This is a genomic window from Pseudomonas sp. PB101 (assembly GCF_009764265.1).
Classification (GTDB): Bacteria; Pseudomonadota; Gammaproteobacteria; order Pseudomonadales; family Pseudomonadaceae; genus Aquipseudomonas.
In genome coordinates, this window is sequence record NZ_RWIR01000052.1 from 170,054 (window position 1) to 227,724 (window position 57,671).

The window sequence follows — 57,671 nt, forward strand, 5'->3', positions numbered from 1 at the left end:
GAAGTTTTGTTCGTTGAACCAGGCGGGTGCGTTGATCACCGGGCGAGCGGCAACAGGCGCAGCCGAACCACCGAAGATCGAACCGCCGGCAGGCTTTTGTTCGAACGCTTCGCGCTGCATCGGCGCGTGGCCGGCCGGAGCGTACTGCTCCTGCTGCTTGCGACGACGGGCGGCGATAAAGCGGAAGACCAGGAACGCAATGACAGCCATGATCAGGATGTCGAAGATCTGCATGCCCTGGAAGCCGTCACCCATGAACATGGAGGCCAGCAGGCCACCGGCCGCGATACCGGCCAGAGGGCCGAGCCAGCGCGAAGCGCCACCGGCCTTGGCAGCGGCGCCAGCGGCACCGGCAGCACCAGCGGTCGCCGCAGCGCCGCCCATGCCTGGAGAAGAAGGAGCCATCTGGCTGGTCTGGTGCGTCGGCGCAGCGCCTGCGCTTTTGCCACCACCGAAGCGCTTGGCGGCATTGACGTCGAGACTCATCGTCAGGCCGATGCACAACGCCATGGCGATGCTAAGAAAACGTTTCATAAAGGGAATTCCCATTTGTGGAAGGCACGCGCGCCATGTTGCACAGCTGAAGTGTTACTGGCTAGCGGCAGAGTGTTTCGGGCTTTTGCCTGACGGGTTTCATTCAGCTTTCGTCAGCGCAATAGGGCCTTTTGACTTTGATCTGTCAGATGAGTGGATAGGGTTTGTAGGACGGTTGCCTAGCGACGTAATGCCAGCATGACGACTCCGGCCGTGATCAGACCGATTCCGCCCCATTGGCGCAGGTCGAGTTTTTCACCCAGCAGGACAACGCCAAGAACGGCCACCAGCACCACGCTGAGTTTGTCCACCGGGGCAACCAGTGACGCCGGCCCGACCTTGAGTGCGCGGAAATAGCAGATCCACGACGCACCGGTAGCCAGGCCCGACAGCAACAGGAACAGGTAGCTCTTCGCAGAGATCGATCCCAATGACTGATATTGGCCCGTGGCGTACAAAATCAAGGCCAGGCTGACCAGTACCACTATCGTGCGCAGCAGGGTGGCGAAGTCGGAATTGACGTTTTCGATGCCGATTTTCGCGAAAATGGCGGTCATGGCCGCGAACGCCGCCGATAACAGGGCCCAGAATGTCCAGGAGGAAAAAAAGCCTGAGCCCATCTCATTGCACCTTCGGTCAGTTCAACATGTGGGAGCGGGCTTGGTCCGGGCGGCGATCCGACGATGAGCCCGGGAACGCTGCGGGGCGCCAGGCTTCCCGCGTTATCGTTGACGACCATCGCGAGCAGGCTCGCTCCTACAGAAAAGCTAGACTGCTTCCAGCTTCGCATACCCCAGCATCAACCACTTGCTGCCTTCGCTGAAGTTCACCTGCACCCGGGCCTGAGCCCCGGCACCTTCGAAGTTGAGGATCACGCCGTCACCGAAGATCGAGTGGCGCACAGTCTGGCCCAAGCTGAAGCCGGTTTCCGGAATCTCGCTGCCGCTGAACAGGTTGCTGCCGCTCATCGACTGGTTGCCGCCAAACGGACGGCTGACGCTGTTGGACAAGCGCACTTCCTGAATCAGCCCTTTCGGCACTTCGCGTACGAAGCGTGACACCTTGTTGTAGGTCTCGCTGCCATACAGGCGTCGGGTTTCGGCGTAGGTCATCACCAGGTTCTGCATGGCCCGGGTAATGCCGACGTAGGCCAGGCGACGCTCTTCCTCGAGGCGGCCGGGTTCTTCCAGGCTCATCTTGTGCGGGAACAGGCCTTCTTCCATGCCCACCAGGAACACGTAAGGGAATTCCAGGCCCTTGGCGCTGTGCAGGGTCATCAGTTGAATGCTGTCTTCGTGCTCGTCGGCCTGGGTATCGCCCGCCTCCAGCGACGCGTGACCGAGGAACGCTGCCAGTGGCGTCAGGTCTTCGTCTTCTTCGGTGTTTTCGAAGTTGCGCGCGGCGCTCACCAGTTCCTCAAGGTTTTCTACCCGGGCCTGGCCTTTCTCGCCTTTTTCCGCTTCGTGATAGGCAATCAGCCCCGACTGCTCGATGACAGTCTGGGTCATCAGGTGCAGCGGCATGTCCATGCACTTGGCGGCGAGGTTCTCGATCAGCTCGATAAACGCGCCGAGGGCACCGGCCGCACGACCGGTGAGGCCTTTGTTGGCCACCAGCTGGCGCATCGCTTCCCACATCGACACATCGCTGTGGCGTGCATGGTCGCGGATCGCTTCGACGGTTTTCTCGCCAATGCCACGGGCCGGCACGTTGATCACCCGTTCCAGCGCAGCATCGTTGCCCCGACCTTCGAGCAGGCGCAGGTACGCCATGGCGTTCTTGATTTCGGCGCGTTCGAAGAAGCGCTGACCGCCATAGATGCGGTACGGAATGCGCTCGCGCAGCAAGGCTTCTTCGAGAACGCGCGATTGGGCGTTGGAGCGGTACAGAATCGCGATATCGCTGCGAGACAGACCGGTTTTCAGCGCGCTTTCGATGGTTTCGACAACGTAGCGTGCTTCGTCGTGTTCGTTGAAGGCGGCGTACAGGTTGATTGCTTCGCCTTCGCCGCCGTCGGTCCACAGCTCTTTGCCCAGGCGCCCGGTGTTGTTGGCGATCAAGGCGTTGGCAGCCTTCAGGATGCCGGCGGTGGAGCGATAGTTTTGCTCCAGGCGAATGGTTTCGGCGTCCGGGAAGTCTTCGGAATACTGGTAGATGTTCTCGATTTTCGCGCCACGCCAGCCGTAGATCGACTGGTCGTCGTCGCCCACCACCATCAGGCTGTCGCCACCCTTGGCCAGCAGGCGCAACCAGGCGTACTGCACGGCGTTGGTGTCCTGGAACTCGTCCACCAGGATGTGCCGGAAGCGCTTCTGGTAATGCGCCAGCAGACCGGGGTGATCGCGCCAGAGGTCGAGGGCGCGCAGCAGCAGTTCGGAGAAGTCGATGACACCTGCGCGCAGGCACGCGGCCTCGTAGGCTTCATAGATGCCGCGCATGGTCGCCAGGAACAGGTCGCCGCTGGCCTGGATGTGTTGCGGACGCAGGCCTTCGTCTTTCTGGCCGTTGATGAACCATTGGGCCTGACGGGCCGGCCAGCGTTGTTCGTCGAGGCCGAGCTCGCGGATCACCCGCTTGACCAGCCGTTGCTGGTCGTCGCTGTCGAGAATCTGGAAGGTCTGGCTCAAGCCCGCTTCCTGCCAGTGTGCCCGCAACAAGCGGTGCGCCAGGCCGTGGAAGGTACCGACCCACATACCGGCCGGATTGATGCCCATCAGCTGCTCGATGCGCTGGCGCATCTCGGCAGCCGCCTTGTTGGTGAAGGTCACCGACAGGATGGAGTGGGGCGAGGCGTTTTCGACCTGGATCAACCAGGCGATACGGTGCACCAGCACTCGGGTTTTACCGGAGCCAGCACCGGCCAGGACCAACTGACGACCCACGGGGGCTGCTACAGCCTGGCGTTGGGCATCGTTGAGGGAGTTCAGCAGAAGGGAGAGATCATCGCGCATCGGGGCATTCTAGGGGGCTGCGACACACCGGGCAAACTCCGCTTCGCTTTAACCGATGAAAGTTATGTGAGGGACGACCGGTCGGTCATCGGCTGCGGGCGTTGGCAGGGCTTGCCTTTAGCGTTTCCAGGGTCATCGGCGACTGAAAAATTTGGCGATTTATTGATCAGCAGCAGTTTGGTCCGGGCAATTGCTTGTGTATGCTCCGAGCAGTTTCGGGCACATGCTCATCATTATAAGAACAAGAACATCGCCTATGACCCTCAGCTTCGACCTGTCGGGCCCCACTGTGGAGCCCCGGGTGATCCGTAAACAGTACGCCATGGAAATGGCGGTCGAACGCACGCGCCTGTTGTACCAGGGCTCGCTGCTGCCCACGTTGTTCATGCTGATCAATGGCCTGGTCTGTGCCGGTTTGCTCTGGAGCCCGCAGCGCTATTTCCTGGTCAGTGTCTGGCTGGTGTGGTTGTTGTCTTTGGTGGCATTGCGGGTGATTCAGGTCGCAGCCTTCGATTCGGCCATTCCCAATCGTCAGGCCCAGCCCATTTGGCGACGGATGTTCTTGCTGGGCTCCGGCCTCACCGGCCTGACCCTGGCCGGTGCCGGCATCGCCCTGGTGCCCGCCGACAACTTCATTCAGCAAGCCTGGGTCTTCGGCCTCATCGGTGCCGCAGCGCTCTCGGCCAGCGTGGCTTATGCGGTGAGTTTGCCGGCCTTTCTGTCTTTTACCTTGCCTTGCCTGTTGCCGGCCATCGCCTACATGTTTTTGGGGGCTGATGAACAGCAACATGGCTGGGGCTGGTTCGGGCTGATCCTGCTCGGCGCATTGAGCGTGGTTGCGTGGCAGGTCAATCGGTTGATCGATAGGGGCTTGATGCGGCGCTTTCAGAACCAGGCACTGATCGAGCATCTGCAGCAGGCACAAAACTGCAGTGACCAGCTCAATCAGAAACTGGCCAAGGAGATCGAACAGCGCCGCCGCGCCGACAATGAATTGCGAGAGATACAGGTCGACCTGGAAAACCGTGTCGCTCAGCGCAGCCTGGAACTGGACGCCGCCAACCAGGCGCTGAGCAAGAGCGAAGCACGCCTGGCGCTGGCATTGAAGGCCAGCGAGTTGGGGTTGTGGGACTGGAATCTGCAAACCGACGAAGTCCATCACACGCAGATTCAGGAACTGTTCGGCCTGGAGCCGGAACAGGTCACGGCACTACTGCGCCACCTCAAGCCGCGCCTTCATCCCGATGATCTTCCTGCGCTGAAAAGGGCGCTGGTCGAGCATTTGAAGGGCCGCACCGAGGATTATCAGATCGAATACCGCGTGCGGCACGGCGACGGCCACTGGGTATGGATCGAGGACCGTGGGCGGGCGGTCGAGCGTGCCGAAAATGGCCGGGTGATTCGCATGGTTGGCACTCGCCGCGACATCAGCGTCAGCAAGGGCCTGGAAGAGCAGCGGCAACTGGCGGCGACTGTGTTCGAGGCGGCCAGCGAAGGGATCGTGATTTTCGATCCGAACTATGCCCTGATCGCAGTGAATCAAGCCTTCAGCCGGGTGACCGGCTATGACATCGAGGACATGATCGGGCGCAATGTCGTCGAGTTGCCTTGCAGTCGCGATGCGCGTCGGCATTACGCCGCAATACATCAGGCGCTGGAGCAGGAAGGCAGCTGGCAGGGCGAACTGGTGGAAACCCGCAAGAACGGCGAGATGTATCCGCAATGGCTGCAACTGAATGCCGTGCGCGATCCCCGGGGAAATGTCAGTCATATTGTGGGCTTCTTCGCTGATCTCTCGGCCCGTCGGGAATCAGAAGAGCGCATGCGTTATCTGACCCATTACGACGAACTGACCGGGCTGGCCAACCGCGCGATGTTCCGCGAACGACTCAGTGAAGCTCATCAGCGAGTGCGGCAGGGCGGTTATCGCAGCCTGGCCTTGCTGCACATCAATCTCGATCGGTTCAAGCAACTCAACGACAGCCTGGGGCATGAAGTCGCCGACCAGTTGTTGCAGAAAATGGCGCGGCGACTGGTCAATGCATTGCCGGAGGCCGACACCATCGCGCGCCTTTCCGGTGACGAGTTTGCCGTGCTGTTCAACTCTTACGGCAACCTGTCGAGCCTGGCCCGGGTAGCGACTCGCCTGGCGAGCAAGCTGCGCTTGCCGGTGACCATCGATGGGCATGAACTGGTGGTCAGCGCGTCGATGGGCATCAGCTTGTTACCGGACAGCGCCCGGGAAATTTCGGCATTGGTCAACCAGTCGAACATGGCCATGCAGCACGCCAAACACCTGGGGGGTAATAATTTCCAGTTCTACACCGACAGTCTGCAAGCCAGCACGCTGGAGCGGTTGCAGCTGGAAAACCATTTGCGCAAGGCCGTCGAAGAGCAGCAGCTGAAGGTGTTTTACCAGCCCAAGCTGTGCCTTGCCACGGGCAAGCTCAATGCCGCCGAGGCGTTGGTGCGCTGGGATCATCCGACCATGGGGCGCGTGCCGCCGGGGGATTTCATCGGCCTGGCTGAAGAAACCGGATTGATCGGCCCGATCGGTGAGTTCGTGCTGCGCCAGGCCTGCTGGCAAGCCTGTGAGTGGCAGCGGCAGGGGCTCGAAGCGATTCGGGTGTCGGTCAATCTGTCGGTGCATCAATTGCGCCAGGGCAAGCTGGTCAGCCTGGTGCGGCAGGTGCTGGAAGAGACCGGGCTGGCGCCGCAACTGTTGGAGTTGGAGCTCACCGAAAGCCAGTTGCTGGACAGCGTCGAACACATCATCGCGACGTTCCAGCAGTTGCGCGATCTGGGGGTGAAGCTGGCCATTGACGATTTTGGCACCGGTTACTCGTCACTGAGCTACCTCAAGCGTATTCCGGTGGACTACGTGAAAATCGATCAGGCGTTTATCCGCGGATTGGGAGAGGGCACCGAGGATGCGGCGATCACCCGGGCCATCATTGCCATGGCTCACGGCTTGTCGTTGAAGGTCGTGGCGGAGGGGGTGGAGCGGGAAGAACAGCTGGAGTTCCTGAAAGCCGAGCGCTGCGATGAAGTGCAGGGTTATTTGATCAGCCGCCCGGTCGAGGCCGAGACGCTGGCCGGTTTGCTGCACGCGCAAGCTGCAAGCTGACGAGGATACGCAGGGCACTTTTGTCCTTTAAAACGTGCACCCGCTGCATTTGGACAGGCGCCAGAGTGCTACATGAAGCGCGGGCACGTGAAAACGAGGGATTCGGTAACGCATTGAGCAGGCAAAAAGCCAATTCATGTAGTATAACTACAAGCGTGCTACATCCCCGGCACCTGCCAATAACAAAGAGTCCAGCCCCTTGAATCTGCTGCAACACATCGCCCAGTCTCGCCACCTGTTACGCAAGTCGGAGCTCAAGGTCGCCGACCACGTGCTGCTTGATCCTGCGGCCGTGATGCACAGTTCCATGGCCGACCTGGCCCACAGCGTGGGCATCAGTGAACCGACCATCGTGCGTTTTTGCCGTGCCATCGGTTGTTCCGGTTTCCAGGACCTCAAGCTGAAGCTGGCCCAGAGCCTGGCGGCAGGTGCCAGTTTCGGCCAGTTTGCGATCCATGAAGACGATTCGGTCGCCGACTACAGCCTGAAAATCTTCGACACCACCCTGCATACCCTGATGGAGGTTCGCGAGAAGCTCGATCCTCTGGAGCTGCAGCGGGCGGTGACGCTGATGTCCCAGGCCCAGCGCGTCGAGTTCTATGGCTTTGGCGCCTCGGGTGCGGTCGCGGCGGATGCGCAACACAAGTTCTTCCGCTTGCTGCTGACGGCAGCGGCGTATTCCGACCCGCACATGCAGGCGATGTCGGCCGTGACGCTCAAGCCAACCGACGTGGCGATCTGCATTTCTCAGTCCGGGCGCTCCAAGGACCTGCTGATCACCGCCAACCTGGTGCGCGAAAGCGGCGCCTCGCTGATCACCTTGTGCCCGAGCCAGACACCATTGGCTGAGCTGTCTACGGTCAATCTGGCGATCGATGTGCATGAAGACACCGAAATTTATACGCCGCTGACTTCGCGTATCGCCCACCTGGTGGTGATCGATGTGCTGGCGATGGGCGTGGCCATGGCGCGTGGCCCGAGCCTGGTCAACCACCTCAAGAGCGTCAAGCGCAGCCTGCGCAGCTTGCGGTTGTCGCCCAAGTCGGTAAAAGCGCTGGACGATTGAGCCTGGCTTGAAATGGCTGGAAGGTCGTTCCGACCTTATCGCGAGCAAGCTCGCTCCCACAGGTTCTGCGGCGTGCACGATCAAATGTGGGAGCGAGCTTGCTCGCGATGGCGGCCTCGAATACACCGCAATTTTCATCAGTCTGTAACACCCGAGCCGCCAAACCGTCATCCCTCGCGCCTATCTTGAAACTCCCGTACTCGCCTTGGGAGACTCGAAATGGCCATGCCCTACGAAGAACGCAACAGCGCTGTCAAAACCCGTCGTCAGCAAGAAGATCAGCGCCGCATGGAATTCCGTCGCGCCATCGAAGATCGCTGCGAACGCCGTCAGCTCCTGGCTGAAATTGGCGATTTTCCGGAGTTGGAGCTCAACTTCTGGCAGGCATCTGCCTCGACTTCCCGTCGAAACGCTCAACCAGCGCGCTGATCTGAATCCGCTCGCTACGAATAAACGCCAGGAAGGCGTGAGCCACCGGTGACAGGCGTTTCGCCTTGGCCTGTACCAGGCACCAACTGCGAAACAGTGGCAGCTCTTCGATGGGCAGTTCGATCAGCCCACCGGTTGCCAGCTCAAGGTTCAGGGCGTGGCGCGTCAACAGCGCAACGCCCAGACCTGCCAGTACACATTCACGCTGAGCTTCGGCAGACGAGACTTCCTGAGTCTGGTTGAAGTGCACGCGCTTCTCCTTGAAGTACTCTTCGCATGCAAGTCGCGTCCCGGAGCCTGGCTCACGCAGCAGCAGCGTGTAGGGTTCGAGATCCTGCAGGCGCAGCGGCCCCATATGGCACAGCGGGTGATCCGGGGGTGCCACGGCGACAATCGGGTTGTTCAGGAACGGCAGGAATTCCAGGCCCATGTCCTGAGGCACCATGGACATGATCACCAGGTCGTCGCGGTTGTCCGACAGGCGTCGGATTACCTGGCCGCGATTGACCACCGTCAGTTGCAGGTTCACCTCCGGGTGCTGACGCTTGAATGCGGCAAACAGATGCGGCACGAAATATTTCGCGCTGGATTCCACCGCCAGTTTCAGTTGCCCCTGCAACGAGCCCTGCATGTCCGACAGCTGCATGTCGAGGTTTTCCAGGCGGCCGAAAATATCCCGGCTGGCTCGCTGTAACGCTTCAGCGGCTTCGGTCATGTAGAGTTTTTTGCCGACATAATCGAACAAAGGCTGGCCAACCAGCTCCTCAAGTTGACGAATCTGCAGGCTGACGGCAGGTTGTGTGAGCGACATTTCCTCGGCCGCACGGCTGTAGGAGCGCAAATCACAGACCTCGTTGAAGATCTGCAATTGCCGCAAAGTCATACGCATCAATGACTTACGCATTATCTTGTCGCTCTCGTCGCTGGCTGGTGAATCAACTATAAGTCTTTACTTATGCATGACCCAATTTTTATTCATTTTTGTTAATCCCTTGTGGGCGCTAGTGTGGACCTGCGACTAAATTGAAACATTTGGTCACGCGTCGACCTGGTCTAGCAGGTCGTGGGTACCACCGGCTCAAGGGAACCTCCAAGTGATAACAAAGATCCTGATCGCCAACCGTGGTGAGATTGCCGTACGAATCGTACGTGCCTGTGCCGAAATGGGCATTCGCTCGGTCGCGATCTACTCCGATGCCGACCGCCATGCCTTGCATGTGAAGCGTGCGGACGAAGCCCACAGCATCGGTGCCGAGCCGCTGGCCGGTTACCTGAACCCACGCAAGCTGGTGAACCTGGCCGTGGAGACCGGTTGCGATGCGTTGCACCCCGGTTATGGCTTCCTTTCGGAAAACGCCGAACTGGCGGAGATCTGCGCCGAACGCGGGATCAAATTCATTGGCCCATCGGCTGAAGTCATTCGCCGCATGGGCGACAAGACCGAAGCCCGCCGCAGCATGATCAAGGCTGGCGTGCCGGTCACTCCAGGCACCGAAGGCAACGTGTCGGGCATCGAAGAAGCCCTGACCGAAGGCGATCGCATCGGTTACCCGGTGATGCTCAAGGCCACGTCCGGTGGTGGCGGCCGCGGCATTCGTCGCTGCAACAGCCGCGAAGAACTCGAACAGGCTTTCCCGCGTGTCATTTCCGAAGCCACCAAGGCTTTTGGTTCGGCGGAAGTGTTCCTGGAAAAATGCATCGTCAATCCGAAGCACATCGAAGCGCAGATTCTTGGCGACAGCTTCGGCAACGTGGTGCACCTGTTCGAGCGTGATTGCTCGATCCAGCGCCGCAACCAGAAGCTGATCGAAATCGCCCCGAGCCCGCAACTGACCCCGGAACAGCGCGCCTACATCGGCGACCTGTCGGTGCGTGCGGCCAAGGCCGTGGGCTACGAGAACGCCGGCACCGTGGAGTTCCTGCTCGCCGAGGGCGAGGTGTACTTCATGGAGATGAACACCCGGGTGCAGGTGGAACACACCATCACCGAAGAAATCACCGGCATCGACATCGTTCGTGAGCAGATCCGCATTGCCTCCGGCCTGCCGCTTTCGGTGAAACAGGAAGACATCCAGCACCGTGGTTTCGCCCTGCAGTTCCGGATCAACGCCGAAGACCCGAAAAACAACTTCCTGCCGAGCTTCGGCAAGATCACCCGCTACTACGCACCCGGCGGCCCCGGCGTGCGTACCGACACGGCGATCTATACCGGCTACACCATCCCGCCGTACTACGACTCGATGTGCCTGAAACTGGTGGTGTGGGCCCTGACCTGGGAAGAAGCGATGGACCGTGGCTTGCGCGCCCTCGACGACATGCGTCTGCAAGGGGTCAAGACCACCGCCGCGTACTACCAGGAAATCCTGCGTAACCCGGAATTCCGTAGCGGCCAGTTCAACACCAGCTTCGTTGAAAGCCACCCTGAACTGACCAACTACTCGATCAAGCGCAAACCCGAAGAGCTGGCCCTGGCCATCGCCGCCGCCATCGCCGCCCACGCAGGCCTGTGAGGAATATTCCAATGACTAAGAAAATCCACGTTACCGACACAATCCTGCGCGACGCCCACCAATCGCTGCTCGCCACCCGCATGCGCACCGAAGACATGCTGCCGATCTGCGACAAGCTCGACAAAGTCGGCTACTGGTCGCTGGAGTGCTGGGGCGGCGCGACGTTCGACGCCTGCGTACGTTTCCTCAAGGAAGACCCGTGGGAGCGCCTGCGCCAGTTGCGCGCCGCGCTGCCTAACACCCGCCTGCAAATGCTGTTGCGCGGCCAGAACCTGCTGGGCTACCGCCACTACAGCGACGATGTGGTCAAGGCCTTCGTCGCCAAGGCTGCGGTCAACGGCATCGACGTGTTCCGCATCTTCGACGCCATGAACGACGTGCGTAACCTGCGCGTGGCCATTGAAGCCGTGAAAGCTGCCGGCAAACACGCCCAGGGCACCATCGCCTACACCACCAGCCCGGTCCACACCATCGACGCCTTCGTGGCGCAAGCCAAGCAGATGGAAGCGATGGGTTGCGACTCGGTGGCGATCAAGGACATGGCCGGCCTGCTGACCCCGTACGCCACCGGTGAGCTGGTTCGGGCATTGAAAGCCGAACAGTCGCTGCCAGTGTTCATCCACTCGCATGACACCGCCGGCCTGGCGACGATGTGCCAGCTCAAGGCGATCGAGAACGGCGCCGACCACATCGACACCGCGATCTCCAGCTTCGCATCGGGCACCAGCCACCCAGGCACCGAGTCGATGGTTGCTGCGCTCAAGGGCACCGAGTTCGACACCGGTCTGAACCTGGAACTGCTGCAAGAGATCGGCCTGTACTTCTACGCCGTGCGCAAGAAGTACCACCAGTTCGAAAGCGAATTCACCGCCGTCGACACCCGTGTGCAAGTCAACCAGGTGCCGGGCGGGATGATTTCCAACCTCGCCAACCAGCTCAAGGAGCAGGGTGCCCTGAACCGCATGAGCGAAGTGCTGGCCGAAATCCCGCGCGTTCGTGAAGACCTTGGCTTCCCGCCGCTGGTGACCCCGACTTCGCAGATCGTCGGCACCCAGGCGTTCTTCAACGTGTTGGCCGGCGAGCGCTACAAGACCATCACCAACGAAGTGAAGCTGTACCTGCAGGGCGGCTACGGCAAGGCGCCGGGCACCGTGAGCGAACAACTGCGTCGCCAGGCCATCGGCAGCGAAGAAGTGATCGACGTCCGCCCGGCCGATCTGCTCAAGCCGGAAATGGCCAAGCTGCGCGCCGATATCGGTGCTCTGGCCAAGTCTGAAGAAGACGTGCTGACCTTCGCCATGTTCCCGGACATTGGGCGCAAGTTCCTCGAAGAGCGTGCGGCCGGCACCCTGACGCCTGAAGTGCTGTTGCCGATTCCTGAAGCTGGCGGTGTCGCTTCGGCCGGTGGCGAAGGTGTACCGACCGAGTTCGTCATCGACGTCCACGGCGAAACCTACCGCGTCGACATCACCGGTGTCGGCGTCAAGGCCGAAGGCAAGCGTCACTTCTACCTGTCCATCGACGGCATGCCGGAAGAAGTGGTGTTCGAACCGCTCAACGAATTCGTCGGCGGCGGCAGCAGCAAGCGCAAGCAAGCCACTGCACCGGGTCACGTCAGCACCACCATGCCGGGCAACATCGTCGACGTGCTGGTCAAGGAAGGCGACACCGTCAAGGCGGGCCAGGCTGTGTTGATCACCGAAGCGATGAAGATGGAAACCGAAGTCCAGGCCGCCATCGCCGGTAAAGTCACCGCCATTCACGTGGCCAAGGGTGACCGGGTGAATCCGGGCGAGATCCTGATCGAGATCGAAGGCTGAGTTAACGGCCTCGATACAACGCTTTATACCTCGGGGGAGCATGTGCTCCCCTTTTTTTTTGGGGTTTCACGGGGTTGGTGGGCGCGGCTTTTTGTGGGGGCTGCGATGGTCGTTAACGATGACGCGTGTAAACCGGATAAACGCGGCGCACTTGAGTCCATCGCCAGCAAGCCGGCTCCTACAGGTATTGCGTGTTTCGGCCAGGACGCGGTTTTTTGTAGGAGCTGGCTCGCCAGCGATGGTCGTTAACGATGACGCGTGTAAGCAGGATAAACGTGGCGCACTTGAGTCCATCGCCAGCAAGCCGGCTCCTACAGGTTTTCCGGGTTCAGGATTTTTGGGGTCTGCATTCGACCAGGCTTTTTACTTGCCCCGAATCCGTTTGATTCTCATCGCTCAGCCACTGTTCGAACCCGGCGCCAATCGCCGGCCATTCCGAGTCCAGAATCGAATACCACGCGGTGTCCCGATTTTGCCCCTTGACCACCATGTGCTGGCGGAACACGCCCTCAAAACTGAAACCTAATCGTTCGGCCGCGTATTTGGAACGGCCGTTGGCGTTGTTGCATTTCCATTCCAGGCGACGGTAACCCAGGGCAAAGGATTCTTTGGCCAGCAGGTACACCGCTTCAGTGCTTTTCGGCGAGCGCTGCATTGGAGCGCCGAAGGTGACGTGACCGATTTCGATGCGGCCCTGGGCCGGGACGATGGACATCAGGCTGAGAATGCCCTGGACCTCGCCGCTGGCGCGGTCGATCACGCTGAAGAAATACGGGTCGCTGCTGGCCGCATGGTTGTTCAGCCAGTCGTTGAAGACGCTGCGCTCCGGGAAGGGGCCGTAAGGCAGGTAGTCCCATAGTTTCGGGTCGGCGCCGGGACCTTGCAGGGCGTTGAACAGGTCGTCGCCGTGGCGCGCCGGGTCGAGTCTTTCCAGGCGGATATAACGCCCTTCGATCAGTTGAGTGGTGGGAGCCGGGGCGCCTTTCCAGTCGGCGAGTGAAATCGACATGCTGTTCTCCTTGAACCTAGATGGCTTTGCGAAACTGGATGAAACCCGGGCGTTCGGCGATGCGCTCGTAGAGCTGGATCGCGGTGGCGTTGGTTTCGTGGGTCAGCCAGTGGACCTTGTTGCATCCATCGGCCTTGGCCGTGGCGTAGACGAATTCGATCAACTGACGGCCGACGCCGGTGCCACGGGTTTCCGGGACCACCAGCAAGTCCTGCAGGTAGCAGGAGTTTTCGATGGCCCAGTTCGAACGATGGTAGATGAAATGCACCATGCCCACCGCTTTGCCTTCGGCCCAGGCAAGGGCGGCGTGGGTTGGCTCGTTCGGATCGAGCATGCGCTGCCAGGTGCTTTGACTGACGGCATCCACCAGTTCGGTGTTGTAGAAGCGCAGGTAGGCTTGCCACAGCGGCAACCAGGCCGCGTGATCAGCGGCGGTGACCTGGCGAATGTCGATCTGACTCATGTTGATTTCCTTAGCGCATCAATTGGGCGAGGGTTTGGTCGTTGACGTCGGGGCTGGCGGCCAGGCCTTCGCGCACGCCGGCGATGTCGGCGGGGCTGCGGTTCTGGCTGAGCTTGCGCTTGCCTTCCAGACGGTCGATGGGAATGGCGAAGCCGACGATGGCCTTGAGCATGCCGTCGATGTAGTCGGCGGGGGCATCGGCCACTGACCACGGTTGGGCGCGGCCCGCTTCATGACGGTCGGTGAGGGTGCTGACGATGTCGAGCAGCCGCCCGCCATCGCTGAAGGTTTCCGCTCGGCCATAGGCGTGTACGGCGACGTAGTTCCAGGTGGGCACGACTTTGCCGTGCTCGGCCTTGCTCGGGTAGAAGCCTGGGCTGACGTAGGCGTCGGCACCGGCAAAAATCAGCAGGGCTTCGGCACCGTCGCGCAGGTCTTTCCACTGGGGATTGGCTTTGGCCAGATGCCCGTACAACGTGCCGTTGGTGCCTTGCTCGCAATGCAGCAGCACCGGTACATGGCTGGCTTGCAGGCCGCTTTCGCCGTGGGTCACCAATATGGCGAGGCGGGTGGCGAGGATCAGTTCATGCAGTTGGGCCAACTCGTCGATGGCAAAAGCGCGTGGCGTGTACATGGAGATATTTTCCTTGGCGAATGTCTGCATCCTAGGCAGGCTATTGGTCTGTTGTAAGAGCCATTAACGACAAATTTCATAGGTCCATTACCATGACGGATGCGCCGCTTTCCTTGTCGTTCAACCCGGCCGGTATCGAACTCGACCGTCGCCAGGGGCTGAGCCGGCAGCTCTATCAGGCTTTGCGCCTGCGCGTGCTTGATGGACGATTGGCCAGCGGTACGCGCCTGCCGGCCAGTCGTGACCTGGCCGCAGCGCTGGCGATTTCCCGTAACAGCGTGGTGCGCGCCTATGATCAGCTGTACGCCGAGGGCTTCATCGAGGGGCGCGTCGGGGATGGCACGTATGTCGCGCAACTGCCTGAGGCAGCGTTGCCGGCAAAAAAACTATCCACAAAAGTATCCACAGGGTTTTCAACAGGGTTACCCACAGCCTTATCCACAAATTGGCTGGATTTGCCTGTTGATCCATCCAGTAAAGTTATCCACAACGATCCGTTGGCGAGGGTCAAAAACAATCATTTACCCAGCCCGCCAAGCGGTCCGCCCCGGGCATTTCGGGTCGGTGTGCCGGCGTTCGATCTGTTTCCGTTCGAGGTCTGGGCCAAGCTGAATGCGGCTTTCTGGCGTAAACCGGATTTACAGCAGCTGTGTTACGGCGACCCGGCCGGTGATGCGCGCTTGCGCGGGATGGTTGCCGCGTATTTACGCAGTTCGAGGGGCATGCAGTGCTCGGCTGAACAAATAGTGATCACCAGTGGCGCACAGCAGGGAATCAGCCTTTGTGCACAGTTGCTGGTGGAGCCCGGTGACGGGGTGGCGATTGAGAATCCGGGGTATCGGGCGGCCGGTCATGCGTTCGCCGTGGCGGGTGCACGGTTGCATGGGGTCGCGGTGGACAGCGAGGGCATCGATTGCAGTGAGCTGGCGGGGCTCGCTGATTGTCGGCTGACCTACGTGACGCCGTCACACCAGTATCCCACCGGAGTGGTCATGAGTCTGGCGCGACGCCTGGAGCTACTGGCCTGGGCCGAGCGCACTCAGGGCTGGATCGTCGAGGACGATTACGACGGTGAGTACCGTTACAGCGGTGCGCCGCTGGCGCCTTTGGCCGCGCTCGATCGGCAAGGCCGGGTGCTCTACGTCGGCACGTTCGGCAAAGTCGCGTTTCCGGCGTTGCGCCTGGGTTACCTGGTGTTGCCGCCGGGGCTGGTGCAGGCGTTTGCCCAACGTCGCGCGGTGGATGTACGGCACTCCGAGGTCAGCACTCAGGCAGTGATGGCCGAGTTCATGGCAGCGGGGCACTTTCAGCGGCACATTCGTCGCATGCGGCGTGCGGCATTGAGCCGGCGCAATACCCTGCTCAATGGTTGGCCGACGGATATTCCGGGTGTCGGTCCATTACCCACCGTTGCTGCCGGGTTGCACCTGACCGTGCCGGTCGACAGCGTGGCGCGTGAACGCGAGCTGATCGACCTGGCGAGCAGTGTCGACGTCGAGATCAACGGCTTGAGCAGCTATTGGCTGCCCGATTCCACGACGCCGATGGATCAACGATCGGGGTTGGTGCTGGGGTTTGCAGCGGTGCCCGAACAAGCCATCGAGGCAGCGCTGCAACGGTTGCGTGCGGTGTGGCGGGGCCGCTGAAGCGGGCGGGTTGTCAGTCCGCCCGCACAGGTATTAGCGCTTCGGTTCGAGATTCAGAAACAGAGCCGAATCGTTGATGCGCCGCAGCACATAGTCGATCGGCGCCAGGGTAGTCAGTGCCTGGCGACGTTCGGCAGTGAAAGTCTGCAGATGAGAGTCAGCGATTTTCAGGTGCGCAGCGGTGAACCGCTCCGGCGCGGCGTCCAGCGAATCGTAGTGAAAGTGCGCCAGCCACAGCGGCTGATCTTTGTTGCCAATGTCGAGAATCCGGTACTCCTGAAAATAATCCCGGCGCTGTTTGGTCCTGATCCGACCTTGTTCGTTCCTGTCGATCCGGACCTGGCCGTTGTCCAGTAACCATTGCAAATAGGCTTGTCGGGGCTGGCGCTCCTTGAGCAGACTGGCTCTGGTCGTGACACCTTGGGCGCGTAACCGGGTGGCGGCCTCGTTGAGTTCCAAACTCAGGGTAGCCACTGGAAGCCGCGTCCCACTGCGCGCCGTGGCCTGATCGACATTGATCGCTACTTGTTCGAGCCGACGGGCTTGTAGATCGAACAAATCTTGCATGTCAGCAGGGATGCGATTGGGTTTGAAGGCGTCTTTGCGCGTACGCGTAATGAAGCCTTCGACGTCTTCATTCAATGTCAAGGCATTGGCAATCGTGTCGATGTCGTCCAGCGTTTGCACGGGGGCGGTGTGCGGCGCGGCAGGGCGCATTTGGTCGAGAGCCGGCTCCTCGGAGGTCGACGCCTTGGCAGGCACCGGATCTCGAGGGCGACTCTTGGTGACTTTACCTGTTGGGCGTGAAGGGCCGGCAACCGCGGGTTTTGGCGTCTCAGGCAGGGCGATGCTCGCGTTCTCGGGCAACAGCAGACTCAGTTGTTCCTGAGCCAATTGCCGGAACTCACCGATCAAGTTGCGCACCCGCTGGAGTTCTGCTGGCTCTACGTCGCCTGGATATTCGCCGGGAAGATCTTCGAGGCGCTGATCGGTGTCGGCATAGACATCGATCAGCCTGCTCAGGTTTTCGATGCGCAGTGCGACAGCTTCATTGCTGTTCGGGGTTCTGATCATGGCGGCTTGACGTTGGGTGGCGGTCGCAGCCTCGATGATCAACGTACCCACTGTGTCACGCGCGGCATTGGCGCGTGCGGTGTCGGTGCCACGCAGGCACATTTCATGGGACATGCCTATCTCGTTGGATTTCAAGTCCCACTCGGTGAAGGGGGGAAGCTTTTGACGCAGGATTTCTGCGCTGGTCATGCCGGCGCTTCCAAGGGCCTCAAGCCGTTTGAGGGATGTCTGGGACAGTTCCAGGCGAGCGACCATGTCCTGGCTCAACGCCAATACCTCTCTGACACCCTGTATGTGCGTCTGCAGTGCGGCGTTTGATTCAATGACGGTATTACCGCCGAGTTGCCGAGTGAGCTTTGCGTAGGTGTTGCGCTTGACCAAGAACCATAGAACGAGATTTCTCAGCATCTGCGTGGTCATTGCCCGCAGATCATCGAAATAGCCTGCGCTTCCGCCCTTGAGACGCCATTGCTGCAGATTGTTCAACGCCTGGTCGTACTCAGCGATCAGCGTTTCCACCTGGGTGAGGTAACGCTGAGTCGCTTGTTCGATTGCCGGCCCGGTGGCGCCCTTCATGGCTTCATGGGCCTCCTTCAGCTTGGCTGCACCGGCCGCTTCCTGACGTTTGAAGTTTTGAAGAACCGTGGCCAGCTGTTTTTGCTGCTGCTTCTTTTCCTTGCGCTGCGCCTTGAGTTGGCTTTGCAGGCTCTGGCCACCCGCGCCGCCACGCAAGCGCAATCGCGTGTCCACAAACCATTGGCCTTGTTTGTTGTGGACCAGCAGCGGGCCGGTTTTCGCGGGTGTATCCGGGTAAACGATCTGGACCTGTTGATCGTCGTTTTCCAACACCCGGAACCAGCGTTCGCCGACGCGGGCGTAGGTCTTGTCTTCCAGGCGATAAAGAGGCGCGGCATCGCGCAGGAGGGTCTCCAGGGTTGGGGCCTTCAGATCGAGTGCCGGTACTGTCAGGTTCTGCAGATACTCGGCCAGCGCAGTGCCTGATCGATGGGGTACGGAGCCGTTGGCCTCGAGCGAGGAGTAATGACTGGACGGCAATTCGCCGGTCAATGGTGTGGGCAGCAGTGTCACAGTGGGCGTTACCGGTTTGACCGGAGCGCCGCCTGGTAGAGTCGGCACGCTGTCGTTTATTGGTGCAGCCTGACGCCGGCCAGTCTTGCGGCGTACGGCAGCGTGGTGGGCGAGGAGGATGCCCAGGGTCAGCAGCAAATCCCCGACCGCGTTCCACTCAGTGAGCTTGTCGCCGTGCTGGTGGGCATCCACGGCTTGCTCGATTTCATTGATGCTTTGCCAGACCCAGACCGCGGCGCCGGCCGGCCCACTGAGAAAATTCGCGGCGACGTTGAAGAGTGCCCAACCGCTGTCGCGCAGCAATGCCCAGCGTCGTTCTGCATTGGACTGGGATTGGCGATCGGCGAGCTCGGCCATGGTCCTGGCATGGGTCTGGAACAGGGTGGCGAATACATCGCCGGTCAGTTCGGTTGATGACAATTCGACCGGCCCGGCCCAGGCCACGTCTGTCCAGGGTTCGGAGAGTAACTGTGCCCCCAGCCATGGGCTCGGAAGGCCGACGGGGAACGTGTACTGGGCGTATTTGAAGCTGGTATTGGAGTCAGGCAGCCACGCCAGCACCGAGTCCCTCAACTCGCCCGGTTGATGCAGGGCATACAGCAGGTTTTGCGCTGAGGGGATTTGCAGCAACGGCTGTTCGAGCAGCGGACGGTAGAGCAGGCAAGGCCCGGCGTCCGGGTGGCGCGGAGCGATGATGAACATGTTGTCGACGGTGTCGCCGTCAGTGTTGGCGGCGTGGACGAAGCACAAGGGGCGGATGACGATCGGTTGCGGGTGGCCGGGTGTCGGGTTGAGCCATTCGTTTACATAGCGGCAACCCAGCTCATCCACGCCGCCGATGTGGCGGACCTTGGATTCCAGGGCAATCAGCGGCAGCAGCGCGCGCAACTGGCTGATGTAAAAGTGCTCTTGCAGGCTAGCCTGCACCGGATCATCGATCAGCTTGTCCTTGATCAGTCTGGGATACTTCTGGCCAATATCGACCTCGCTCGCGATCTTCGTCAGATACGTCACGTTCAGCCATTCGGGCACAGGTTGCGGCGGATTGAAGCGAATGGTTGCCTGATACGGCGCGGCGTTTTGCAGGGCGTACTCGCCCAGGGTTTCGGTGTGGATGTCGAGGGGGTTGGGCAGCGTCAAGCCACCGGATTCAAAACTGTTGGTGATCGTGATCTCAAGGTTATCGAGGGGCAGCCCGGCGGCAGATGTCTTGTCGGCAAATATCGCTTTGCGCATGCGCTGCTGGGCGAAGGCATCAATCGAAGGGATCTGGAAAAGGTCTTTGTTGGCCTGCTTGTACAGTTTGCCCAATGCGTTGACGGATCGACTGTACTGATCCAGATCAGCGGCCGACGCGTCGAGCAGCCAGTCGGGTATTGAGTTCTCCAGATCATTGCGGGTGTTTTTCTCTTGAACGGTGGTGTGTTCAGGGAGAGCGGACAGCCCGGTACTGTCATCCGCATCAGCAGCGAGGTTTTCGCGGGTGATCGCTGCGATAGCGTCCAGTTGGGTGGTAATCAGGGCCCAGGCCATATGGTCGAAAAAATCACCCTCGGGCTCGAACAACTGCCACTGCAGTTCTCGCCCGGCCAGTTGCTGCTGGATGCGCTCCGGCAACGACTTACCCAATGACTCCATCGAATTGAACGATTCATAGCCACTTTCCACGGTGTACATCATCACCAGATCGCGTTGTTTGTAGCGCCCTGTGAGTACGGCGGCACCACCGAGGACCAGGTGTTGTTTTTTTCCTTTTTCGTCGACGGTGTCGATATCAATCAGGCTGGCCTGGATATCCGCCATCGTCGGTGCATGTTTTTGCCGCTCCGGTTTGTCCGGGTGAAGTGAGACCGCCCGGGCCACATGGCACTGATCGTCATCCCAGCCGTCGACGTGGTGAACATCGAGGGCTTTGCGCAAGGCTTGCGACAGTTCTTGCCAGCGCGGTGCCTGGTGTCCGCTTCCGTTCCAGAAGGCGAGTTGACGTTCCCTGAAGGCAACGAAAAGCAAGGGGGTGTAGTCGTTGAGCAACCTGGCGATGGCCTCGATGTCGAGGTCCAGATGCACAACCGGCGTGGCCTGCGGATTCAACGTCAGGAAGTGTTCACCCTCCAGGTAGTTGGCATTGGCAGCGGTGAAGAACTGACGCACCAGCACCTGGGTCAGCGATTCAAACCGAGTAGGCATTGCCACGAGTGAACCGTCGAGCCATTGCCATCGAGGTGTGGCGAGCATCGTGTGTTCGGGGTCGATATCTCGCTCGGGATACAGCGCCTTGAGGCCCTGGCGCAGCATCTGCGTGGCGACTTCATCGACAGTCGGTCCCTGACTTGTCTGATGGATGACCAGGCTTTTTTTCAGCAGTACCGGTGGCTCGGTAGTCTCGGGGTGTTCAATCATCGTCATTTTCCTTTTTGACGGTTCAGGCTTGAGTGAAGAACAACTCGCGCGCCAGTTGCGGGCTGATTTCGCTGCGATAAATAGCGATCACTTGCGAGTTGGTCGTGGCCGCGCGCGGGTCGAATGCACCTGCCAACAGCCGTTGTTCATGCAGTTTCAAATGGGCGGCGGTGAATGCGTCGGCGGGCGCATCCAGGCTGGTGTAATGGAAGTGGGCGTACCACAGTGTTTTCTGGGTACGGCGCTCGCGAATTTCATACTCTTGCAGGTAGTCCTTGCGCGGGCCCTTCAGGCGCCGTCGCTTGGCATTGTTCACAATGTCGATTTCGTCCTTGCTCAACAGCCATTGGACGCGGGCCGCAGTTGGTGGTTGGGCTTTGGTCATTTCGATGCGTATCCGGTTACCTTCGGCGTACAGTCGCTCGCGTGCCTCGTTCAGTTCCTTGGTCAAGGTTGACGCGGTACCCGACGGGCCGTCGGTTGTGTTCGAGCGCAATACGGCTTGTTCCAGGGAGCGGGCCGCTTGGCTAAGTTGATCGGCTTTGTGCTGGAACAACTCTTCGATTTCCACCGGGATACGGCCTGGCTTTTTCGCGTTTGCTTCGGTTTGCCGGATGAAGTTTTCCAGGTCATCGAGCATCGTCCGGCCGTGGGCGATTTGCTCGGTGAGTGCCGGTGGTGGAGCTTGCGGTCGGCGACGTCTGACCGGTACCCGTTCAAGCCACACGCCGGGTGTTTTTTCGTGAAAGGTGGCGATGACTTTGCCGGTCAGGGGCGCACGCACCTCCAGCAGTACCGGCTCGCCTGGCGCCGAAGGACGAACTTCGCCAACGACCGTGCCGTTGAATCGCGTCTTGACTACCCGTTTGCGCGACGCTGGCGCTGGCCTCGAAGGCCCGGGGCGAGGCTCTTGGGGCAGTTGCTCGCGCAGCAACTGAGCAAGGTAGGCCTCGGTATCTTGCTGGAACTCGCCGACTCGCGAGCGCAGATGCTTGAACGGTTGCTCCAGCACCGCGTCGTTGTGGCTGACCGTGAAGTCTTCGAAGGACTGATCGATCGTGGCAAATTGTTCGAGAATGCCATTGAGCGCCTCGATACGTTCCTTTGCGATCCACGTGCTGCCTTCCAGCATCAGCTCCTGGGAGGTCTGGATTACCAGGTCGGTCGTGTCGAGCAGGCGTGTCAGTTCGTTTCCGGCTTCGGTCAGCGGGACGCTATCACCTTCTTTGAGACATACGTCGCGAGCCAGCATGACCTGCAGTGCTTTGAGGTCGTTAGGGGTAAATGCCGGCAGTTTTGCCTTGTAGGTGCTGGCTATTTCGGCAGCACCTCTACCCAGTCGACTCAGCAACTGGAAACGTGATTGCGCAAATTCGATTTTGCCGATCACACCCTCGGCCAGGTCGACCATTTTTTGATAGGTCGCACGGTCACCGGCTGCACCAGCCGTTTCTTCCGCCTCAAGCAGGGTCAAGGTCTCCTGCATGGTTTGTCTGAAAGCCGGATTTTTTTGATCGAGCCATGTCTGGTTGTAGTACAGCTGGTTGCCCAGCATGTCGGCCATGTCACTGCGGTAACTGGAAACCGTGTCGAGCAGGTTCAACGAGTTCAGTTGCTCGATTGGGGCGGCATAGTCGCTGGTGCGCTGGTCGAGTTTTTCCAGAAACACCTGCTGCAACCCGGGCAACGTTTGGTCGGAGGCAGTTTTCAACTGGTTGTAGGCGTCCTTCAGCTCTTTGCCTGCGCTTTCGCTTTGGTCGTTGAAGTCCTTCAGTTGCTTCTTGAGTTCGGTGATGCGCTGACGGTTTTGCTGCTTCAGCGCTTTGCGCCGGGCCGACAAGCCACCGCCACGCAAGCGCAAGCGGGTGTCGACGAACCATCCACCGCGCTGATTGCGGATCAGTGCAGGGCCATGACCTTTGGACTCGGGTCTTGAATCGATGATCGACACTTCACCGGTTTCTTCGACGGTTACTTCGAACCAGCGCTCGCCGACTGGCGCGTAGTAGCTTTTTTCGTGCCGATAGAGGTGTTGGTGGATGCCGGCTGCGCTATCGGGAGACGTAAGATTTTCGGGTTTGGTGATCGCGAAGCGATCCAGGGTTTTGCTCAGGTTCAGGACGGTATCGGTTGCGACTGAAATGTGGTGTTGTGTGGTCGAGGGCTCGCCGACGATGTCAGGCAGTTGAACCAGGGTCAACGGTGTCGCGACCGGCTTTTTCGCAACCTCTACCGTTGGCGTTGTCGGGCTCTGCTCCCGAATTGCGCGGGACGTTGGACGGCGTGTGCTGGCGCGATGGGCGAGCACCATGGCCAGGGTCAGCAACAGATCGGTCATGGCGGTTTTGCGTTGTTCGGAGTTGCCTTCCTCGCTCGCGTCGAGAGTCTGCTGCAGGTCATCAAGTACCTGCCAGATCCAGGCCGCCGTCCCAACAGTTCGGCCCAGAAAGGGCAATGCCGCACTGAGGATCTTCCAGGCAGCCTGCTTGAAAGTCGCCCAGCGATTTTCCGCGTTGGACACCGATTGCCGTTGCGCCAATTCGACCAGCGCATTGACGTTGGCCTTGAACAGGTTGGCGAGGTAATCCGTAGCGAGGACCCGAGTGCCCAAGGTCAGCGGACCGCTCATTTGCAGGGAGGTCAGTGGGTCGGCCAGCAGTTGCGAAACACTCCAGACCGAAGGCAGGTCCCCGGTGAATACGTAGTTGGCGTAATTGGCGCGAACCCCGTCGGGCAGCCAGGCGAGCACGGATTCGCGCAGCCTTGGAGAATGCCGAATGGCATAGATCAGGTTGGCCGGCGTCGGGTATTGGCTCAAGGGCTGGTCGAGCAGTGGCCGATAGAGCAGGCACGGTCCTTTGTCCATTTGCCGGGGCCCGATCACGAACATGTTGCTCACTTCATCCGTGGAGGCTCCCGTACGCCAGGCGGGAGTGAATGCCAGCGGGCGAATGACGATTTCCTGTCCGTCGACCCAGCGTTTGGCGTCGAGGATCTGCACCACGGCAGCGACATAGCGATAGCCCAATTCGTCAATTGCGCCCTGAGTGCGGATTTTTTGCTGCAAGGCCAGCAGTGGCAGCTCGACGCGTAAGCGGCTGGTGAACAGGTTCTGACGGCGCAGGCTTTCAAGGGGATCGTCCAGCAGTTTGCTTTTGATCAGCTTCGGATAGGTTTGGCCGATATTGACCCTGACGATCAACGCTTCCAGGTAGCTGACCGTCAACCATGCCGGCAGCGCTGTAGCGCTGGTGCTGCGTACGGATTTATTGCCCTGCGGCAGGGCGATCAGGTTTTGCAGCGCCAGATCGACCAGGCTCAAGGTGGTGCGCTCCGACCCCACGGGTGGCGCAAAGCTGCCCCAGACTACGACGCTGTCGATCACGATCTCGATGTCCGCGAACTGTAAATCTTTGGCTTCGGGATGCTCGGAGAGCATGTCCTTGCGCAGTTGCTCCAGAGCGAATTCGCGGATCGGTTTGATACCGTCCTGGAATGACTGCCCGGTGTTTTGGTTCTGTACGCCCGCCAGATCCATCAGATGACGACTGTAGGCGCTGAGATCGCCTGATGAAGCGCTGGCCATCCAGTCTGGCAGTGCCTGCTCGACCAGGTTGAAGCGCGATGGCGCCTGATTGTCCGATGGATCGAGCTCGTTCGTGGTGCGACTGATGTGTGGGGCGAGGTCGGGATTTGTCTCTTCGCGAATGTTTGCCAGCGCGGCAATCGAGTCCGCTTGCAGGGCGATCAGGGTGCACGCCAGATGGTCGAAAAAATTGTCCTCGGGCTCAATCAGGCGCCATTGCAAGGTGTTCCCGGGTATTTGGCCATTGGTATACGCCTGCAAGGATTCGCCCAATTCCTGCAACGACTCGTAGGTCTGGAAGCCATGGGTAATGGTGTGGCTGACGATCAACGTGCGGCTGCCCAGGGTCCCGATCAGGACGGCCATGTCCAGGGTGTTGAGGTGGGCCGAGCCCCCCTCATTCTTGTAGTCCAGGTCGATCAGGCAAGCGCGGGACCGAAAGCGGTCGTGCGTCTTGCGTTTGCTTTTGTCCGGGTAGGTGAACAGGTTGCGGGCCATCTCGCATTGCTCGTTCTCCCAGTTCGGGTTGGTTTCGATGTCCCACAGTTCACGCAGCGAGTGGGACAACGCCTTCCAGCGTGGGGTCGAGGGGGTGGTGAGCCGGTTCCAGTAGTCGACCTGCTGCTCTTGAAATGCATCGAACAACAGCGGCGCCAACTCATTGAGCAAACGCCCGATGGCTTCGATGCTGACGGGCAACTGCGCCGGTGTCGGCTCCAGTGGTTGCAGGGTGAGGTAATGCTCGCCCTCCAGGTAAATCATCGGTGTTTGCGCAATGCCGTGACGTACCAAGGCATCGGTCAGTGATTCAAAGTGTCGTGGTCCGGCGACGACGCGCTGCTCGCGTAGTGTCCAGATCGGTGTGACCACCATCGCCAGGCGGGGGTCGATAGACAGCTGCGGATATAGCGTTTTCAGCGCCGGTTGCAGCGCATGGGTGGCGACCTCCCTGATCGAGGGGCCGGCCACCAATTGGGTAAGCAGGGCGTCTTGATCGGCGGGGAGTTCGGGCAATTCGGGGGGGCTGGATACTTCGGTCATGGTCACGTCCTTTGTGAGGCGGCACCGTTGAAGATTCGGTACGCGATTCGTTGCAAGGTAGTGACGGGCAGGACGACGTTGGCGGTAAATAAATATTGCGGGCAAAAAAAGACCTGCGTAAACGCAGGTCCTGGTGACGGCGGGAACGGGACGGGTGTCAGGTACCGGACTTGATCTTGGTCCAGGCCCGTGTCCGTGCACGTTCGGCATCGCGCGGCAGCGGTTGCAGGGTGTAGAGCGTGCTCATCGCCGTGTCGGTCGGGTACAGGTTCGGGTTGTTGCGGATCGCCGGGTCGACCAGTTCCGTGGCGTCCTTGTTCGGGTTCGGGTAACCGACGAAGTCACTGACCGGTGCAATCACCTGCGGTTGCAGCAGGTAGTTGATGAAGGTGTAGGCGTCTTCGGTGTTTTTCGCCCCCTTCGGAATCGCCAGCATGTCGAACCAGATCGGCGCACCTTCCTTCGGTAAACGCATGTCGACAACCACACCGTTCTTGGCTTCCTTGGCGCGGTTGGCGGCTTGCGAGAAGCTGCCGGAATAACCGACCGCGACGCAGATGTCACCGTTGGCGATGTCGGCCATGTACTTCGAGGAATGGAAATAGGTCACGTACGGGCGGATCTTCATCAACAACGCTTCAGCCTTGTCGTAGTCCGCAGGCTTCTTGCTGTTGGGGTCCAGGCCGAGATGTTGCAAGGCCAGCGGCAGGATTTCCGAGGGCGAGTCGAGCAGGGCGACGCCGCACTGCTTGAGCTTGCTGATGTTCTCTTCCTTGAAGATCAAATCCCAGCTGTCTACCGGCGCATCGGCACCGAGGGCGGCCTTGACCTTGTCCGGGTTGAAGCCGATCAGGATGGTGCCGTACATGTAGGGCACGGCGAATTTGTTGCCCGGGTCGTTGGCCTCGATCAGCTTCATCAGCTTGGGATCGAGGTGGTTCCAGTTCGGCAACTTGCTGCGGTCCAGGGGCTGGAATACGCCAGCTTCGATCTGCTTGGCGAGGAACACGTTGGATGGCACCACGACGTCGTAGCCGGAGTTGCCGGTCAACAACTTGGCCTCCAGCGCTTCGTTGGTGTCGAAGATGTCGTAGACCAGTTTGGTCTGGGTGTTCTGCGCCTTGAAGTCTTCCAGGGCCTTTGGGGTGATGTAGTCGAACCAGTTGTAAACGCGCAACGTTCGTTCTTCGGCGTGGGCGGCAACGCTGAGCACCGAGGCGCACAGCGCAGGCACGATAAAACGCTTAAGACTTTTCATGTGTCTACTTCCTCATCAAGCGCTTTCGAAACCTTCGAGAACGTTCACGGCGTTGATGCCGATTTCTTCGACAGCATAGCCGCCTTCCATGACGAACAGCGTCGGTACGCCGAGACCCGCGATGCGCTTGCCCATGGCCAGGTAATCCGGGCTGTCGAGTTTGAATTGCGAGATCGGATCGTCCTTGAAGGTGTCGACGCCCAGGGACACGACGACGATGTCGGCGCCGTAGCTTTCAATCTCTTTGCAGGCCTGTTCCAGCGCTGCACTCCAAGTCTCCCAGCCAGAACCTGCGGCCAACGGATAGTTGAAGTTGAAGCCTTCACCGGCGCCTTCGCCCAGCTCATCGTCGTAGCCGAGGAAGAACGGGAACTCGGCTTCCGGATGACCGTGGATCGAGGTGAACAGCACGTCGCTGCGCTCGTAGAAAATCGATTGGGTGCCGTTGCCGTGGTGGTAGTCGACGTCGAGGATCGCGACCTTCCTGTGGCCCTGATCGAGGAATGCCTGGGCAGCGATGGCGGCGTTGTTGAGGTAGCAATAACCGCCCATCAAGTCGCCGGCGGCGTGGTGTCCCGGTGGTCGGCACAGGGCGAAGGCACTGCGAGCGCCGCGCTGGATTTCAGCTTGGGCGGTCAACGCAACTTGTGCTGCGCTGTACGCCGCCTGCCAGGTGCCGGCGGTGATCGGCGCGCCGCCGTCGAAACTGTAATAGCCGAGCTGGCCATGCAGGCTGGTGGGTTTGATGCGGCGCAGGGTGCGGGCCGGCCAGGTGTAAGGCAGCAGGTCACCGTCGGTGTTGAACTCGGTCCAGCGGGCCCAGGCGCCTTTGAAGAAGTCGAGATAGTCGCGGCTGTGAATGCGCTCGATCGGCCCGAGACCGAAATCCTTCGGCGCTTCGACGGGGCCCAGGTTCTGTTTTTGCACCCGTGAAAGCACGTGGTCGGCACGCGAAGGCATTTCGAAGCAGGGCTTGAGTTGCCCGTCTATCAATTCGCAACGGCCGTGGTGCAGGTGGTGATCGTCAGAGTAGATCGTCAGCATTTGTTGTTCTCCGCAGGGCTGATTCGGTTGCCTCCAGTGTTGCGGTGCACGGCGAATCGGAGAACGGCAGGAAAGGCCAAAAGGGGATCGATATGGCCAAAACATCTGACCGAAATTCGCCCCTTGTTAACGCTGAACAGCCCTTTGTAGGAGCCGGCTTGCTGGCGAAAGCGGTATTTCGACCGAAACAGGTGCATCGGATGTACCGGCCTCATCGCTGGCAAGCCAGCTCCCACAAGGTTATCCGTGAGGCCGGAATTGGCTGGGCGCCACTCCACTCCAGCGCACAAACGCATGCCGAAAACTTGCTGTTTCACTGAAACCCAACGCCTCGGCAATCTGATAGATCGGCAGTTGATCTTCGCAGAGCATTTGCTTGGCCTGCTCGAAGCGCAGTTCGTCGAGCAGCTCCTGGTAGCTGCAGCCCATGTCCTTGAGATGCCGGCGCAAGGTCCGCGCCGAACAATTCATCTGCTCGGCCAGGCCCTCCAGCCCTGGCGCGGCATTCAATTGCGCGCTGAGCAACTGCCGGATTCGCCCCAGCCAGGCCTGGCGCCCGGTGAACTCAAGGTTCTGCTTGCGGCAACGCTCGGCCATGGCTTGATGGGTAATCGCATCAGCGAGCGGCAACGGTTGATCGAGCCAGCGCCTGTCGAAGGCGAAGGCATTGTTCGGTGCGCCGAAGTGCAGCGGGCAGTCGAAGTGTTGCGCGTAGCTCGCTTCGTAGTCGGGCGCGGCATGCTCGAAGCGTGCGCCGAGCAAGGGCAGGGGATGGCCGAGCAGATCGTCACAGGTGACTTTCAGCGACACCAGGCAGAATTCGGCATTGAACACCGCCATGGACGGGCTCTCGCGGTAATCGGCGGCGGCGAACCAGACCCGCTCGCCATCGTCCTCCAGGCTCAGCTCGAAAAGTGTTCCCAGCAGCGCCGGATAACGCATCGCCAGCCGCAAAGCGTCACCGAAGGTGGCACTGGTGAGCAGGGCGTAACCGAGCATGCCGTAGCAGGAAACGTGCATCCGCCGGCCCAGCTCCAGGCCGATATCGCGCTTGAGCGCGACGGCGTTGGCGCAGACCTGCATCTCTTGATTGGTGGTGATGCGCGTGTCGGCGCGGTTCAGATCCGCCGCACTGATGCCGCTGCCGGCCAGCAGTGCTTCGCTGGACAAGCCGTCGGCCTTGAAGGCGTTGAGCACCAGAGAAACAGCGTTGAGCGTGGTGAGGTGGGAGTGGAGCATGAGGATTTCCAGCCTTGGGATAGCTGGAATGCAGCAAGTTATATGCCGGACGAGGGACCTGTAGGAGCGGGCTTGCCCGCGATAGCGGTGTGTCATTCACATCAATGTCGGATGTGCAGACGTATTCGCGGGCAAGCCCGCTCCTACAGGGGGTGTGTGTTGTCAGCTCAATTCGCCACACAGGTCGAGCTCGATCAGACGTCGAACCTCGGAGGTTTCAAGCCCCGCACCCAGCAACCCATGCAACTTGCCGAACGCCGCCTCGCGGGTCATGCCGCCTCCGGACAACACGCCCACACTGCGCAAGCGACTGCCGGCTTCGTAAACGTCCAGTTCAACCCCGCCTTCATGGCATTGCGTGACTGCCACCACCACCACACCCTTGTCCCGCGCACGGCCAAGGCTGGCGAGAAAATCGGGGTTATCGCTCGGGCCGGTGCCACTGCCATAACACTCCAGCACCAGACCCTGAATGCCGCTGTCGAGCAGGCCATCAACGATTGCGGCACTGATACCTGGAAACAGCGGCAGCACCGCGACATTCGCCAATTGTCTAGGTTGGTTGTAATTCAGTTGCGTTGGCGTCGAAGTCGCCTTCACGCCACCGCCCTGACGCTCCAGGCGCTTGAACGGATGCCGACCGAAGCTGCGCACCTTCGCGCAACGGGTGGGGTCCAGCAGTTCGCCGTGGAAGTACAAATGCACACCCGGTGCCAGTCCTTGGCCCAGGGCAACCAGTGCACCGCCAAGGTTTTCCCAGGCATCGCTGTCGGTCACGCCGGCCGGCAGCATCGAACCGGTAAAACACACGCGGGCATGCAGCCCCAACAGTTGAAAACTCATGGCCGCCGCGCTGTAGGCCAGGGTGTCGGTGCCGTGCAGGATCAGCACGCTGTCGCAGCCCTGAACATCCACCGCGTCGACCACCGCTTCGCGCAGTTGCTGCCAATACGTCGGGGTCATGTTGGCGCTGTCGATCAGCGGCGACATCTCGCGGAAGCGCCACTGCGGCACCACCAGCTCAGGCTGGCTGTTCAGGTATTCGCGCATCCGCGCTTCGAAACCGGATGCCGGGGCCAGGCCATTGGCGCTGGCCTGCATGCCGATGGTGCCGCCGGTGTAGAGCACCATGACGTGCTGGGCGGCAGGGTAGGTCGGGGCATTCATGGGCGGTTCTCCAAAAAACTATGACGGCTTGTGTCCGAGCATGACGCCGGTTGCAAGTTGTGTCACGCCGGGCGCAGGGGATGCGCCCGGTTTTTACCGCTCAGCGTTGCGCTGCGGTCACGCCTGCCGGGGCAGCTTCAGCCTTGGCGGCTGGTGCTGGCGGGTTCGCCGGCCAGGCTTTCAGGTCCAGATCCAGATCCGGGAATTTGCTCGAATCGAATACCGGTGTGGTGATGCCAGCGGCGCGCTGGTCATCGTAGTCACGCAGGATGCGCATGCCGACCTTGAACAGCAGGAACAGCGCGATCAGGTTGACGAACGCAAGCATGGTCATGGTGATGTCGGCAAAGGCGAACACGGTGCCGAGGTTTTCGATGGCGCCCCAGAAAATCAGCACCAGTACCAGGGCGCGATAGCCCATCAACGCCTTGCGGTTTTCACCGATCAAAAAGCGCAGGTTGTTCTCGCCCAGGTAGTAGTTGTAGAGGATCGAGGTGAACACGAACAACGCCAGGGCCACGGAGATGAACATCCGGCCCCAGTCACCGACCACGGCGGCCAGCGAGTTCTGGGTCAGGGCAATGCCGTCGCCTTCGAAGCCCGGGGTGTAGAAGCCGGAGAGCAGGATCAGCAGCGCGGTGCAGGTGCAGATCACGAAGGTGTCGAGGAACACGCTGAACGCCTGCACCACACCTTGTGCCACCGGGTGCTCGACCGACGCTACGGCCGCCACGTTCGGCGCACTGCCCAGGCCGGCTTCGTTGGCGAACACGCCACGCTTCACGCCCATGACGATGGCGCTGCCGATCAGGCCGCCGAAGGCCTGGTCCAGACCGAAGGCGCTCTTGACGATGGTCATCAGCATGCCCGGCACATGGTCGAACTGCAGCACGATCACGTAGAGGGTCACGCCGATGTACACCAGGGTTTTCACCGGTACCAACAGGTCGGCGACCTTGGCGATGCGCTTGATCCCGCCGATGAACACCAGGCCCAGCAACACGGCCAGGCCGATGCCGGTGTAGGTGGTGTCGAGGCCAAACGCGTTGTTCAGCGAGTGCGTCACGGCGTGGGCTTGCAGGCCGTTGAAGGCGAAGCCGAACGTCACCAGCAACAGGAACGCCATCAGCATGCCCAACCAGCGTTTTTGCAGGCCGTGCTGGATGTAATAGGACGGACCGCCACGGAATTGGCCTTCGGAATCGCAGCGCTTGTAGAGCTGGCCGAGGGAGCATTCGAAGAAGCTGCTGGACATGCCGACCAGCGCGGTCACCCACATCCAGAACACAGCCCCGGGCCCGCCGAGGGTCACGGCGATGCCGACCCCGGCAATGTTGCCCGCGCCGACGCGGCCGGCAAGGCTTAGCATCAGGGCCTGGAACGAGCTGAGTTGCCCGGCGCTGCTCTTGAGGCTGTCGCGGAACACCGCGAACATGTGGAAGAAGTGACGCAATTGAACGAAACGCGAGCGGATCGTGAAGTAGCTACCGAGCCCGACAATGAGCACGATCAGTACTTTCCCTGAGAGGAAGTCGTTGATGACTTCGAGCATGGATTATTCCTCGCTGTTTTTTGTGTAGGCAACAATGCTGGCCGGACAGACACATCGAGTTACACCCCTTGGCGCACGGCACAATGGGCGGTTCGAAGTTCGTCCCGGTTTCATATCGCGGGTTTGTTATTAGTTCGGGTTTCGCATGGGTTGTGGCCTCGCTACCGACGACCGCTCATGCGAAGAGGGGCGGCACTATACCCATGACAGTGCCGTCCGTCTGCACACTTGTGGTGCAAGCGCCGATTCTATCGACGCCAGTCTCTTGTAGGAGCCGGCTTGCTGGCGATGCAGGCGCCGCGGTTTCGCAGGAAAACCGAGTTATCGTTTATCGCCAGCAAGCCGGCTCCTACAGATTCTGTGTTGTCGAAAAACAGTTAAAAAAAAGGGCCTGGAGAATGATCTCCAAGCCCTCAAAAGGTGAGAGGTGTCTAGTCCCTCGACCTGGTGAGCGGTGCTACAGGTAACGCGTCGGGTCAGGCCTTCAGAGGCACCAGACGCGGAGCAATCATGTTTTCCGGGCGCAGGATGTCGGCGAGCATGGCTTCGTCGAGCAGACCTTCTTCGCGCACCAGTTCCAGCACGCCGCGGCCACTTTCAAGAGCGAGGCCGGCAATGCGGGTGGCATTTTTGTAGCCGATGTACGGGTTCAGCGCGGTGACCAGGCCGATCGAGTGCTCGACCAGTTCACGGCAGCGTGCTTCGTTGGCGGTAATGCCGACGATGCAGTGCTCGCGCAGCATGTCCATGGCGCGTTGCAGCAGGCGGATCGAGTCGAAGATCTTGAAGGCGATCAGCGGCTCCATCACGTTCAGTTGCAGCTGGCCGCCTTCGGCTGCCATGGTCAGCGCCAGGTCGTTACCGATGACCTGGAAGGCCACCTGGTTAACGGCTTCCGGGATAACCGGGTTGACCTTGCCAGGCATGATCGAGCTGCCAGGCTGACGTGCCGGCAGGTTGATCTCGTTGATGCCGGTGCGTGGACCGCTGGACAGCAGGCGCAGGTCGTTGCAGATCTTCGACAGCTTGACCGCGGTGCGCTTGAGCATGCCGGAGAACAGCACGAAGGCGCCCATGTCGGATGTGGCTTCGATCAGGTCGGCCGCCGGAACCAGCGGTTGACCGCTGATCAGCGCCAGGCGCTGTACAGCCAGGGCCTGATAGCGCGGGTCGGCGTTGATGCCGGTGCCGATCGCGGTGCCGCCCAGGTTCACTTCAGTCAGCAGTTCCGGGGCCAGCGTCTTCAGACGGGCCAGGTCTTCGCCCATGGTGGTGGCGAAAGCGCGGAATTCCTGACCCAGGGTCATCGGCACGGCGTCTTGCAACTGGGTACGACCCATCTTCAGGACGTGGTTGAATTCCTGGCCCTTGGCCGCGAACGCCTGAATCAGGCTGTCGAGGCTGGCGAGCAGGGCGTCGTGACCGAGCAGCAGGCCCAGACGGATCGCCGTCGGGTAGGCGTCGTTGGTCGACTGCGCCATGTTCACGTCGTCGTTCGGGTGCAGGTACTGGTATTCGCCTTTCTGGTGACCCATGGCCTCCAGTGCGATGTTGGCGATGACTTCGTTGGCATTCATGTTGGTCGAAGTGCCAGCGCCGCCTTGAATCATGTCCACCACGAACTCTTCGTGGAAGTCGCCGCGGATCAGACGTGCACAGGCTTCGCTGATGGCAGCGTGCTTGGCTTCGCTCAGGTGACCCAGCTCACGGTTGGCGTCAGCAGCGGCCTGTTTAACCATGGCCAGGCCGACAACCAGTTTCGGGTAGTGCGAAATCGGAACGCCCGAAAGGCGGAAGTTGTTCACCGCTCGCAGGGTCTGGATGCCGTAATACGCTTGAGCCGGTACTTCGAGGGCGCCAAGCAGGTCGTTTTCTGTGCGGAATGATGCAGCGGAGGACATGATGGAAATCATCTCAATATGGACCCGGTCTGTGCCGGAACGCTGTGAATGCTAGGCTTGTGCGAATTTTTGGGCCAATGCTGTTAAACACTAGGCTATGCACATTCGGCATAATGCTCGTGTGACGCCGGCTTGACGGCGAGCGTGTGACCTAAATTGGTGCGTGTCCGGGAGGACGTGATGAATCTGGAAAGCAAATGGCTGGAGGACTTCAGTGCCCTGGCCGCCACCCGCAGTTTCTCCCAGGCGGCCGAACGGCGCTTCGTGACCCAACCGGCGTTCAGTCGACGAATCCGCAGCCTGGAAGCGGCGCTGGGGCTGACGCTGGTCAATCGTTCTCGCACGCCGGTGGAACTGACAGCGGCAGGGCAATTGTTTCTGGTCACCGCCCGTACCGTGGTCGAGCAGCTCGGCGAAGTGTTGCGCCATCTGCATCACCTGGAAGGCGGGCAGGGCGAAGTGATGCAGGTCGCTGCCGCGCATTCCCTGGCGCTGGGCTTCTTTCCACGCTGGATCGCGCAGTTGCGCAACGAAGGCCTGAACATCGCCACGCGGCTGGTGGCGACCAACGTGGGGGACGCCGTGCATGCTTTGCGCGAAGGTGGCTGCGATCTGATGCTCGCTTTCTACGACCCGGACGCGGCGATGCAGATGGACCCGGAAATCTTCCCGTCGCTGCACTTGGGCCACACCGAAATGCTCCCGGTGTGTGCCGCCGACGCCGATGGAAAACCGCTGTTCGATCTGGAAGGCGAAGGCAGCGTGCCGCTACTGGCATACAGTGCCGGGGCCTTTCTCGGCCGTTCGGTGAACTTGCTGTTGCGCCAACGGGCCTTGCGCTTCACCACCATCTACGAAACCGCCATGGCCGACAGCCTGAAAAGCATGGCCCTGGAGGGCTTGGGCATCGCCTGGGTGCCGCAACTGAGTGTGCGCGCCGAATTGGCGCGGGGTGAGCTGGTGGTCTGCGGCGGGCCGCAATGGCATGTGCCGCTGGAGATCCGTTTGTATCGCTGCGCGCTGGTGCGCAAAGCGAATGTGCGGTTGTTGTGGCGCAAACTCGAGGGTGGCGCAGCGGGTACTACTGTTTGAGTACCGAGAACTCATGGCCACTTCTGTGGCCATGAGTTGCAGCAGTCGTTCATTCAGCGTAATGCGATACTGATTTGAACTTACGGAAAAGCACTAAGGTATTTGCGAATATTATCTCGATTTTTGTCGCTGTATCGATAAGCGTTTCCACGGGTGCTGGAGAATTCGTCCGTTAGCATGATCGTGTCGTGCCACCAGCCGTCGTAGACTACTTCGCTGTCTTCATGTGTTGCGCCAAACATGTGGCCTATTTCATGTGCCGGGATTTGGTAGGTAGTAATCGCCGCAATTGCGCAATGACCTTTGATAAGGCCGAATCCACCTATCCCTCCCAGGAGACCTCCTGCCTTTGTGTGAATATTGTCTCGGGTCAACAAGAGGATTTTTGTCAAATTTACTTCATGCTCATCGCTTTTTAATACTCTTTTATACCAGTCGCCAATCAGGGTTACCCAGCCTCGCAGTGCAGCTGAACCATCTTCGTTTTTATAGTTATATCCCGACAAATCCGGAACCTCATGATGATCGTACATAAAAAACCTGACGTCGCGTTCCGAGATGGATTCAAGTTCTGTTTTCAACCAGGAAAAGTAATCGGTGTATAAAACATTTTTTTCATAACCCTGAAGATCCTGGTGGAGGACTATTATTATGGAAATGGGTTTTTTCATTTTTTAACTCCCTGTTCGATTATAGCTTCTTTGCAATTTTATATTTGACTTTGCCTGGTGGAGTTCGCAATTTTTTAAGTTGGTTTAATTGTTTCTGGCGAGAGTTTTTTATGAACTAATTATCACGAGATCCGCCTATTGAATTGCGAGTTGTATTGAGCTGTTAGTTTGAGAAATACACGACATTCAGGCAATCAGTTGGCTGACCTGATAGTCAGGAAATACGTGTTTTTCGAGCGCATGACAGATGGTCGCCACAGGGGCTGTTTATCCGCTTCTTTGAGGTATACTGCGCGGCCTTCGGCCGGTTACGACCGGCCATAATTCGTACAAACAAGCCACGCATCCTGCGTGGCTTGTTGTTTTTTGATGCGCCCGCGGGCGCCCAGAGAGAAGAGGCACGACGATGAGTGCACTGGTTGGCGTGATCATGGGCTCCAAGTCCGATTGGTCCACCCTTAGCCACACCGCCGATATGCTGGAAAAGCTCGGCATCCCCTACGAGGTGAAAGTGGTTTCTGCCCACCGCACCCCGGACCTGCTGTTCCAGTACGCTGAAGAAGCGGAAGGGCGTGGCATCGAGGTGATCATCGCCGGTGCCGGTGGCGCGGCTCACCTGCCAGGCATGTGTGCGGCCAAGACCCACCTGCCGGTGCTGGGCGTGCCCGTGCAGTCGGCAATGCTTTCGGGTGTCGACTCGCTACTCTCTATTGTGCAGATGCCTGCGGGCATTCCGGTCGCCACCCTGGCCATCGGCAAGGCCGGTGCGATCAACGCAGCGTTGCTGTCGGCGAGTATCCTTGGTGCCAAGCATCCGCAGTTCCACGCGGTGTTGAAAACCTTCCGTGCTGAGCAGACAGACAGCGTCCTGGAAAATCCAGACCCACGCATCGCCTGAGGTTGTTGACGATGAAGATCGGTGTAATCGGTGGCGGCCAGTTGGGTCGCATGTTGGCGTTGGCGGGCACTCCGCTGGGCATGAACTTCGCTTTCCTGGACCCGGCGCCTGACGCTTGCGCAGCCGCGTTGGGCGAGCACCTGCGAGCCGATTACGGCGATCAGGATCACCTGCGCCAGCTGGCCGATGAGGTCGACCTGGTGACCTTCGAGTTCGAAAGCGTGCCGGCGGAAACAGTCGCGTTCCTCTCGCAATTCGTCCCGGTCTACCCGAGCGCCGAAGCCCTGCGCATCGCCCGCGATCGCTGGTTCGAGAAGAGCATGTTCAAGGACCTGGGGATTCCTACCCCGGCGTTCGCGGATATCCAGTCCCAGGCCGACCTGGACGCCGCCGTGGCTTCCATCGGTCTGCCGGCCGTGCTGAAGACCCGTACTTTGGGTTACGACGGCAAGGGCCAGAAAGTCCTGCGTACCCCTGAAGATGTGGTCGGCACCTTCGCCGAGCTGGGCAGCGTGGCCTGCCTGCTGGAAGGCTTCGTGCCGTTCACCGGTGAAGTCTCGCTGATCGCCGTGCGTGCGCGCGACGGTGAAACCCGCTTCTACCCGCTGGTGCACAACACCCACGACAGCGGCATCCTCAAGCTGTCCATCGCCAGCACCGATCACCCGCTGCAAGCCCTGGCCGAAGATTACTCCAGCCGTGTGCTCAAGCAGCTGGATTACGTTGGCGTGATGGCGTTCGAGTTCTTCGAAGTCGACGGCGGCCTCAAGGCCAACGAAATTGCGCCGCGCGTGCACAACTCGGGGCACTGGACCACCGAAGGCGCCGAGTGCAGCCAGTTCGAAAACCACTTGCGGGCCGTTGCCGGTCTGCCATTGGGTTCGACGGCCAAGGTTGGTGAAAGCGCGATGCTCAACTTCATCGGCAAAGTGCCAGAGACCGAGAAGGTCCTGAACATCGCCGATTGCCATCTGCATCACTATGGCAAGGCGTTCAAGATCGGCCGCAAGGTGGGTCATGCCAACCTTCGCTGTGCAGACCGCGAGACGCTGGCGGCCCAGATTCTCAAGGTTGAAGCACTGATCGCCGAATAGTTTTTATCTGGCAACGGCGGAACCTTCAGGTTCCTCCGTTCTCTCATGGCAGGTTACGAAAGTCTGACTAGGCTTTCGAATAGCGACTTCATTGAGAGGGGAATGCCATGGGAATTATCGGAACCATCTTTATCGGCCTGATCGTCGGTTTGCTGGCACGGTTCCTGAAACCGGGCGATGACAGCATGGGCTGGATCATGACGATCCTGCTCGGTATCGGCGGTTCGCTGGCGGCCACCTATGGCGGTCAAGCCCTGGGTATCTATCAGGCTGGCCAAGGTGCAGGCTTCATCGGGGCGCTGGTGGGCGCCGTTGTGTTGCTGGTGATCTACGGACTGATCAGGAAGAACTGATCCCGGCGATAAAGCCCTCTCCGCCAAACCGGTCGAGAGGGCTAGAATGCTCGGCGTTTCCTGTTCTTACCTTTACCGAGCACCTTCATGCGCCGTCTTTTGCTGACTCTCGTTTTACTGGGTTCGGGCTTTGCCCATGCCGGCGAACTGCCGGAAACCGACTGGCTCGAATTGATGCCCAAGTCGGACCAGAAGGCCCTCGAGGCCATGCCCGAAATCGACCACGACTCCCCTGAAGCCAATGGCACTTTCACCGACAAGGGTGGAATGAAGCAGGCCAAGGGCTTGCCGGCGGTGATGTACTCGACCAAGACCGTGGCGTCGATGAACGACAAGGACATCCGCATTGGCGGCTACCCGGTGCCGCTGGAGTCCGACGCGAAGGGCCGCAGCACGTTGTTCTTCCTGGTGCCGTACCCGGGCGCCTGCATCCACGTGCCGCCGCCACCGCCCAACCAATTGGTGTTGGTGCGCTATCCACAAGGCCTGAAGCTGAATGATATCTACACGCCGCTGTGGGTCACCGGCACGCTGAAGGTTGAAAAGGTCAGCAATGACCTGGCCGATGCGGCGTATGCGCTGGATGCGCAGAAGGTGCGGGTGGTGAAAGAATCGGATTTGTAACGCGCCGCCAGAAGGCCTGGCACAAAAACCTGTGGGAGCGAGCTTGCTCGCGATGAGGCGATAACATTCAACATTTATGTTGCCTGTTACACCGCCATCGCGAGCAAGCTCGCTCCCACATTGGTTTTGTGGTGTTGCTTAGAGCGGTTTGCTACCGACGCTCACGCCCAGGGTGTGGCTCGCACCTGGTTTCAGGTTCACCACATCGCCCATCACGTTCGCCGTCTCGATGCACAGCATGCGCTGCCAGCCATCGTCCGCCATATCGCTGAACGCGGCGGCGCGGTCGATCCACGGGTTCCAGATCACCGCCGTACGCGAACCACTGCTGGTCAGTACGATGCGCCGTTCCCAGGCCGGATCGACGATGGTCAGCTGCGGCGGGGCATCGAGGTAGATGCGGTCGGTCTCGCCGGTAAAACGCAGGTCACCGGCCTGGGTGACGGTTTTCCAGTTGTCCAGGGTTTCGATGTAGTTGAGACCATCCACGCCTTCGACGTGCACTTCACGCACATCGCTGACGGCAAAATAACTGTGCAGCGCCTGGCTGATGCTGACGGTATCGGCGCCGCGGTTGTGGCTGCTCAGTTGAATGTGCAGTTGGTCGTCGAGGCGAATGCTCAGGGTCAGATCCACCTGGTGCGGCCAGCCGGGGAAGCCGCCTTCGGGGTAGGGCAGGAGGAATTCGACTTTCAGGCTTTCGCCTTCGGCTTCAATTCCCCCCAACTCCCAATCCATTGCCCGCACGAAGCCGTGAGCCGACGGTGCCTCCTTGCCGGCGCGCATCGCCTGAACGCTTTGCGGGTTGCGCTCGAACACGCCGAACCACGGCCAGCACACCGGCACGCCGGCACGGATGCTCTTGCCGGTCTTGAACACGGCCTCATCGTTGAGCCAGATCAGCGGCGGCTGGCCAGCCAATTGATAGCTGAGGATGTGCGCGCCTTGCTGGGCCACCAGTAATTCGGCCTGACCGTGGCGGATACGCCAGCAGTTCAGTTCATCCAGTTTTACGGCTTCAACATTGGGCGTGCTCATGGGACAGCTCTCGATCAGTAACGTGGACAACTATCGACCGCAAAACGGCTACCAGGTTTAAACACTCTTTCAGCGAGCCCGAGGCGGAACCGAACGAGTGCGGCCGCTGCCGTCGATGGCAACGAACACAAACACCGCTTCGGTTACTTTACGCCACTCGCTGGACAGTGGATCGTCGCTCCAGACCTCGACCATCATCTTGATCGAGCTGCGGCCGATTTCCAGGGCCTGGGTATAAAAGGAAAGCTGGGCGCCCACCGCCACCGGAACCAGAAACGCCATGCGGTCGATCGCAACGGTGGCAACGCGCCCGCCGGCGACCTTGCTGGCCATCGCGGTGCCTGCCAAATCCATCTGCGCCACCAGCCAGCCGCCGAAAATATCGCCAAAGCCGTTGGTTTCGCGAGGGAGCGCGGTGATTTGCAGGGCCAGGTCGCCTTGCGGGATCGGATCTTCTTGTTCGAGCTCTATCATGCCGGGGGTGCCTCTGACCCGTGACTCTTCGTTGGTATTGCTGGTGGTAGCCGTCTTCGGGAAAAACGATTCAGCACCGAACATACTACGTTCGTCACGTTTTCCATCAGGCGCCTAAAGGGAAACTCTGCGAAATCGCCTATGAACCTGACAGGCGTTTTCGCACAGCAACCCCTGAAAACCGGAGCAAGACTGCGAGTATATCGGTCGGTAGACTCCGCGACGACCGTCCGGTTCTCATTTTGACCGTCAAAAACGCACCTCTATGTGCTTTTTCGAACAATTTGCTATCGTGCCGGACCTGCCCAAACCTCCGCCAGCGTTGTTGAGGTTGCAGATCCGACTATAAGAGAAGCCCTTGCCATGACCACAGCGCCCTCGAGCATCGCGCAGCCAGACCAACCCGCACGTCCGCTGACCCGCAACGACTACAAGACTCTATCGCTGTCTGCCCTGGGCGGCGCGCTGGAGTTCTACGACTTCATCATCTTCGTGTTCTTCGCCACGGTGGTGGGCAAGCTGTTCTTCCCGGCGGACATGCCCGAGTGGCTGCGCCTGATGCAGACCTTCGGCATCTTCGCCGCCGGCTACCTTGCACGGCCGCTGGGCGGCATCGTGATGGCGCACTTCGGCGACCTGCTGGGACGCAAGAAGATGTTCACCCTGAGCATCTTCATGATGGCGGTGCCGACCCTCATCATGGGCCTGCTGCCGACCTATGCGCAGATCGGCATGTGGGCGCCGATCCTGTTGCTGTTGATGCGGGTGATCCAGGGCGCCGCCATTGGTGGTGAAGTGCCGGGGGCGTGGGTCTTCGTTTCCGAGCACGTGCCGCAGCGCCATGTCGGCTACGCCTGTGGCACACTGACCAGCGGCCTGACGGCGGGCATCCTCCTAGGTTCGCTGGTCGCCACGGCGATCAACAGCGTCTATACCCCGGTGGAAGTGGCGGATTACGCCTGGCGGATCCCGTTCCTGCTCGGTGGCGTGTTCGGTCTGTTCTCGGTGTACCTGCGTCGCTGGCTGCACGAGACCCCGGTGTTCGCCGAGCTGCAACAGCGCAAGGCCCTAGCCGAAGAAGTGCCGCTGCGCGCGGTGCTGCGTGACCATCGTGGTGCCATCGCCATTTCGATGCTGCTGACCTGGCTGCTGTCGGCCGCCATCGTGGTACTGATCCTGATGACCCCGACCGTGTTGCAGACGGTCTATCACTTCTCGCCAACCACGTCCCTGCAGGCGAACAGCCTGGCGATCGTGTTCCTGAGCTTTGGCTGCATCATCGCCGGCGCGCTGGCCGACCGCTTCGGTGCGGGGCGAGTCTTCGTCTTTGGTTGTACTGCGCTGCTGGCCAGCTCCTGGACCTTCTATCACAGCCTGGCCGACCATCCCGACTGGCTGTTTCCGATGTATGCCCTGACCGGTCTGCTGGTCGGCACCATCGGCGCGGTGCCGTATGTGATGGTCAAGGCGTTCCCGCCGGTGGTGCGCTTCAGCGGTTTGTCGTTCTCGTACAACGTCGCCTATGCGATTTTCGGTGGTCTGACGCCGATGATCGTCAGCCTGTTGCTCAAGGAGAGCGCGATGGGGCCGTCTTATTATGTGGCGGTGCTGTGCGGGGTCGGGATTCTGGTAGGTGCATATCTCTGGAAGAAGGGGCGCTAGTTGGGCCTCATCGCCAGCAAGCCGGCTCCTACAGAAGTCCGTAGGAGCCGGCTTGCTGGCGATGAGGGCAGCGCGAATTATCCCGCAACAGCCAAATACTGGCCTTTCATCCAATTGTCATATTTCAGCCATAGAGTGTTCACACGGCCTGCTGATACTTGGCCCCGACTTAACACACCCTATCTGCTAGGAGTAAGGCATGAAACTGAAGCGTTTGATGGCGGCAATGACTTTTGTCGCTGCTGGCGTTGCGACTGCCAACGCGGTTGCCGCTGTTGACCCTGCTATCCCGAGCTACACCAAGACCACTGGTGTGTCGGGCAACCTGTCCAGCGTTGGTTCCGACACCCTGGCCAACCTCATGACCCTCTGGGCCGAGAACTACAAGAAAGAATACCCGAACGTAAACATCCAGATTCAGGCCGCTGGCTCCGCCACCGCGCCACCTGCGCTGACTGAAGGCACCTCCAACCTGGGCCCGATGAGCCGCAAGATGAAGGACACCGAACTGGCTGCCTTCGAGCAGAAGTACGGCTACAAGCCAACCGCCATCCCGGTTGCCGTGGACGCCCTGGCTGTGTTCGTTCACAAGGACAACCCGATCCAGCACCTGACCATGGAACAGGTCGACGCGATCTTCTCGTCCACTCGTCTGTGCGGCGCCAAAGCTGACGTGAAAACCTGGGGTGACCTGGGTGTGACCGGCGACCTGGCCAACAAGCCGGTGCAACTGTTCGGTCGTAACTCGGTATCCGGCACCTACGGCTACTTCAAGGAAGAAGCCCTGTGCAAAGGCGACTACAAGCCAAACGTGAACGAACAACCGGGTTCGGCTTCGGTCGTGCAGTCGATCAGCTCCTCGCTGAACGGCATCGGTTACTCGGGCATCGGCTACAAGACCGCTAGCGTGAAGACCGTGGCCCTGGCCAAGAAAGGCAGCCAGGACTTCATCGAAGACACCGAAGAAAACGCCCTGAACGGCAAGTATCCGCTGTCGCGCTTCCTCTACGTTTACGTGAACAAAGCCCCGAACAAGCCTCTGGCCCCGCTGGAAGCCGAGTTCGTGAAACTGGTTCTGTCGAAACAGGGTCAGGAAGTTGTAGTGAAAGACGGTTACATCCCACTGCCGGCCAAAGTAGCTGCAAAAGCACTGGCTGACCTGGGTCTGGCGGAAGGCGGCGCTGAAGTCGCAAAAAAGTAACACCCTAGGCCCGGGGCTCACCCCGGACCTGTGTAGGAGCCGGCTTGCTGGCGATGGTCATCCATCCGCAGAAAATGTGTCGGATGTACCATTTTTCGCCAGCAAGCCGGCTCCTACAACCCCAAATTCTCTATCCACTGCCAGCGACCGCTGGCGGCGGATTTGTTGCGTCACTGCACTGTCATCTTTCTGTCATACAGGATCGCTAGGGTGTGCGAATGAATGATCTGGCCAATTCCACAATGACTACTAATCCCCCCAAGCGAATTGATTTCAATACGCCTGAGCTACAACGCAAGCGTCGCATCCGCGCGCTCAAGGATCGCTTCACCCGCTGGTACGTCCTCATCGGCGGCCTGGCGGTGCTGGCAGCCATCACACTGATCTTCTTCTTCCTCGCCTACGTGGTTGCGCCCCTGTTCCAGGGTGCCAGCCTGACTGCGAAAGATGCGATCACCCCAGCCTGGATGCAGGACGCCGGCAAGCCGCTGATGATCTCGCTCGAAGAGCAGAACCAGGTGGCGATGCGGGTTTCCGACAAGGGCCAGGCATTGTTTTTCGATATCGACAGTGGCGCCGAACTCAAGCGCGTCGATTTGCCTGTTCCGGCCGGTACCACCGTCACTTCCATCGGTGAAGACCAGCCAGGTCATCCGTTGGTGGCCGTGGGCCTGTCCAACGGCCAGGCACTAGTGTTCCGTCACACCTATAAGGTCAGCTACCCGGATGGCAAGAAAACCATCTCGCCAGCCATTGAATACCCTTACGGCGAAACCCCGATCGCGCTGAACGAATCCGGCGGCGCGCTGGAACACGTCAGCCTCAACGCCACCGATTCGACCCTGATGTTGGTCGGCTCCACCGGTTCGCAACTCAATGTTCTGTCGCTGACCAGCGAAGAGAACATGATGACCGGCGAAGTCACCAACGAGCAGAAGCGCATCGACCTGCCGCAAATGACCGAGCCGGTGAAGAACATCTTCGTCGACCCGCGTCAGCAGTGGCTGTATGTGGTCAACGGGCGTGCCCAGGCGGACGTGTTCAGCCTGCGCGACAAGAGCCTCAACGGTCGCTACAAACTGCTTGAAGACGGTGAAGCACAAGTCACCGCCAGCACCCAGCTGGTGGGCGGCATTTCGTTGATTATCGGGGACTCCAAAGGTGGCCTGGCCCAGTGGTTCATGGCCCGAGACCCCGATGGCGAACAGCGCCTGAAGCAGATCCGCACCTTCCAGATGGGCACCACGCCGATCGTTGAAATCACCGCCGAAGAACGCCGCAAGGGCTTCGTGGCCCTGGACGCTTCCGGCAAGCTTGGCGTGTTCCACAGCACCGCTCACCGCACCCTGCTGGTGGAACCGGTCGCTGAAGGCCAGGGCGTTTTCGGTCTGTCGCCTCGTGCCAACCGCGTGATCGTCGAAGCTGGCGGCAAGCTGCACCCGCTGCTGCTCGACAACCCGCACCCGGAAGTATCGTGGAGCGCCCTGTGGAGCAAGGTCTGGTACGAGAACTACGACGAGCCTAAATACGTCTGGCAATCGACCGCCGCCAACACCGACTTCGAACCCAAACTGAGCCTGTCGCCTCTGACCTTCGGTACCCTGAAAGCCGCGTTCTACGCCATGCTGCTGGCCGCTCCACTGGCCGTTGCGGCGGCGATCTACACCGCGTACTTCATGGCCCCGGGCATGCGCCGCAAGGTCAAGCCAGTGATCGAGCTGATGGAAGCGATGCCGACGGTAATCCTCGGTTTCTTCGCCGGTCTGTTCCTCGCACCGTATGTGGAAGGGCATTTGCCGGGCATCTTCAGCCTGTTGATGCTGCTGCCGATCGGCATTCTGGTGGCGGGTTTCGCCTTCAGTCGCCTGCCTGAATCGATCCGCCTGCGAGTGCCGGATGGCTGGGAAAGTGCGCTGCTGATTCCGGTGATCCTGTTCGTGGGCTGGCTGTCGCTGTACATGAGTCCGTTCATGGAGAACTGGTTCTTCGGCGGCGACATGCGCATGTGGATCTCCCACGACCTGGGCATCACCTACGACCAGCGCAACGCACTGGTGGTCGGTCTGGCCATGGGTTTCGCGGTCATCCCGAACATCTACTCCATCGCCGAAGACGCCGTGTTCAGCGTGCCTCGCGGCCTGACCCTGGGTTCCCTGGCCCTCGGTGCCACGCCGTGGCAGACCATGACCCGCGTGGTGATCCTCACCGCGAGCCCGGGCATCTTCTCGGCGCTGATGATCGGCATGGGGCGTGCGGTCGGTGAAACCATGATCGTGTTGATGGCCACCGGCAACACCCCGGTCATGGAAATGAACCTGTTCGAAGGCCTGCGCACCCTGGCCGCCAACGTCGCGGTGGAAATGCCGGAGTCGGAAGTCGGCGGCAGCCACTACCGCGTGCTGTTCCTCTCGGCGCTGGTGCTGCTGTTGTTCACCTTCGTCATGAACACCCTCGCGGAACTGATTCGTCAGCGTCTGCGCAAGAAATACTCGTCGCTTTAAGAAAGGTAGAAGTCTGTGAAACAGAACTCCCTGAAAGGATGGTTCAAGAGCGGCGCCCCCGGCGTCTGGATCAGCGGTGGCGCGGTGTCCATCGCGGTCATCATGACCATTGGCCTGCTGGCAGTGATTGCCGTGCGCGGCCTGGGTCACTTCTGGCCGGCGGATCTGATCCACGCCAGCTACGACGTGCCGGGCCAGGCCAATCACCTGGTCATCGGCGAAGTGGTACAGAAGGAAGAAGTCCCCCGTGCCCGCTTGAAGAGTGCCGGCTTGCCGGTGCCTGAGCAGGGCCCGGAGTTCATGACCCGCGAGCTGATCAAGGTCGGCAACCGTGACCTGAACGGCACCGACTTCACCTGGATCGTCGGCGAGTGGCTGACCAACCAGACGACGCCGCCGGAGCTGATGGCCATCGAGCGTCGCGAGTGGGGCAACTTCTACGGCTACCTGGTCAACGTCAAACAGGACGGCAAGGTCATCGCCGAGGGCGAGGCTGCCTGGCCTGAGCTGCAAGCGCGGATCAACCGTGTGAACGGGCTCGCCGCCCAGCTCAAGTCGCTGGAAAAGACCGACATCGGTGCGATCAACGCAGGGCTGGAACGCATCCGTCTGCACGGTCGCAAACTGGAACTGGAAGGCAAACTCGACGCCACCGCACAAGCGGACATGGAGTCCGAGCGCGCCGAACTCAATGCCCGTTATCAGGACATCGAAGCGCGTCTGGCCGATCTGCATGCGCAGTTCAATCGCGATGCGCTGACTGCCCGCGATGCCAATGGCAAAGAGATTGAAATCGGTCTGGGCAAAGTGGTTCACGCCTACCAGCCGAACGCGATGAGCACCTTCACCAAGGTTGGCTTCTACTTCAGCAAGATCTGGGAATTCCTGTCGGACGACCCGCGTGAAGCGAACACCGAAGGCGGCATCTTCCCGGCGATCTTCGGTACCGTGATGATGACCCTGATCATGGCGATGATCGTCACCCCGTTCGGCGTGCTGGCAGCGGTCTACCTGCGTGAATACGCCAAGCAGAACACCCTGACGCGGATCATCCGTATCGCGGTGAACAACCTGGCGGGCGTTCCGGCGATTGTCTACGGCGTGTTCGGTTTGGGCTTCTTCGTCTACGTACTGGGTGGTTCGGTCGACCGCCTGTTCTTCCCGGAAGCGCTGCCCGCACCGACCTTCGGTACACCCGGTCTGCTCTGGGCCTCGCTGACCCTGGCGCTGCTGGCGGTGCCGGTGGTGATCGTGGCCACCGAAGAAGGCCTGGCGCGGATTCCTCGCACCGTGCGTGAAGGTTCATTGGCCCTCGGCGCGACCAAGGCTGAAACCTTGTGGAAGATCGTCATCCCGATGGCCAGCCCGGCGATGATGACCGGCATGATCCTCGCCGTGGCCCGCGCCGCGGGTGAAGTGGCGCCGCTGATGCTGGTGGGTGTGGTGAAACTGGCGCCGTCGCTGCCGGTGGACGGCAACTACCCGTACCTGCACCTGGACCAGAAAATCATGCACCTGGGCTTCCACATCTATGACGTCGGCTTCCAGAGCCCGAACGTCGAAGCCGCACGACCGCTGGTGTACGCCACGGCATTGCTGCTGGTGCTGGTGATCGCGACGTTGAACCTGTCGGCGGTGTACATCCGTAACCACCTGCGCGAGAAATACAAAGCGCTGGATAGCTGATCAACACCGAACTGTAGGAGCCGGCTTGCTGGCGAAGGCATCACCACGGTGAGCCTGCGGGACCGAGTTGCCTGGATCGCCAGCAAGCCGGCTCCTACAAGGAAAGAATTGTGTAACCCGCAGGCTCGGCCTGTGGCAACCGAACCGAATTTGTTAGCACAGGGAGCCTCCCATGCAGCACGAAACACATACCCACGGCATCAACATGTCGGCCCTGGGTCGCGACAAACAGAGCCTGAACCTCGAGCAGGAAACCGTGGCCATCGAAGTGCCGGGCCTGAGCCTGTTCTATGGCGAAAAACAAGCGCTGTACGACGTCAGCATGAACATCCCGAAACAGCGCGTGACGGCCTTCATCGGTCCGTCCGGCTGCGGCAAGTCCACGCTGCTGCGTACCTTCAACCGCATGAACGACCTGGTTGACGGTTGCCGCGTTGAAGGCGAGATCAACCTGTACGGCAACAACATCTACCGCAAGGGCGAAGACGTGGCCGAGCTGCGTCGTCGCGTCGGCATGGTGTTCCAGAAGCCCAACCCGTTCCCGAAAACCATCTACGAAAACGTGGTCTACGGCCTGCGCATCCAGGGCATCAACAAGAAGCGCGTGCTCGACGAAGCCGTCGAGTGGGCACTCAAAGGCGCGGCGCTGTGGGACGAGGTCAAGGACCGTCTGCACGAATCGGCGCTGGGCCTGTCCGGTGGTCAGCAGCAGCGTCTGGTGATCGCCCGCACCATCGCCGTGGAGCCCGAAGTGCTGCTGCTCGACGAACCGTGCTCGGCACTCGACCCGATCTCCACGCTGAAAGTCGAAGAGCTGATCTACGAACTGAAATCGAAGTTCACCATCGTCATCGTGACCCACAACATGCAACAGGCCGCGCGGGTTTCCGACTACACGGCGTTCATGTACATGGGCAAGCTGGTGGAATTCGGCGACACCGACACCCTGTTCACCAATCCGGCGAAGAAGCAGACCGAAGACTACATCACTGGTCGCTACGGCTAGGAAGCTGTTGTTGCTCACTGAACTGACGCTGCGGTCCACCGCACCTTACCGGACGCTCCAAGGACGCCAACATGATTAGTAAAGAAGGCCTTACCCACCACATCTCCGCGCAGTTCAACGCTGAGCTCGAGGAAGTGCGCAGCCACCTCCTGGCCATGGGCGGGCTGGTCGAGAAGCAGGTCAACGACGCGGTCACCGCGCTGATCGAGGCCGACTCCGGCCTGGCCCAGCAAGTGCGCGAGATCGATGACCAGATCAACCAGATGGAACGCAACATCGATGAAGAATGCCTGCGCATTCTGGCCCGTCGTCAGCCGGCAGCGTCCGACCTGCGTCTGATCATCAGCATTTCCAAATCGGTGATCGACCTGGAACGCATCGGTGACGAAGCGACCAAGATCGCCCGTCGCGCCATCCAGCTGTGCGAAGAAGGCGAGGCCCCGCGCGGCTACGTCGAAGTGCGCCACATCGGTGACCAGGTGCGCAACATGGTCCGCGACGCACTGGACGCCTTCGCCCGTTTCGACGCCGAACTCGCCCTGTCGGTGGCGCAGTACGACAAGATCATCGACCGCGAATACAAGACCGCCCTGCGTGAGCTGGCGACCTACATGATGGAAGATCCGCGTTCTATCTCGCGGGTTCTGAGCATTATCTGGGTGCTGCGTTCGCTGGAGCGTATCGGCGACCACGCGCGCAATATCTCGGAACTGGTGATTTACCTGGTACGCGGCACCGACGTGCGCCACCTGGGTCTCAAGCGCATGAAGGAAGAAGTCGAAGGAACAACCGGCGAAACCGCTAATGTTCCGGGCAAAACTGACGATAAGTAAGGTTGCCCAAGTAAAGCGCCCGGCCTGATGGCCGGGCGTTTTTGTTTGCGGCCCATGAATTCGAAAAGCAGCACCCGCGAACGAAAAGTCCGGCGTGACTGAAGGTTTTTGGCAATGTGCCATCAGCAAGGCGGTATGCTGGCCGGGATTTCTTAAAGGGGTGGTGGATGAGTAAGGTCAGTGTGTTGGTCGTGGACGACGCGTCGTTCATTCGTGACCTGGTGAAAAAGTGCCTGCGCAATTATTTCCCGGGCATGCGGATCGAAGATGCGATCAACGGCAGAAAAGCCCAGGCCATGCTGGCCAAGGAAGCGTTCGACCTGGTCCTGTGCGATTGGGAAATGCCGGAAATGTCCGGCCTGGAACTGCTGACCTGGTGTCGTGAGCAAGACAACCTCAAAACCATGCCTTTCGTGATGGTGACCAGTCGTGGCGACAAGGAAAACGTCGTCCAGGCGATCCAGGCCGGGGTATCCGGTTACGTCAGCAAGCCGTTCACCAACGAGCAACTGATCACCAAGGTCAAGCAGGCGCTGCACAAGGTCGGCAAACTCGATGCCTTGATCAACGTAGCCGCGACCAAGACCCCCCCTGCATTCGCCAACGACTCCCTTGCCGCCTTGACGGCCGGCAAGGCCCCCGTCGCTACGCCATCGACCGCACCCGCACCGTCCAAGGGCTTGCTCAACAGCCCGCCGGTCAAGGCGCCTGCAGCCGCTTCGAATCCCGCCAGTGGCCGTGGCCAGGGTCAACTGCGTTTGCCGAACGGCATTCAGCAGTGCGTGATCAAGGCCTTGAGCCTCAAGGAAGCCTTGTTGGTGGTCAAGCGTACCGAGACCCTGCCGCAGATCCTCGACAGCGCCGTGCTGGACCTGGAGCAGGGCGACAATGCCGAAGTCGCCCGTCTCAACGGCTATCTGCACGCCGTCGTGGCGCACGAACCGAAACCTGACAGCGACTGGCTGCAACTGACCTTCCGCTTCGTCGACCAGGATGCGCAGAAGCTCGATTACATCTCGCGCCTGATTGCGCGGGGTACGGCGCAGAAGCACTTCATTCCTGGCGCTTGATTCAGCTTCGCCTGCAAGTCCGCTTTCGCGAGCAGGCTCGCTCCCACATTTGGAATGCGTTCTCATGTGGGAGCGAGCCTGCTCGCGAAGGGGTCATCACTGTTACCGCACATCTGCTGAACACCTTTTCTGAAACATCTGTCGACTACTCGGGTCCATTGCAGCTGCTAGGCTCCATTTCAGGTTTCACTCGACAGAATTCATCCCCATGTTCACGCGAATGCTGCTTTTTTGTGGTCTGTGCATGGCCGCCGTTTCGGCGACGGCCATGACGATCTACAAGTCCACCGATGCCAATGGCGTGGTCTCCTACAGCGACTTCCCCACCAGCAAAAACTCCAGGCTGTTTATTTTTCGCGATGGCATGGTCGAGCACCTTGAACGTCAGGTGCGTCTGATCATCTTGAAGAAGAACGGCGTGGACAGCGTGTACGTGCGCAATGACCTGTATGCGCCGGTCGAGGTCGAGCTGAGTTTCGCCGGGGTGAAGAACGCCAGCGGTGTACCGGCGCGTACGATTCGGCGCGTGATACCCCAACGCACCAGCGTTCGCCTGGCGCAGCTCTCGGCGAAAAACGCCGGAACGCCACTCGCCTACGTTCCGAAGTTCAATTACTCCCTGGGTGACCCCTCAGGGGTCGCCGTGGGCTATCGGTACCCTTTGCCCTGGCGTGGCGGGCCGTTCCGGATCAGTCAGGGTGCCAACGGACCTTACAGCCACTTTGGCCCCAAGAGCCGTTACGCCATCGACATTGCGATGCCTGAGGGCACACCGATCATTGCGGCGAGAGGCGGCGTGGTGGTGAAAACCGAAAATCGCCAGAGCGGCCGCGGCACCGATGCATCCGGCAATTTCGTGCGGGTGCTGCACGATGACGGGACCATGGGTGTTTACCTGCACCTGAAGAAAGGCTCGGTCCGAGTGCGGGAAGGCCAGCGGGTAACGGTCGGCAGTGCATTGGCGTTGTCCGGCAATACGGGTAACAGCACCGGGCCGCATTTGCACTTCGTGGTGCAGCGCAATACCGGGCTGGGGCTGGTGTCGATTCCGTACCAGTTCAGCCAGCCGGTGGGCGCGTTGCCCAACTTTGCATTGGGCGGTAGGAGCCGGCTTGCTGGCGATGAACGATAACGCGGTATCACAGAGTCACCGCAACCCCGTTTATTCACACATGCCAGCTTACGACTGCTGCGCAGCCGAGCGGGAGCAAGCTCCCTCGCCACAAGAGCTCGCCACCACAACCGCAATCAATCGAGCATCAACACCTTGGCCAGGACGATCTTCGGCCCCTTCATTTTCTTGATGATGATCCGCAGGCCTTCGACTTCCAGCACTTCTTCCTCTTCCGGAACGCGCTTGAGGCTTTCATAGACCAACCCGGCAAGGGTTTCGGCTTCGACGTGGTCGAGATCGATGCCCAGCAGCCGTTCTACCTTGAACAGTGGTGTATCACCGCGCACCAGCAGCTTGCCCGGCTGATACGCGAGGATTCCGCGTTCGGCCTTGCGGTGTTCGTCCTGAATGTCGCCCACCAGCACTTCCAGCACGTCTTCCATGGTCAGGTAGCCGATGATGTTGCCATCGGCCTCTTCGACCACGGCGAAGTGCGAGCCGCCCTTGCGGAACTGCTCCAGCAACTGCGACAGCGGCATGTGTCGCGACACGCGCTCCAGCGGGCGGGTCAGTTCGGCGAGGTTGAACGACTCGGGAATGTGGTCCAGCGCCGCCAGTTCCAGCAGCAGATCCTTGATGTGCAGCAGGCCGACGAACTCCTGGCGCTCGCTGTCGTACACCGGATAGCGGCTGAACTTGTGGCGACGGAACATCGCCAGGATCTGCTTGAGCGGCGCGTTGAACTCCAGGGTCACCAGGTCTTCGCGGGAGTTGGCCCAGTCGACCACTTCCAGTTCGCCCATTTCCACAGCGGAGGCCAACACACGCATGCCTTGGTCGCTCGGGTCCTGGCCACGGCTGGAGTGCAGGATCAGCTTGAGTTCTTCACGGCTGTAGTGATGCTCGTGATGCGGGCCGGGCTCACCTTGCCCGGCAATGCGCAGGATGGTGTTGGCACTGGCGTTGAGCAGGTAGATGGCCGGGTACATGGCCCAGTAGAACAGGTACAGCGGCACGGCGGTCCACAGCGACAGCAATTCGGGTTTGCGGATCGCCCAGGATTTCGGGGCCAGTTCGCCGACCACGATGTGCAGGTACGAAATGATGAAGAACGCGGTGAAGAACGATACGCCCTTGACGATCTCGGCCGACTCGACGCCAACGGCGCTCAGCAACGGTTCGAGAATGTGCGCAAACGCCGGCTCGCCGACCCAGCCAAGGCCCAGCGACGCGAGGGTGATACCCAATTGGCACGCCGACAGGTAGGCATCGAGCTGACTGTGCACGGTGCGCAGGATGTGCCCGCGCCAGCCGTTCTGTTCAGCGATGGCCTCGACCCGGGTCGAGCGCAGCTTGACCATGGCAAATTCCGCCGCAACGAAAAATCCGTTGAGCAAAACCAGGATCAGAGCAAAAAGAATCATGCCGAAGTCGGCGAAAATTGTAGCGAGGGACAAGCCAGGGGAAGGGTCCATGATGGAGTTTTGCGGGTTCCGTGTATTCGAAAGGGAAGAAAAAGCCGCGCCTGAAAGGCAGGCACAAGTCAGCCAATGTAGCGGCTGACTGGCCCGTTGCCTAGTGGCGCGTGCTGGCCGGTATCAGTCAGCGGTGCTGATCACCCGGGATTTGGTGACCTGGGCCGGGGCAAAGTGGCAGGTAAAGGTACTGCCGTGGCCCGGTACGCTGCTGATTTCCATCCGTGCCCGATGTCGTAACAAAACGTGTTTGACGATCGCCAGCCCCAGGCCGGTGCCCCCGGTGTTGGAGTTGCGGCTGGAGTCGACGCGGTAGAAGCGTTCGGTCAGGCGCGGCAGGTGTTTGTTATCGATGCCGATCCCGGAATCCTGCACGCTCAGGTGCGCCCCCTGGTCATCGCCCCACCAGCGGATGCGGATATTGCCTTCGGCCGGGGTGTACTTCACCGCGTTGAACACCAGGTTGGAAAACGCGCTGCGCAACTCCGCTTCGCTGCCCTTGAGCAGAATCGTCGGGTCGGCTTCCAGGGTGATCTTCTGGTTTTTCTGGCCGGACAACTGCTGCGCATCGCTCTTGATCGATTGCAGCAGGCCATCGATCGGCACCGGCTGGTTGTCCGACGGATAATCGGTGGCTTCCAGCTTGGCCAGCAACAGCAAGTCGTTGAGCAGTGTCTGCATGCGGCCGCCCTGTTGCTGCATCTGCTGCAGGGCACGGCTCCAGCGCGGGTTCACCTCGTCGACGTTATCGAGCAGGGTTTCCAGGTAACCGCAGATCACCGTCAAGGGTGTGCGCAGTTCATGGGAAACGTTGGCGATGAAGTCTTTGCGCATCTGTTCCAGCTGATGGATGCGCGTCACATCGCGCACCAGCATCAGGTGCTCGTTGTTGCCGTAGCGGGTGATGTACAGCTGGATGCGCACGCGGTCGTTGGTCGGCGAGGGGATTTCCAGCGGCTCGGCGTAACTGTCTTGCTCGAAGTATTCCTTGAAGCGCGGATGACGCACCAGGTTGGTCACCGGTTGGCCGCTGTCCTGCGGGGTCTTGAGGCCCAGCAGGGTTTCAGCGGCGCGGTTCCACCATTCCAGGTTGCCGTCGGTGTCGAGCATGATCACCGCGTCTTTCAGCGCGGCGGTGGACTCCTGAACCCGGTCGATCACCGCTTGCAGGCGTCCGCGTACCCGTTGGTCGCGGCGCTGCAGATGGTAGATGCTGTCGAACACCTCGCCCCACAGGCCATAGCCGTCGGGTGGCGCTTCATCGGGTTTGTGCAGGCGCAGCCACTCATGCAGACGCAGCAATTGCTTGAGGGTCCAGGCCAGGTAAAGACCCAGGCCTGCGGCGAGGCTCCAGCCGTAGTAGCCGGTGACCAGGCCGATCACCAGGCAGGCGGTGACCAGCAGCAGCATGTGGCGAATCAGGGTGCCATGCCAGTTTTGGTTCACGAAAAAAATACGTCCTTGAAAGTGGAACCGCTGCGATCATCAGGCCTTGGTCGAGAACCGGTAGCCAGTGCCGCGCACGGTTTGTACCAGATTTTCGTAAGCATCGCCGAGGGCTTTGCGCAGGCGCCGAATGTGCACGTCGACCGTGCGCTCTTCAACGTAGACGTTGCCGCCCCAGACCTGATCCAGCAACTGCCCGCGCGTGTAGGCGCGCTCCTGGTGGGTCATGAAGAATTGCAGCAGGCGGTATTCGGTCGGGCCCATCTCGGCAGGACGGCCGTCGATGGTCACGCGGTGGCTGATCGGGTCCAGCAGCAGGCCGCCGACTTCGATCTGCGCCTCGCCATCGGTCGGGCCGGCACGGCGCAGCACGGCCTTCAGGCGCGCCACCAGCTCACGGGGGGAAAACGGCTTGGTGATGTAGTCGTCGGCGCCGACTTCCAGACCCTGGATCTTGTTGTCCTCCTCACCCTTGGCGGTGAGCATGATGATCGGGATGTCCCCGGTCAGTTCATCACGCTTGAGGCGACGGGCCAGCTCGATGCCGGACGTGCCGGGCAGCATCCAGTCGAGCAGGATCAGGTCCGGTTTGCGGTCGACGATAATGGCGTGGGCCTGCTGGGAGTTCTCAGCCTCCAGGCAGTCATAGCCGGCCATTTCCAACGCAACGGCGATCATTTCGCGAATAGGCGCTTCGTCGTCGACGATCAGAATGCTCCTGCCAACCATGCCCTTAATCCTCTTGTCATTTAACTGTCTTGCGCCGCATTAGATAACGGAAATATTGCAGTCGTGTGACAGTATTTTAGTCGGTCGGCGATTGGCTGGATCCTGGACTAAGCTTTAAGTCCGAATCCTGACAACCACAAAAGGAAGGTTTCCATGAAGCAATCCTCGTTTTCCTTTAAAACCCTGCTGTTGGCGACTGCGCTTTCCTTGCCGGCCATGGCCTTCGCGGCTGATCCTGTGATGATGAAAGACGGCATGATGGTCGACCATAAGGGCATGACCTTGTACACGTTCGACAAGGACACTGGCGGCAAGTCTGTGTGCACGGGTGAGTGCGCAGATCACTGGCCACCGTTCAAGGCGGAGGCGGGCGCCAAGGCCGAGGGTAAGTGGTCGGTCGTCAAGCGTGACGATGGCACGATGCAGTGGGCTTACGATGGCAAGCCGCTGTACTACTACGACGACGACAAGAAGCCAGGAGACAAGACGGGCGACAAAAAAGGGGAAAAATGGCACATCATCACCAACTCCGGGCCGAAGATGTAAGCCCCATGGCAGTTGGCGTAGCCGGATGCAGGCTGCGCCAGCTGCTACAAGTCAACGCATCGCGTAATCCAGCACAATCCCGACGAAAATCGCCAAACCCGCCCAGTGATTGTGCAGAAACGCCTTGAAGCAACGCATCCGGTCTTTGCCTCGGGTGTACCAGAACTCCCACGCAAAGCAGCCCGCCGCCACCAGTAATCCGAGGTGGAACCAGCCTCCAAGGTCGAACTTCGACCCCGCCAGCAACAGGCAACCCAGCGCCAACCCTTGCAGGGTCAGGATGATCGCCCGGTCCGCATCGCCGAACAGGATTGCCGTGGATTTCACGCCGATCTTCAGGTCGTCATCGCGGTCGGTCATCGCGTAATAGGTGTCATAACCCACGGTCCACATCAGGTTGGCGATCCACAGCAGCCAGGCGACAGCCGGCAGCTCACCGGTTTCTGCCGTGAACGCCATCGGCATCCCCCAGGAAAACGCCGCGCCCAGCACCACTTGCGGGTAATAGGTGTAACGCTTCATGAACGGGTAACTGAACGCCAGCGCCAGGCCGCCCAATGACAGCCAGATGGTCGCGGCATTGGTGCACAGCACCAGCAGGAAACTTGCACCCATCAGCAACGCGAAGAACACCAGCGCCTCTTTGGAGCTGATCTTGCCGCTTACCAGTGGGCGTTGCTCGGTACGTTTCACATGGCCATCGACCTTGCGGTCCGCCCAGTCGTTGATCACGCAGCCGCCGGCGCGGGTCAGCACCACGCCGAGGACAAAAATCACGATGTTGGCCAGGGACGGCGAACCCTTGCCGGCAATCCACAGCGCCCACAGCGTCGGCCAGAGCAGCAGGTAAATGCCGATCGGCTTGTCCATTCGGGTCAGCTGAATGAAGTCCCAGGCCCGAGGGTTCAGGCGGTTCAAGGACTTGAGCAGGCTTTGGTACATCAACGGTTCTCCGTTTGGGCGCGTGCGGTGTCCCACAGGGAAGGCAGGAAAATTTCGGCCACCAGTATGCTCAAGGCGCCCCGATCAAAACGCGAACGGCGTCCCCACAACTCAGGCGCCCGCACTTCGCTCGGCAGCCATTCTTGAGGGTAATGACAAACCTCGATCGCCTGACGCTGGAACGCCCGGTCGCAAAACAGCAACTCACCCAGCGAGCGGCTGCCCAGCTCGTCCATGTGCAAGCCGTCACCGTGCAAGGCACTGCGTGACGCAACGCTGCGGGCGAACACCCACGCCTGGCCATGACCGCGCAGATACACTTCGCGCACCCAGCCTTCACTGCCTTCGGCCAGGTCCAGCGCGGCGCATTCATCGGCGCGCAGCGGCTGCCAGCCTTCGAGCAGCGGCGTGACGCTGAACGCATCATTCGACAGATGAACAAGGCGTCGGGTCAGCGAGCCTTCGTCGAAGAGCCAGTCCAGAATGGAGGCGTCGGGGAGGGGCGCCAATTGGCTGCGCGAGAGCCAGAGCGGGACCGGGGAGGGGGATTCTGTGTGTTGCACAATGAGTCATTATTGGCAGCAAATGAGGCGGCGAGCTTAACATGTCAGCCGCCGATGTTGATTGAATTGCCCCGCCGTTGCGCCGAACAGGCTTGCATCTGCCCGGCCCCATCAGTACAAAACGCCCTGAGCCGGACGGCAGCGCTGCAACCAACGACCGTCCGGCCGGCAAAACGCCTGAACCCTGAGGAAGTACCTGAATGAAAAAGTGGCAATGTATCGTCTGCGGCCTGATCTACAACGAAGCCGACGGTTGGCCGGATGACGGCATTGTGCCGGGCACTCGTTGGGAAGACGTCCCGGCAGACTGGCTGTGCCCCGACTGCGGCGTGGGCAAGATGGATTTCGAAATGATCGAAATCAACTGATAAAAGACAAGAGGAGTCAGGAATGAACGCACCTGTGGTCATCGTGGGAACCGGGCTGGCTGGCTATAACGTCGCCCGCGAGTTTCGCAAGCTCGACAGCGAAACCCCGCTGCTATTGATTACCGCCGATGACGGGCGCTCCTACTCCAAGCCGATGCTCTCTACCGGCTTCGGCAAAAACAAGGATGCCGACGGCCTGAGCATGGCCGAACCCGGCGCCATGGCCGAACAGCTCAAGGCCGAAATTCGCACCCACACGCGCATCAGCGGCATCGACCCGGGCCACAAGCGCCTGTGGATCGGTGAAGAAGCAGTGATCTACCGCGATCTGATCCTGGCCTGGGGCGCCGAAACCGTGCGCGTGCCGATTGAAGGCGATGCGGCGGATTGCGTGTTCCCCATCAACGACCTGGAAGACTACGCACGCTTTCGTGCGGCAGCCGCCGGCAAGCGCCGCGTGCTGCTGCTCGGCGCCGGCTTGATCGGCTGCGAGTTCGCCAACGACCTGACCCTGGGTGGCTTTGAGGTGCAACTGGTGGCGCCGTGTGAGCAAGTCATGCCGACCCTGCTGCACCCGGCGGCAGCGGCTGCGGTGCAGGCGGGCCTTGAAAGCCTCGGCGCGCGTTTCCACCTGGGGCCGGTGCTCAATCGCCTGCAACGCGTGGCGGACGGCCTCGAAGCGCACCTGTCCGATAGCCAGGTGATCCCGTGCGACGTGGTGGTCTCGGCCATTGGCCTGCGCCCC

Annotated in this window: 45 protein-coding genes (2 of these 45 running past the window's edge); 22 read left to right on the top strand and 23 right to left on the bottom strand. The window is 60.4% G+C overall.

All coding sequences use genetic code 11. The features are described from left to right. From EI969_RS15885 to uvrD, 3 genes are all read right to left on the bottom strand, one after another. On the bottom strand, window positions 1-534 hold the 5' portion of the coding sequence (locus EI969_RS15885; protein WP_150716607.1) for a Tim44 domain-containing protein. The gene continues 345 nt to the left of window position 1, outside the view; the window shows 534 of its 879 coding nt (coding positions 1-534); it begins with the start codon at window positions 532-534; its stop codon lies off the left edge, out of view. Between the two features lie 179 nt (window positions 535-713). Next, on the bottom strand, window positions 714-1,154 hold the full coding sequence (locus EI969_RS15890; RefSeq protein WP_160388618.1) for an EamA family transporter: 441 nt from the start codon (window positions 1,152-1,154) through the stop codon (window positions 714-716). A gap of 147 nt (window positions 1,155-1,301) precedes the next feature. After that, a complete protein-coding gene (gene uvrD, locus EI969_RS15895) occupies window positions 1,302-3,485 on the bottom strand; it encodes a DNA helicase II (protein WP_160388619.1) in 2,184 nt (727 codons plus the stop codon). Between the two features lie 256 nt (window positions 3,486-3,741). Here uvrD and EI969_RS15900 point away from each other — a divergent pair, with 256 nt between their 5' ends. The 3 genes from EI969_RS15900 to EI969_RS15910 all read left to right on the top strand — a co-directional run bounded on the left by EI969_RS15900 (window position 3,742) and on the right by EI969_RS15910 (window position 8,107). Next, window positions 3,742-6,612, top strand: coding sequence for an EAL domain-containing protein (locus EI969_RS15900; RefSeq protein ID WP_160388620.1), 2,871 nt, complete (start codon window positions 3,742-3,744; stop codon window positions 6,610-6,612). Between the two features lie 199 nt (window positions 6,613-6,811). Then, window positions 6,812-7,678: a transcriptional regulator HexR gene (gene hexR / locus EI969_RS15905; protein WP_007954250.1), complete on the top strand. Its 867-nt coding sequence runs from the start codon at window positions 6,812-6,814 to the stop codon at window positions 7,676-7,678. Between the two features lie 219 nt (window positions 7,679-7,897). Continuing rightward, window positions 7,898-8,107, top strand: coding sequence for a PA3496 family putative envelope integrity protein (locus tag EI969_RS15910; protein WP_150716603.1), 210 nt, complete (start codon window positions 7,898-7,900; stop codon window positions 8,105-8,107). Here the strand turns inward: EI969_RS15910 and EI969_RS15915 are convergent. Then, complete coding sequence (locus tag EI969_RS15915; protein ID WP_160388621.1) at window positions 8,049-9,011, bottom strand: LysR family transcriptional regulator; 963 nt, start codon at window positions 9,009-9,011, stop codon at window positions 8,049-8,051. The genes EI969_RS15910 and EI969_RS15915 overlap by 59 nt on opposite strands. Window positions 9,012-9,201: 190 nt before the next feature. On the opposite strand from EI969_RS15915, the gene EI969_RS15920 reads away from it, so the two are divergent. Further along, on the top strand, window positions 9,202-10,617 hold the full coding sequence (locus EI969_RS15920; RefSeq protein ID WP_046038868.1) for an acetyl-CoA carboxylase biotin carboxylase subunit: 1,416 nt from the start codon (window positions 9,202-9,204) through the stop codon (window positions 10,615-10,617). Window positions 10,618-10,628: 11 nt separating this feature from the next. Continuing rightward, complete coding sequence (gene oadA / locus EI969_RS15925) at window positions 10,629-12,437, top strand: sodium-extruding oxaloacetate decarboxylase subunit alpha (protein ID WP_160388622.1); 1,809 nt, start codon at window positions 10,629-10,631, stop codon at window positions 12,435-12,437. Window positions 12,438-12,765: 328 nt separating this feature from the next. On the opposite strand, the gene EI969_RS15930 is transcribed toward oadA, so the two are convergent. From EI969_RS15930 to EI969_RS15940, 3 genes are read right to left on the bottom strand one after another with little or no spacing between them, the layout of a single operon-like run. Then, window positions 12,766-13,446, bottom strand: coding sequence for a GNAT family N-acetyltransferase (locus EI969_RS15930; RefSeq protein WP_160388623.1), 681 nt, complete (start codon window positions 13,444-13,446; stop codon window positions 12,766-12,768). A gap of 16 nt (window positions 13,447-13,462) precedes the next feature. After that, a complete protein-coding gene (locus tag EI969_RS15935) occupies window positions 13,463-13,909 on the bottom strand; it encodes a GNAT family N-acetyltransferase (protein ID WP_160388624.1) in 447 nt (148 codons plus the stop codon). A 10-nt stretch (window positions 13,910-13,919) separates the two neighbouring features. Continuing rightward, a complete protein-coding gene (locus tag EI969_RS15940) occupies window positions 13,920-14,543 on the bottom strand; it encodes an FMN-binding negative transcriptional regulator (protein WP_160388625.1) in 624 nt (207 codons plus the stop codon). A 92-nt stretch (window positions 14,544-14,635) separates the two neighbouring features. Here EI969_RS15940 and EI969_RS15945 point away from each other — a divergent pair, with 92 nt between their 5' ends. Further along, window positions 14,636-16,189: a PLP-dependent aminotransferase family protein gene (locus EI969_RS15945; RefSeq protein WP_160388626.1), complete on the top strand. Its 1,554-nt coding sequence runs from the start codon at window positions 14,636-14,638 to the stop codon at window positions 16,187-16,189. 33 nt (window positions 16,190-16,222) lie between these two features. Here EI969_RS15945 and EI969_RS15950 read toward each other — a convergent pair whose 3' ends face one another. From EI969_RS15950 to aspA, 8 genes are all read right to left on the bottom strand, one after another. Continuing rightward, the gene (locus tag EI969_RS15950) at window positions 16,223-20,752 is read right to left on the bottom strand and encodes a hypothetical protein (protein WP_160388627.1); all 4,530 of its coding nucleotides are present in this window, start codon (window positions 20,750-20,752) and stop codon (window positions 16,223-16,225) included. Window positions 20,753-20,774: 22 nt separating this feature from the next. Then, window positions 20,775-25,379 (bottom strand): dermonecrotic toxin domain-containing protein, encoded by a 4,605-nt coding sequence (locus tag EI969_RS15955; protein WP_160388628.1) that lies wholly within the window; start codon window positions 25,377-25,379, stop codon window positions 20,775-20,777. Window positions 25,380-25,536: 157 nt separating this feature from the next. After that, a complete protein-coding gene (locus tag EI969_RS15960; RefSeq protein ID WP_160388629.1) occupies window positions 25,537-26,637 on the bottom strand; it encodes a polyamine ABC transporter substrate-binding protein in 1,101 nt (366 codons plus the stop codon). 15 nt (window positions 26,638-26,652) lie between these two features. Next, entirely contained in the window at window positions 26,653-27,681 is a 1,029-nt protein-coding gene (locus tag EI969_RS15965; protein WP_160388630.1) for a histone deacetylase family protein, read from the bottom strand. 240 nt (window positions 27,682-27,921) lie between these two features. Continuing rightward, entirely contained in the window at window positions 27,922-28,920 is a 999-nt protein-coding gene (locus EI969_RS15970; RefSeq protein ID WP_160388631.1) for an AraC family transcriptional regulator, read from the bottom strand. 162 nt (window positions 28,921-29,082) lie between these two features. After that, a complete protein-coding gene (locus tag EI969_RS15975; RefSeq protein ID WP_160388632.1) occupies window positions 29,083-30,087 on the bottom strand; it encodes an asparaginase in 1,005 nt (334 codons plus the stop codon). A gap of 100 nt (window positions 30,088-30,187) precedes the next feature. Further along, window positions 30,188-31,639: a sodium:alanine symporter family protein gene (locus EI969_RS15980; protein ID WP_160388633.1), complete on the bottom strand. Its 1,452-nt coding sequence runs from the start codon at window positions 31,637-31,639 to the stop codon at window positions 30,188-30,190. A 476-nt stretch (window positions 31,640-32,115) separates the two neighbouring features. After that, window positions 32,116-33,540, bottom strand: coding sequence for an aspartate ammonia-lyase (aspA, locus tag EI969_RS15985; protein WP_008045549.1), 1,425 nt, complete (start codon window positions 33,538-33,540; stop codon window positions 32,116-32,118). Between the two features lie 180 nt (window positions 33,541-33,720). Here aspA and EI969_RS15990 point away from each other — a divergent pair, with 180 nt between their 5' ends. Beyond that, on the top strand, window positions 33,721-34,632 hold the full coding sequence (locus EI969_RS15990; RefSeq protein WP_150716587.1) for a LysR substrate-binding domain-containing protein: 912 nt from the start codon (window positions 33,721-33,723) through the stop codon (window positions 34,630-34,632). Window positions 34,633-34,712: 80 nt separating this feature from the next. On the opposite strand, the gene EI969_RS15995 is transcribed toward EI969_RS15990, so the two are convergent. Further along, entirely contained in the window at window positions 34,713-35,303 is a 591-nt protein-coding gene (locus EI969_RS15995) for a reprolysin-like metallopeptidase (RefSeq protein ID WP_160388634.1), read from the bottom strand. Between the two features lie 406 nt (window positions 35,304-35,709). Between EI969_RS15995 and purE the strand changes: the two genes are divergently transcribed. The 4 genes from purE (at window position 35,710) to EI969_RS16015 (ending at window position 38,272) form a co-directional block, all read left to right on the top strand. Further along, window positions 35,710-36,201 (top strand): 5-(carboxyamino)imidazole ribonucleotide mutase, encoded by a 492-nt coding sequence (gene purE, locus EI969_RS16000; protein WP_160388635.1) that lies wholly within the window; start codon window positions 35,710-35,712, stop codon window positions 36,199-36,201. Between the two features lie 11 nt (window positions 36,202-36,212). Further along, window positions 36,213-37,295 carry a 5-(carboxyamino)imidazole ribonucleotide synthase gene (locus EI969_RS16005; RefSeq protein ID WP_160388636.1) on the top strand — a complete coding sequence of 361 codons (1,083 nt, stop codon included), beginning with the start codon at window positions 36,213-36,215 and terminating at the stop codon, window positions 37,293-37,295. A 107-nt stretch (window positions 37,296-37,402) separates the two neighbouring features. After that, on the top strand, window positions 37,403-37,648 hold the full coding sequence (locus EI969_RS16010) for a GlsB/YeaQ/YmgE family stress response membrane protein (protein WP_090177848.1): 246 nt from the start codon (window positions 37,403-37,405) through the stop codon (window positions 37,646-37,648). An 87-nt stretch (window positions 37,649-37,735) separates the two neighbouring features. Continuing rightward, complete coding sequence (locus tag EI969_RS16015; protein ID WP_160388637.1) at window positions 37,736-38,272, top strand: DUF3299 domain-containing protein; 537 nt, start codon at window positions 37,736-37,738, stop codon at window positions 38,270-38,272. A gap of 138 nt (window positions 38,273-38,410) precedes the next feature. Here the strand turns inward: EI969_RS16015 and EI969_RS16020 are convergent, their stop codons facing one another. Further along, entirely contained in the window at window positions 38,411-39,310 is a 900-nt protein-coding gene (locus EI969_RS16020) for a D-hexose-6-phosphate mutarotase (RefSeq protein WP_160388638.1), read from the bottom strand. A 69-nt stretch (window positions 39,311-39,379) separates the two neighbouring features. Continuing rightward, entirely contained in the window at window positions 39,380-39,784 is a 405-nt protein-coding gene (locus tag EI969_RS16025) for an acyl-CoA thioesterase (RefSeq protein WP_007942704.1), read from the bottom strand. A 363-nt stretch (window positions 39,785-40,147) separates the two neighbouring features. Between EI969_RS16025 and EI969_RS16030 the strand changes: the two genes are divergently transcribed. The 8 genes from EI969_RS16030 (at window position 40,148) to EI969_RS16065 (ending at window position 50,875) form a co-directional block, all read left to right on the top strand. Continuing rightward, window positions 40,148-41,446, top strand: a complete 1,299-nt coding sequence (locus EI969_RS16030; RefSeq protein WP_160388639.1) for an MFS transporter — start codon at window positions 40,148-40,150, stop codon at window positions 41,444-41,446. Between the two features lie 199 nt (window positions 41,447-41,645). Continuing rightward, window positions 41,646-42,647, top strand: a complete 1,002-nt coding sequence (locus tag EI969_RS16035; RefSeq protein ID WP_056726832.1) for a phosphate ABC transporter substrate-binding protein PstS — start codon at window positions 41,646-41,648, stop codon at window positions 42,645-42,647. Window positions 42,648-43,114: 467 nt separating this feature from the next. Further along, window positions 43,115-45,148, top strand: coding sequence for an ABC transporter permease subunit (locus EI969_RS16040; protein ID WP_178120700.1), 2,034 nt, complete (start codon window positions 43,115-43,117; stop codon window positions 45,146-45,148). A 15-nt stretch (window positions 45,149-45,163) separates the two neighbouring features. Continuing rightward, a complete protein-coding gene (pstA, locus tag EI969_RS16045) occupies window positions 45,164-46,834 on the top strand; it encodes a phosphate ABC transporter permease PstA (RefSeq protein ID WP_160388641.1) in 1,671 nt (556 codons plus the stop codon). Window positions 46,835-47,006: 172 nt separating this feature from the next. Then, on the top strand, window positions 47,007-47,840 hold the full coding sequence (gene pstB / locus EI969_RS16050; protein ID WP_160388642.1) for a phosphate ABC transporter ATP-binding protein PstB: 834 nt from the start codon (window positions 47,007-47,009) through the stop codon (window positions 47,838-47,840). A 71-nt stretch (window positions 47,841-47,911) separates the two neighbouring features. Then, window positions 47,912-48,673 carry a phosphate signaling complex protein PhoU gene (phoU, locus tag EI969_RS16055; protein ID WP_095964354.1) on the top strand — a complete coding sequence of 254 codons (762 nt, stop codon included), beginning with the start codon at window positions 47,912-47,914 and terminating at the stop codon, window positions 48,671-48,673. 167 nt (window positions 48,674-48,840) lie between these two features. Then, window positions 48,841-49,743, top strand: a complete 903-nt coding sequence (locus tag EI969_RS16060) for a response regulator (RefSeq protein ID WP_160388643.1) — start codon at window positions 48,841-48,843, stop codon at window positions 49,741-49,743. 208 nt (window positions 49,744-49,951) lie between these two features. Next, the gene (locus EI969_RS16065; protein WP_160388644.1) at window positions 49,952-50,875 is read left to right on the top strand and encodes a M23 family metallopeptidase; all 924 of its coding nucleotides are present in this window, start codon (window positions 49,952-49,954) and stop codon (window positions 50,873-50,875) included. A gap of 116 nt (window positions 50,876-50,991) precedes the next feature. Here EI969_RS16065 and EI969_RS16070 read toward each other — a convergent pair whose 3' ends face one another. The 3 genes from EI969_RS16070 to phoB form a co-directional block, all read right to left on the bottom strand. Then, window positions 50,992-52,332, bottom strand: coding sequence for a hemolysin family protein (locus tag EI969_RS16070; protein WP_160388645.1), 1,341 nt, complete (start codon window positions 52,330-52,332; stop codon window positions 50,992-50,994). A gap of 123 nt (window positions 52,333-52,455) precedes the next feature. Next, window positions 52,456-53,742, bottom strand: a complete 1,287-nt coding sequence (gene phoR, locus EI969_RS16075; protein ID WP_178120702.1) for a phosphate regulon sensor histidine kinase PhoR — start codon at window positions 53,740-53,742, stop codon at window positions 52,456-52,458. A 75-nt stretch (window positions 53,743-53,817) separates the two neighbouring features. Then, window positions 53,818-54,507, bottom strand: a complete 690-nt coding sequence (phoB, locus tag EI969_RS16080; protein WP_160388647.1) for a phosphate regulon transcriptional regulator PhoB — start codon at window positions 54,505-54,507, stop codon at window positions 53,818-53,820. A 153-nt stretch (window positions 54,508-54,660) separates the two neighbouring features. Between phoB and EI969_RS16085 the strand changes: the two genes are divergently transcribed. Further along, entirely contained in the window at window positions 54,661-55,053 is a 393-nt protein-coding gene (locus EI969_RS16085; RefSeq protein ID WP_160388648.1) for a hypothetical protein, read from the top strand. Window positions 55,054-55,104: 51 nt separating this feature from the next. On the opposite strand, the gene ubiA is transcribed toward EI969_RS16085, so the two are convergent. Then, complete coding sequence (gene ubiA, locus EI969_RS16090) at window positions 55,105-55,995, bottom strand: 4-hydroxybenzoate octaprenyltransferase (RefSeq protein WP_160388649.1); 891 nt, start codon at window positions 55,993-55,995, stop codon at window positions 55,105-55,107. Then, window positions 55,995-56,558, bottom strand: a complete 564-nt coding sequence (locus tag EI969_RS16095) for a chorismate lyase (protein ID WP_160388650.1) — start codon at window positions 56,556-56,558, stop codon at window positions 55,995-55,997. Before EI969_RS16095 ends, ubiA begins: the two co-directional genes overlap by 1 nt. Before the next feature lie 200 nt (window positions 56,559-56,758). Between EI969_RS16095 and EI969_RS16100 the strand changes: the two genes are divergently transcribed. Both EI969_RS16100 and EI969_RS16105 read left to right on the top strand, forming a co-directional pair. Continuing rightward, entirely contained in the window at window positions 56,759-56,926 is a 168-nt protein-coding gene (locus EI969_RS16100) for a rubredoxin (protein WP_160388651.1), read from the top strand. 22 nt (window positions 56,927-56,948) lie between these two features. Further along, a protein-coding gene (locus EI969_RS16105) for an NAD(P)/FAD-dependent oxidoreductase (RefSeq protein ID WP_160388652.1) crosses the window boundary here: on the top strand, window positions 56,949-57,671 show its 5' portion. It continues 426 nt past the right edge of the window; 723 of the gene's 1,149 nt are visible here — the first part of the coding sequence; its start codon is at window positions 56,949-56,951; its stop codon lies beyond the right edge, outside the window.

Coding starts and splice junctions, on each gene's coding strand:
- EI969_RS15890 (WP_160388618.1), bottom strand. CDS start 1,154: ATGGGCTCAGGCTTTTTTTCCTCCTGGACATTCTGGGCCCTGTTATCG.
- uvrD (WP_160388619.1), bottom strand. CDS start 3,485: ATGCGCGATGATCTCTCCCTTCTGCTGAACTCCCTCAACGATGCCCAA.
- EI969_RS15900 (WP_160388620.1), top strand. CDS start 3,742: ATGACCCTCAGCTTCGACCTGTCGGGCCCCACTGTGGAGCCCCGGGTG.
- EI969_RS15910 (WP_150716603.1), top strand. CDS start 7,898: ATGGCCATGCCCTACGAAGAACGCAACAGCGCTGTCAAAACCCGTCGT.
- EI969_RS15915 (WP_160388621.1), bottom strand. CDS start 9,011: ATGCGTAAGTCATTGATGCGTATGACTTTGCGGCAATTGCAGATCTTC.
- oadA (WP_160388622.1), top strand. CDS start 10,629: ATGACTAAGAAAATCCACGTTACCGACACAATCCTGCGCGACGCCCAC.
- EI969_RS15930 (WP_160388623.1), bottom strand. CDS start 13,446: ATGTCGATTTCACTCGCCGACTGGAAAGGCGCCCCGGCTCCCACCACT.
- EI969_RS15935 (WP_160388624.1), bottom strand. CDS start 13,909: ATGAGTCAGATCGACATTCGCCAGGTCACCGCCGCTGATCACGCGGCC.
- EI969_RS15940 (WP_160388625.1), bottom strand. CDS start 14,543: ATGTACACGCCACGCGCTTTTGCCATCGACGAGTTGGCCCAACTGCAT.
- EI969_RS15945 (WP_160388626.1), top strand. CDS start 14,636: ATGACGGATGCGCCGCTTTCCTTGTCGTTCAACCCGGCCGGTATCGAA.
- EI969_RS15950 (WP_160388627.1), bottom strand. CDS start 20,752: ATGATTGAACACCCCGAGACTACCGAGCCACCGGTACTGCTGAAAAAA.
- EI969_RS15955 (WP_160388628.1), bottom strand. CDS start 25,379: ATGACCGAAGTATCCAGCCCCCCCGAATTGCCCGAACTCCCCGCCGAT.
- EI969_RS15960 (WP_160388629.1), bottom strand. CDS start 26,637: ATGAAAAGTCTTAAGCGTTTTATCGTGCCTGCGCTGTGCGCCTCGGTG.
- EI969_RS15965 (WP_160388630.1), bottom strand. CDS start 27,681: ATGCTGACGATCTACTCTGACGATCACCACCTGCACCACGGCCGTTGC.
- EI969_RS15970 (WP_160388631.1), bottom strand. CDS start 28,920: ATGCTCCACTCCCACCTCACCACGCTCAACGCTGTTTCTCTGGTGCTC.
- EI969_RS15975 (WP_160388632.1), bottom strand. CDS start 30,087: ATGAATGCCCCGACCTACCCTGCCGCCCAGCACGTCATGGTGCTCTAC.
- EI969_RS15980 (WP_160388633.1), bottom strand. CDS start 31,639: ATGCTCGAAGTCATCAACGACTTCCTCTCAGGGAAAGTACTGATCGTG.
- aspA (WP_008045549.1), bottom strand. CDS start 33,540: ATGTCCTCCGCTGCATCATTCCGCACAGAAAACGACCTGCTTGGCGCC.
- EI969_RS15990 (WP_150716587.1), top strand. CDS start 33,721: ATGAATCTGGAAAGCAAATGGCTGGAGGACTTCAGTGCCCTGGCCGCC.
- EI969_RS15995 (WP_160388634.1), bottom strand. CDS start 35,303: ATGAAAAAACCCATTTCCATAATAATAGTCCTCCACCAGGATCTTCAG.
- purE (WP_160388635.1), top strand. CDS start 35,710: ATGAGTGCACTGGTTGGCGTGATCATGGGCTCCAAGTCCGATTGGTCC.
- EI969_RS16005 (WP_160388636.1), top strand. CDS start 36,213: ATGAAGATCGGTGTAATCGGTGGCGGCCAGTTGGGTCGCATGTTGGCG.
- EI969_RS16010 (WP_090177848.1), top strand. CDS start 37,403: ATGGGAATTATCGGAACCATCTTTATCGGCCTGATCGTCGGTTTGCTG.
- EI969_RS16015 (WP_160388637.1), top strand. CDS start 37,736: ATGCGCCGTCTTTTGCTGACTCTCGTTTTACTGGGTTCGGGCTTTGCC.
- EI969_RS16020 (WP_160388638.1), bottom strand. CDS start 39,310: ATGAGCACGCCCAATGTTGAAGCCGTAAAACTGGATGAACTGAACTGC.
- EI969_RS16025 (WP_007942704.1), bottom strand. CDS start 39,784: ATGATAGAGCTCGAACAAGAAGATCCGATCCCGCAAGGCGACCTGGCC.
- EI969_RS16030 (WP_160388639.1), top strand. CDS start 40,148: ATGACCACAGCGCCCTCGAGCATCGCGCAGCCAGACCAACCCGCACGT.
- EI969_RS16035 (WP_056726832.1), top strand. CDS start 41,646: ATGAAACTGAAGCGTTTGATGGCGGCAATGACTTTTGTCGCTGCTGGC.
- EI969_RS16040 (WP_178120700.1), top strand. CDS start 43,115: ATGCAGGACGCCGGCAAGCCGCTGATGATCTCGCTCGAAGAGCAGAAC.
- pstB (WP_160388642.1), top strand. CDS start 47,007: ATGCAGCACGAAACACATACCCACGGCATCAACATGTCGGCCCTGGGT.
- phoU (WP_095964354.1), top strand. CDS start 47,912: ATGATTAGTAAAGAAGGCCTTACCCACCACATCTCCGCGCAGTTCAAC.
- EI969_RS16060 (WP_160388643.1), top strand. CDS start 48,841: ATGAGTAAGGTCAGTGTGTTGGTCGTGGACGACGCGTCGTTCATTCGT.
- EI969_RS16065 (WP_160388644.1), top strand. CDS start 49,952: ATGTTCACGCGAATGCTGCTTTTTTGTGGTCTGTGCATGGCCGCCGTT.
- EI969_RS16070 (WP_160388645.1), bottom strand. CDS start 52,332: ATGGACCCTTCCCCTGGCTTGTCCCTCGCTACAATTTTCGCCGACTTC.
- phoR (WP_178120702.1), bottom strand. CDS start 53,742: ATGCTGCTGCTGGTCACCGCCTGCCTGGTGATCGGCCTGGTCACCGGC.
- phoB (WP_160388647.1), bottom strand. CDS start 54,507: ATGGTTGGCAGGAGCATTCTGATCGTCGACGACGAAGCGCCTATTCGC.
- EI969_RS16085 (WP_160388648.1), top strand. CDS start 54,661: ATGAAGCAATCCTCGTTTTCCTTTAAAACCCTGCTGTTGGCGACTGCG.
- ubiA (WP_160388649.1), bottom strand. CDS start 55,995: ATGTACCAAAGCCTGCTCAAGTCCTTGAACCGCCTGAACCCTCGGGCC.
- EI969_RS16100 (WP_160388651.1), top strand. CDS start 56,759: ATGAAAAAGTGGCAATGTATCGTCTGCGGCCTGATCTACAACGAAGCC.